The organism is Mycobacterium sp. E1214, from assembly GCF_001666755.1.
Taxonomy (GTDB): domain Bacteria; phylum Actinomycetota; class Actinomycetes; order Mycobacteriales; family Mycobacteriaceae; genus Mycobacterium.
In genome coordinates, this window is sequence record NZ_LZJC01000089.1 from 1 (window position 1) to 56,467 (window position 56,467).

54 protein-coding genes and 1 pseudogene (1 of these 55 cut by a window edge) are annotated in these 56,467 nt (G+C 69.9%); 31 read left to right on the forward strand and 24 right to left on the reverse strand.

Features of this window, described 5'->3' with window-relative positions:
- The coding region (locus tag A5700_RS11865) for an Lrp/AsnC family transcriptional regulator (RefSeq protein WP_231991403.1) at nt 1-515 on the reverse strand (515 nt) is incomplete at its 3' end.
- 130 nt (nt 516-645) lie between these two features.
- On the opposite strand from A5700_RS11865, the gene A5700_RS11870 reads away from it, so the two are divergent.
- Both A5700_RS11870 and A5700_RS11875 read left to right on the forward strand, forming a co-directional pair.
- Nucleotides 646-1,503 carry an LLM class flavin-dependent oxidoreductase gene (locus A5700_RS11870; RefSeq protein ID WP_068072860.1) on the forward strand — a complete coding sequence of 286 codons (858 nt, stop codon included), beginning with the start codon at nt 646-648 and terminating at the stop codon, nt 1,501-1,503.
- A 35-nt stretch (nt 1,504-1,538) separates the two neighbouring features.
- On the forward strand, nt 1,539-2,504 hold the full coding sequence (locus tag A5700_RS11875; protein WP_068072862.1) for a 2-hydroxyacid dehydrogenase: 966 nt from the start codon (nt 1,539-1,541) through the stop codon (nt 2,502-2,504).
- A gap of 16 nt (nt 2,505-2,520) precedes the next feature.
- Here the strand turns inward: A5700_RS11875 and A5700_RS11880 are convergent, their stop codons facing one another.
- Nucleotides 2,521-2,985, reverse strand: coding sequence for a MarR family transcriptional regulator (locus A5700_RS11880; RefSeq protein ID WP_068072864.1), 465 nt, complete (start codon nt 2,983-2,985; stop codon nt 2,521-2,523).
- A 192-nt stretch (nt 2,986-3,177) separates the two neighbouring features.
- On the opposite strand from A5700_RS11880, the gene A5700_RS11885 reads away from it, so the two are divergent.
- Both A5700_RS11885 and A5700_RS11890 read left to right on the forward strand, forming a co-directional pair.
- Nucleotides 3,178-3,597: an ATP-binding protein gene (locus A5700_RS11885; protein WP_082959487.1), complete on the forward strand. Its 420-nt coding sequence runs from the start codon at nt 3,178-3,180 to the stop codon at nt 3,595-3,597.
- Between the two features lie 131 nt (nt 3,598-3,728).
- Nucleotides 3,729-4,547 (forward strand): formate/nitrite transporter family protein, encoded by an 819-nt coding sequence (locus A5700_RS11890; RefSeq protein ID WP_068072868.1) that lies wholly within the window; start codon nt 3,729-3,731, stop codon nt 4,545-4,547.
- A gap of 10 nt (nt 4,548-4,557) precedes the next feature.
- Here the strand turns inward: A5700_RS11890 and A5700_RS11895 are convergent, their stop codons facing one another.
- The 6 genes from A5700_RS11895 to A5700_RS11920 all read right to left on the reverse strand — a co-directional run bounded on the left by A5700_RS11895 (nt 4,558) and on the right by A5700_RS11920 (nt 12,188).
- The gene (locus A5700_RS11895; RefSeq protein WP_068072870.1) at nt 4,558-5,589 is read right to left on the reverse strand and encodes an epoxyqueuosine reductase; all 1,032 of its coding nucleotides are present in this window, start codon (nt 5,587-5,589) and stop codon (nt 4,558-4,560) included.
- A 77-nt stretch (nt 5,590-5,666) separates the two neighbouring features.
- Nucleotides 5,667-7,022: a wax ester/triacylglycerol synthase family O-acyltransferase gene (locus tag A5700_RS11900; RefSeq protein WP_068072872.1), complete on the reverse strand. Its 1,356-nt coding sequence runs from the start codon at nt 7,020-7,022 to the stop codon at nt 5,667-5,669.
- Nucleotides 7,023-7,140: 118 nt separating this feature from the next.
- Entirely contained in the window at nt 7,141-9,135 is a 1,995-nt protein-coding gene (gene malQ, locus A5700_RS11905) for a 4-alpha-glucanotransferase (protein WP_068072874.1), read from the reverse strand.
- Between the two features lie 158 nt (nt 9,136-9,293).
- Nucleotides 9,294-9,929, reverse strand: a complete 636-nt coding sequence (gene phoU / locus A5700_RS11910) for a phosphate signaling complex protein PhoU (RefSeq protein WP_068072876.1) — start codon at nt 9,927-9,929, stop codon at nt 9,294-9,296.
- 47 nt (nt 9,930-9,976) lie between these two features.
- The gene (locus A5700_RS11915; RefSeq protein WP_068072879.1) at nt 9,977-11,308 is read right to left on the reverse strand and encodes an MFS transporter; all 1,332 of its coding nucleotides are present in this window, start codon (nt 11,306-11,308) and stop codon (nt 9,977-9,979) included.
- Between the two features lie 307 nt (nt 11,309-11,615).
- Nucleotides 11,616-12,188: a hemerythrin domain-containing protein gene (locus A5700_RS11920; RefSeq protein ID WP_068072881.1), complete on the reverse strand. Its 573-nt coding sequence runs from the start codon at nt 12,186-12,188 to the stop codon at nt 11,616-11,618.
- Nucleotides 12,189-12,415: 227 nt separating this feature from the next.
- Here A5700_RS11920 and A5700_RS11925 point away from each other — a divergent pair, with 227 nt between their 5' ends.
- From A5700_RS11925 to A5700_RS11935, 3 genes are all read left to right on the forward strand, one after another.
- The gene (locus A5700_RS11925) at nt 12,416-13,300 is read left to right on the forward strand and encodes a cyclopropane mycolic acid synthase family methyltransferase (RefSeq protein ID WP_068072959.1); all 885 of its coding nucleotides are present in this window, start codon (nt 12,416-12,418) and stop codon (nt 13,298-13,300) included.
- 107 nt (nt 13,301-13,407) lie between these two features.
- Entirely contained in the window at nt 13,408-13,923 is a 516-nt protein-coding gene (locus A5700_RS11930) for a hypothetical protein (protein WP_068072883.1), read from the forward strand.
- A gap of 50 nt (nt 13,924-13,973) precedes the next feature.
- On the forward strand, nt 13,974-14,306 hold the full coding sequence (locus A5700_RS11935; protein ID WP_369828268.1) for a VOC family protein: 333 nt from the start codon (nt 13,974-13,976) through the stop codon (nt 14,304-14,306).
- 33 nt (nt 14,307-14,339) lie between these two features.
- Here the strand turns inward: A5700_RS11935 and A5700_RS11940 are convergent, their stop codons facing one another.
- Genes A5700_RS11940 through A5700_RS11960 form a run of 5 tightly spaced genes read right to left on the reverse strand, consistent with a single transcriptional unit; the run spans nt 14,340 to nt 18,941 of the window.
- Entirely contained in the window at nt 14,340-14,606 is a 267-nt protein-coding gene (locus A5700_RS11940; protein ID WP_068072892.1) for a YdeI/OmpD-associated family protein, read from the reverse strand.
- A 24-nt stretch (nt 14,607-14,630) separates the two neighbouring features.
- Nucleotides 14,631-15,530, reverse strand: coding sequence for a glycosyltransferase family 2 protein (locus A5700_RS11945; protein WP_068072894.1), 900 nt, complete (start codon nt 15,528-15,530; stop codon nt 14,631-14,633).
- A gap of 56 nt (nt 15,531-15,586) precedes the next feature.
- Nucleotides 15,587-16,480 (reverse strand): hypothetical protein, encoded by an 894-nt coding sequence (locus A5700_RS11950; RefSeq protein WP_068072896.1) that lies wholly within the window; start codon nt 16,478-16,480, stop codon nt 15,587-15,589.
- A gap of 39 nt (nt 16,481-16,519) precedes the next feature.
- A complete protein-coding gene (locus A5700_RS11955) occupies nt 16,520-17,563 on the reverse strand; it encodes an amidohydrolase family protein (RefSeq protein WP_068072898.1) in 1,044 nt (347 codons plus the stop codon).
- 10 nt (nt 17,564-17,573) lie between these two features.
- Nucleotides 17,574-18,941, reverse strand: a complete 1,368-nt coding sequence (locus A5700_RS11960; RefSeq protein WP_231973879.1) for an MFS transporter — start codon at nt 18,939-18,941, stop codon at nt 17,574-17,576.
- Nucleotides 18,942-19,143: 202 nt separating this feature from the next.
- On the opposite strand from A5700_RS11960, the gene A5700_RS11965 reads away from it, so the two are divergent.
- Together A5700_RS11965 and A5700_RS27220 are read left to right on the forward strand one after the other, a co-directional pair.
- The gene (locus A5700_RS11965) at nt 19,144-19,863 is read left to right on the forward strand and encodes a CoA pyrophosphatase (RefSeq protein WP_068072902.1); all 720 of its coding nucleotides are present in this window, start codon (nt 19,144-19,146) and stop codon (nt 19,861-19,863) included.
- Nucleotides 19,864-19,985: 122 nt separating this feature from the next.
- On the forward strand, nt 19,986-20,117 hold the full coding sequence (locus A5700_RS27220) for a hypothetical protein (RefSeq protein ID WP_255377963.1): 132 nt from the start codon (nt 19,986-19,988) through the stop codon (nt 20,115-20,117).
- 8 nt (nt 20,118-20,125) lie between these two features.
- Here the strand turns inward: A5700_RS27220 and A5700_RS11970 are convergent, their stop codons facing one another.
- The 4 genes from A5700_RS11970 to A5700_RS11985 form a co-directional block, all read right to left on the reverse strand.
- Entirely contained in the window at nt 20,126-21,205 is a 1,080-nt protein-coding gene (locus tag A5700_RS11970) for an LLM class flavin-dependent oxidoreductase (protein ID WP_068072904.1), read from the reverse strand.
- A complete protein-coding gene (locus A5700_RS11975) occupies nt 21,202-21,720 on the reverse strand; it encodes a GNAT family N-acetyltransferase (protein ID WP_068072906.1) in 519 nt (172 codons plus the stop codon). Before A5700_RS11975 ends, A5700_RS11970 begins: the two co-directional genes overlap by 4 nt.
- A gap of 85 nt (nt 21,721-21,805) precedes the next feature.
- A complete protein-coding gene (locus A5700_RS11980) occupies nt 21,806-22,747 on the reverse strand; it encodes a catalase family peroxidase (protein WP_068072908.1) in 942 nt (313 codons plus the stop codon).
- Nucleotides 22,748-22,924: 177 nt separating this feature from the next.
- Entirely contained in the window at nt 22,925-23,665 is a 741-nt protein-coding gene (locus A5700_RS11985; protein ID WP_068072910.1) for a haloacid dehalogenase type II, read from the reverse strand.
- Nucleotides 23,666-23,769: 104 nt separating this feature from the next.
- Here A5700_RS11985 and A5700_RS11990 point away from each other — a divergent pair, with 104 nt between their 5' ends.
- The 3 genes from A5700_RS11990 (at nt 23,770) to A5700_RS12000 (ending at nt 28,937) form a co-directional block, all read left to right on the forward strand.
- Complete coding sequence (locus A5700_RS11990; RefSeq protein WP_231973880.1) at nt 23,770-24,870, forward strand: ketopantoate reductase family protein; 1,101 nt, start codon at nt 23,770-23,772, stop codon at nt 24,868-24,870.
- Nucleotides 24,871-24,966: 96 nt separating this feature from the next.
- Nucleotides 24,967-25,848 carry an SAM-dependent methyltransferase gene (locus A5700_RS11995; protein ID WP_068072914.1) on the forward strand — a complete coding sequence of 294 codons (882 nt, stop codon included), beginning with the start codon at nt 24,967-24,969 and terminating at the stop codon, nt 25,846-25,848.
- A gap of 128 nt (nt 25,849-25,976) precedes the next feature.
- Nucleotides 25,977-28,937, forward strand: a complete 2,961-nt coding sequence (locus tag A5700_RS12000; protein ID WP_231973881.1) for an aminotransferase class I/II-fold pyridoxal phosphate-dependent enzyme — start codon at nt 25,977-25,979, stop codon at nt 28,935-28,937.
- Here the strand turns inward: A5700_RS12000 and A5700_RS12005 are convergent.
- The gene (locus A5700_RS12005; protein WP_068072916.1) at nt 28,934-29,491 is read right to left on the reverse strand and encodes a PadR family transcriptional regulator; all 558 of its coding nucleotides are present in this window, start codon (nt 29,489-29,491) and stop codon (nt 28,934-28,936) included. The two genes, A5700_RS12000 and A5700_RS12005, sit on opposite strands and share 4 nt — an antisense overlap.
- Nucleotides 29,492-29,608: 117 nt before the next feature.
- Here A5700_RS12005 and A5700_RS12010 point away from each other — a divergent pair, with 117 nt between their 5' ends.
- Both A5700_RS12010 and A5700_RS12015 read left to right on the forward strand, forming a co-directional pair.
- Nucleotides 29,609-30,034 (forward strand): nuclear transport factor 2 family protein, encoded by a 426-nt coding sequence (locus A5700_RS12010; protein WP_068072922.1) that lies wholly within the window; start codon nt 29,609-29,611, stop codon nt 30,032-30,034.
- A gap of 8 nt (nt 30,035-30,042) precedes the next feature.
- A complete protein-coding gene (locus A5700_RS12015) occupies nt 30,043-31,080 on the forward strand; it encodes an LLM class F420-dependent oxidoreductase (RefSeq protein ID WP_068072960.1) in 1,038 nt (345 codons plus the stop codon).
- Here A5700_RS12015 and A5700_RS12020 read toward each other — a convergent pair.
- Entirely contained in the window at nt 31,077-32,285 is a 1,209-nt protein-coding gene (locus A5700_RS12020; RefSeq protein ID WP_068072924.1) for an MFS transporter, read from the reverse strand. The two genes, A5700_RS12015 and A5700_RS12020, sit on opposite strands and share 4 nt — an antisense overlap.
- 232 nt (nt 32,286-32,517) lie before the next feature.
- Between A5700_RS12020 and A5700_RS12025 the strand changes: the two genes are divergently transcribed.
- From A5700_RS12025 to A5700_RS12040, 4 genes are all read left to right on the forward strand, one after another.
- Nucleotides 32,518-32,796: a hypothetical protein gene (locus A5700_RS12025; protein ID WP_068072926.1), complete on the forward strand. Its 279-nt coding sequence runs from the start codon at nt 32,518-32,520 to the stop codon at nt 32,794-32,796.
- Between the two features lie 102 nt (nt 32,797-32,898).
- Nucleotides 32,899-33,684: an ABC transporter ATP-binding protein gene (locus A5700_RS12030; RefSeq protein ID WP_197502908.1), complete on the forward strand. Its 786-nt coding sequence runs from the start codon at nt 32,899-32,901 to the stop codon at nt 33,682-33,684.
- A complete protein-coding gene (locus tag A5700_RS12035; protein ID WP_068072928.1) occupies nt 33,678-34,661 on the forward strand; it encodes an aliphatic sulfonate ABC transporter substrate-binding protein in 984 nt (327 codons plus the stop codon). Before A5700_RS12030 ends, A5700_RS12035 begins: the two co-directional genes overlap by 7 nt.
- Nucleotides 34,662-34,732: 71 nt before the next feature.
- Nucleotides 34,733-35,434: an ABC transporter permease gene (locus tag A5700_RS12040; protein WP_068072961.1), complete on the forward strand. Its 702-nt coding sequence runs from the start codon at nt 34,733-34,735 to the stop codon at nt 35,432-35,434.
- On the opposite strand, the gene A5700_RS12045 is transcribed toward A5700_RS12040, so the two are convergent.
- Nucleotides 35,379-36,041: a DUF998 domain-containing protein gene (locus A5700_RS12045; protein ID WP_197502906.1), complete on the reverse strand. Its 663-nt coding sequence runs from the start codon at nt 36,039-36,041 to the stop codon at nt 35,379-35,381. The genes A5700_RS12040 and A5700_RS12045 overlap by 56 nt on opposite strands.
- A gap of 58 nt (nt 36,042-36,099) precedes the next feature.
- Between A5700_RS12045 and A5700_RS12050 the strand changes: the two genes are divergently transcribed.
- On the forward strand, nt 36,100-37,029 hold the full coding sequence (locus A5700_RS12050) for an alpha/beta fold hydrolase (protein WP_068072932.1): 930 nt from the start codon (nt 36,100-36,102) through the stop codon (nt 37,027-37,029).
- Here A5700_RS12050 and A5700_RS12055 read toward each other — a convergent pair.
- Entirely contained in the window at nt 37,026-38,243 is a 1,218-nt protein-coding gene (locus A5700_RS12055) for a GNAT family N-acetyltransferase (protein ID WP_068072934.1), read from the reverse strand. The genes A5700_RS12050 and A5700_RS12055 overlap by 4 nt on opposite strands.
- Before the next feature lie 231 nt (nt 38,244-38,474).
- On the opposite strand from A5700_RS12055, the gene A5700_RS12060 reads away from it, so the two are divergent.
- The 3 genes from A5700_RS12060 to A5700_RS12070 are packed head-to-tail and all read left to right on the forward strand — an operon-like array spanning nt 38,475 to nt 42,214.
- On the forward strand, nt 38,475-39,683 hold the full coding sequence (locus tag A5700_RS12060) for an LLM class flavin-dependent oxidoreductase (protein ID WP_068072936.1): 1,209 nt from the start codon (nt 38,475-38,477) through the stop codon (nt 39,681-39,683).
- An 18-nt stretch (nt 39,684-39,701) separates the two neighbouring features.
- On the forward strand, nt 39,702-41,090 hold the full coding sequence (locus A5700_RS12065; protein ID WP_068072937.1) for an NtaA/DmoA family FMN-dependent monooxygenase: 1,389 nt from the start codon (nt 39,702-39,704) through the stop codon (nt 41,088-41,090).
- Between the two features lie 5 nt (nt 41,091-41,095).
- Complete coding sequence (locus A5700_RS12070; RefSeq protein ID WP_068072938.1) at nt 41,096-42,214, forward strand: LLM class flavin-dependent oxidoreductase; 1,119 nt, start codon at nt 41,096-41,098, stop codon at nt 42,212-42,214.
- Between the two features lie 3 nt (nt 42,215-42,217).
- On the opposite strand, the gene A5700_RS12075 is transcribed toward A5700_RS12070, so the two are convergent.
- Together A5700_RS12075 and A5700_RS12080 are read right to left on the reverse strand one after the other, a co-directional pair.
- Nucleotides 42,218-43,429 carry an acyl-CoA dehydrogenase family protein gene (locus A5700_RS12075; RefSeq protein ID WP_068072940.1) on the reverse strand — a complete coding sequence of 404 codons (1,212 nt, stop codon included), beginning with the start codon at nt 43,427-43,429 and terminating at the stop codon, nt 42,218-42,220.
- Nucleotides 43,430-43,433: 4 nt separating this feature from the next.
- Nucleotides 43,434-44,057, reverse strand: coding sequence for a TetR/AcrR family transcriptional regulator (locus A5700_RS12080; RefSeq protein WP_068072942.1), 624 nt, complete (start codon nt 44,055-44,057; stop codon nt 43,434-43,436).
- Nucleotides 44,058-44,285: 228 nt separating this feature from the next.
- Here A5700_RS12080 and A5700_RS12085 point away from each other — a divergent pair, with 228 nt between their 5' ends.
- The 7 genes and pseudogenes from A5700_RS12085 to A5700_RS12115 all read left to right on the forward strand — a co-directional run bounded on the left by A5700_RS12085 (nt 44,286) and on the right by A5700_RS12115 (nt 52,325).
- Entirely contained in the window at nt 44,286-45,614 is a 1,329-nt protein-coding gene (locus A5700_RS12085) for a HAMP domain-containing sensor histidine kinase (RefSeq protein ID WP_068072962.1), read from the forward strand.
- Nucleotides 45,615-45,826: 212 nt separating this feature from the next.
- Nucleotides 45,827-46,375: pseudogene (locus A5700_RS12090) on the forward strand (type VII secretion AAA-ATPase EccA); the annotation flags it as partial.
- Between the two features lie 201 nt (nt 46,376-46,576).
- Nucleotides 46,577-47,938, forward strand: a complete 1,362-nt coding sequence (gene mycP / locus A5700_RS12095) for a type VII secretion-associated serine protease mycosin (RefSeq protein WP_068072945.1) — start codon at nt 46,577-46,579, stop codon at nt 47,936-47,938.
- Entirely contained in the window at nt 47,935-49,320 is a 1,386-nt protein-coding gene (eccE, locus tag A5700_RS12100; protein WP_068072947.1) for a type VII secretion protein EccE, read from the forward strand. The genes mycP and eccE overlap by 4 nt, the downstream gene beginning before the upstream one ends.
- A gap of 146 nt (nt 49,321-49,466) precedes the next feature.
- Nucleotides 49,467-49,817, forward strand: coding sequence for a YbaB/EbfC family nucleoid-associated protein (locus A5700_RS12105; protein WP_068072949.1), 351 nt, complete (start codon nt 49,467-49,469; stop codon nt 49,815-49,817).
- A 31-nt stretch (nt 49,818-49,848) separates the two neighbouring features.
- Complete coding sequence (locus tag A5700_RS12110; RefSeq protein WP_068072951.1) at nt 49,849-50,688, forward strand: sulfotransferase; 840 nt, start codon at nt 49,849-49,851, stop codon at nt 50,686-50,688.
- Nucleotides 50,685-52,325, forward strand: a complete 1,641-nt coding sequence (locus A5700_RS12115; protein ID WP_068072953.1) for a DUF4254 domain-containing protein — start codon at nt 50,685-50,687, stop codon at nt 52,323-52,325. The genes A5700_RS12110 and A5700_RS12115 overlap by 4 nt, the downstream gene beginning before the upstream one ends.
- A gap of 7 nt (nt 52,326-52,332) precedes the next feature.
- Here A5700_RS12115 and A5700_RS12120 read toward each other — a convergent pair whose 3' ends face one another.
- On the reverse strand, nt 52,333-53,109 hold the full coding sequence (locus A5700_RS12120) for a hypothetical protein (RefSeq protein WP_068072955.1): 777 nt from the start codon (nt 53,107-53,109) through the stop codon (nt 52,333-52,335).
- 232 nt (nt 53,110-53,341) lie between these two features.
- Here A5700_RS12120 and A5700_RS12125 point away from each other — a divergent pair, with 232 nt between their 5' ends.
- Nucleotides 53,342-54,862 carry a hypothetical protein gene (locus A5700_RS12125; RefSeq protein ID WP_068204761.1) on the forward strand — a complete coding sequence of 507 codons (1,521 nt, stop codon included), beginning with the start codon at nt 53,342-53,344 and terminating at the stop codon, nt 54,860-54,862.
- A 137-nt stretch (nt 54,863-54,999) separates the two neighbouring features.
- A protein-coding gene (locus tag A5700_RS12130; protein ID WP_068204763.1) for a hypothetical protein crosses the window boundary here: on the forward strand, nt 55,000-56,467 show its 5' portion. 611 nt of this gene lie beyond the right edge of the window; only the first 1,468 of its 2,079 coding nucleotides appear in the window; it begins with the start codon at nt 55,000-55,002; its stop codon lies beyond the right edge, outside the window.

Sequence of the window (56,467 nt, forward strand, 5' to 3'; positions counted from 1 at the left end):
GTGGCTGGGCGCGGGCCCGCCGCGACCAGGTTGAGGTGCGCGGCGACCTGGCCCGCGGTGAGGGTGTCGCCGTACCCGGTCCAGAAGGTCCCGGCCGGACCGCCGAACGCATGCAGCACCAGATCCGCATCCATCCGCAGCACCGACGACGTCCGCGGCAGCCGTTGCAGCAGCCCGTCACTGCTTTCGGCCAGCGGTGCCCGCACCACACACACCAGTTCGGTCCATCCGGAAAGCACGTTGGCGTGGGTGACTTCCGGCCGGCGGATCAGCGCCTCCGCGAGGCGCGGCAGGTCGTCGGGCTTGGCGTGCAGGCGAACGACCCACTGGCACTCGCTGTACACCAGTGGGTTGACCACGCCGACCACCCGCAACACCCCGTCGCGGCGCAGCTTGCGGTAGCGGCGGGCGACCGTCTGTTCCGGCGCCGACAGGACGTCGGCGATCCGCCGAAACGATTCCCGTGGAGAGACCTGCAGGGCGTGCACAATCTGGCCGTCCAACGGCTCCATCATGACGATAACGGTACGCAGTCGGCACTCGCATCGCCGTTTACTACACACATGGGCCGTGAGACTGGCCACCGGTCGCCGGCCGCGGCGACCCTGGGATGGTCCACGAAGCACCACCCGAAGGGGCACCGCCATGAAGATCGGAATCGGTCTGCCGAATCACATCGCCGGCGTTCCGGGGCCGATGCTCGCCCACTGGGCACGCCGAGCCGAGCAGCGGGGATTCGAATCCGTGACCACCATCGACCGGTTGGTCTATCCCAGCATCGACTCCGTGATCGCGCTGTCCGTGGCGGCGTCGGCCAGCACCGCGCTGGTCCTGGTGACCAACGTGTTGCTGACGCCGCTGTACCCGACGCTGGTCTTGGCCAAGCAGCTGGCCGGCCTGGCCGACGCGGCGGGCAACCGGCTGGTCGTCGGGATCGGCGTCGGCTCCCGAGAGGACGACTACGTCGCCGCCGGGGTGCCCTACACCGAGCGCGGGCGCGTCCTGGACGAACAGGTGTCGGTGCTGCGCAGGGTCTGGACCGGGGAGCCGGTCGGCAACGGCACCGCGCTGTGCCCGGCCCCGGTGGACATTCCGCTGCTCTTCGGCGGCCGAGCGCGGGCGACGGTGCGGCGGGCGATCACCATGGGCGACGGTTGGGTGGCGGGCGCGCTGCGCGACTACCCGATGCAAACGGCGTTCGCCGACGAGATCCGGGCCGGCTGGCGAAAGGCCGGCCGCGCCGGCGAACCCCGGTTCCACGCGGCGGCGAACTTCGCATTGGGCGGGGCCGACGTCACCCAAGCCGGCCGCGAGCATGTCGCCCGCTACTACGGATTCAAGCCCGACTACGCCGCGCTCAACGTCGCCGACCTCGTGTGTTCGGCCAAGGACGCGCGCGACACCGTCCAGGCGTACCGGGACCTGGGGTTCGACCGGTTGTTGTTCCACCCCACCGTCGCATCGCTGGACCAGGTCGACCGCCTCGCCGACGCGGTGCTGTGACCGCCCCCGCTCGCTCGGTGCGGAATGATGGATGCGTGACGGTGCAGAGGCTCGACGATGTGCTGCGGATCGGTGCCCTGGAGCCGACGCTCGAGGCGGAGCTGACGGCGCGCTACGAGATCGCGCAGCTGCCCGACGGCCCGGGACGCGCCGAGTTCCTCGCCGCGCATGCGCAGGACGTGCGGGCGGTGCTGACCTCGGGGTCGCCGGGTGTCGACGCGGCCACCATGGCGTCGCTGCCCAACCTCGCGGTGATCGTCAACAACGGCGCCGGCGTCGACCAGATCGACCTGGCCGCCGCGCGCCGCCACGGCATCGGCGTGAGCAACACCCCGGACGTGCTCTCCGACACCGTCGCCGACACGGCCGTCGGCCTGGTCCTCATGACGCTGCGGCGCTTCGGCGCGGCCGACCGGTACGTGCGGGCGGGCCGTTGGGTGCGCGACGGCCCGTTCCCCTACGCCCGCGACGTCAGCGGGTTGCAGGTCGGCATCCTCGGACTGGGCCGCATCGGCTCGGCGATCGCCACCCGGCTGCTCGGCTTCGACTGCGCCATCGCCTACCACAACCGGCACCGCGTCGACGGGTCCCCGTTTCGCTACGCGGAGTCGCCGGCCGAGCTGGCCGAGTCCGTCGACGTGCTCGTCGTCGCCACCACGGGCAGCCCCAATACCCACCACCTGGTCGACCGGGCCGTGCTGCGCGCCCTGGGCCCCGACGGTTACCTGATCAACATCGCGCGCGGCAGCGTCGTCGACCAGGACGCTCTGGTCGAACTGCTCGCCGGCGGCGGGCTGGCCGGCGCCGGGTTGGACGTCTTCGCCGACGAACCCGAGGTGCCCCGCGAGCTGCTGGACCTGGACAACGTGGTGTTGTTCCCCCATATCGGCAGTGCCACGGGGCGCACCCGGCGCGCGATGGCGTTGCTGACGATCCGCAATCTCGAGAGCTACCTGGACACCGGGGAGCTGGTGACACCGGTCCTGCGACCGCGCGGTTGAGGCGGCGGCTCCCGCGTCACTGCTCGGGCGAGGTCGCGATCTGCACCAGTCGCCGCAGGATGGGCAGCGCCACCTGCGCCGCCAGCCACAGTGCCAGCTCGTCCTCCGAGGACAACCGCGTGAGCAGTTCGGCGAGGCGTTCGCGGCGCCCCTCGGCGCGCCGCGCCCATAGTTCCTCGCCCGACTTGCTGATCGCGACCAAGGCGGCGCGGCCGTCGTCGGGATCCCGCAGACGCTCCAACAGACCCTGGCGTTCCATCCGCTGCACGAGCTGCGTCATGGCGGGCTGGCTGGTGTCCTCCGCGGCCGCCAGGGCGGTCAGCCGCATGGGGCCCTCTCGCGTGACACGGTTGAGCACCAGCACCGCGCTCGGGCTGAGGTCCTTGCGATTCGGCAGCAGGTAGCGCCAGGTCAGGTCGTTACCGGCGTCGATCACCCCGAAGATCGCGTCGACGCTGCCGGCGCCCGGTCCGTCCTGCATGCCCGGATTTATATCACGTATGCGATGCAGGCGGTCTGAGCTGGCGCGATCCCTGGGGCCATGGGCGCGGGCAGCGCGGTGGAGTCGGTACGGCAATAGTGTTGTGGCCGAAGCGATACGCCGATCACGTTAATGGCCTGTCCCCAACTGGGTATGCGGCTTGCCATGAGCCCACTAACGTCCGAGACCGCCCTGCGGTTGACGCTTGCCGGACCCGCCAGTCCCGACACCGCGGCGGAATGGCGCCGGGCCCTGCAGCGGTGGCTGCGCCACGAGGTGCGGATGTCGGCTGAGGTGCTCGACGACGTCGTCCTGGGAGTCAACGAGGCGCTGGCCAATTGCGTCGAGCACGCGTATCACGCCGGAATCGGCGTCATGAAGCTGCAAGCCAGCTACGACCCTCGCGCGGAGTCGATCCGCGTCTGCGTCAGCGACCGCGGCAACTGGCAGCGGCCCTCGCCGAAGAAAGCCAACGACCCCCGCGCCTCGCGCGGCATCATGCTGATGCACGGCCTCGCCGACCACTGCACCATTCACGCCCGGCCGAACGGCACGAGCGTCTACCTCGACTACGCGACCGAACCCGACGCGGTGGCCGAGCGGTCGCTGTGAAGGCGCCCCGCCGGGCGCTGTGACGACTGGGCCCGCGCTGTGGCCAGACTAACGGCGCAGATCATGCTGCCGGCACGCCAGAAACGGGTATAGCTGCGGTTCGTCGGCCGCACACACGCGAGGGATCAACCATGAGTCAGACCATCCAGCGGCAGCTCGGCAAGACCGACAGCCCGATCGAGGACGAGCTCGAAGACGCCTTCACCCGGATGCTGACCGAGGGCACCCAGCGCCTGCACCGCAGCTGGCGGGGCGTCCTGGTCACCGGGTTCTTCGGCGGCACGGAGGTGGCGCTCGGGGTGCTCGCCTATCTGGCGGTGCTGGACGCCACCCATCAGCCGTTGCTGGCCGGTCTGGCGTTCTCGATCGGCTTCCTCGCGCTGTTGTTGGGCCGCAGCGAGCTGTTCACCGAGGGCTTCATCATCCCGGTGGTCACCGTCGCCGCCAAGCGGGCGAGCGCCGCCCAGCTGCTCAAGCTGTGGGGCGGCACCATGTTCGCCAACCTGGTCGGCGGCTGGGTCATCATGTCGCTGATCGCGACGGGTTTCCCGCAACTGCACGCCCAGATGATCGAATCGGGCACCCACTTCGCCACGGCGCCGCTGTCGTGGCAGAGCATGTCGCTGGCGGTGCTCGGCGGCATGGTGATCACGTTGATGACCCGCATGCAGCACGGCACCGACTCGGTGCCCGCCAAGATCGCCGCGGCCGTCGCGGCGGCGTTCCTGCTCGCCGGGCTGCGGCTGTTCCACTCGATCCTGGATTCGCTGCTGATCTTCGGGGCGCTCGCCACCGGAAAGGCGCCGTTCGGATACCTCGACTGGCTGGGCTGGTTCGGCTACGCGGTGGTCGGCAACGTGATCGGGGGGTTGCTGTTCGTGACGCTGCTGCGGTTGCTGCGCAGCAAGGACCGGCTGGAAGAGGAACGCGCCGAGGCCGAAGCGTCCTGAGCCGCGGGGGTCAGCGCGCCCCCATCCCGCCGTCGACGACCTTGACCCGCTTGTGCGGATACCGGCGCCGGGCGTGGGCCTCGGCCGCCGAGTTGGGTAGCACGTACAGCGTTTCCTTCTTGTCCTGCAGCGGTTTGAGCACCAGGTCCATGAAGCCCTTGCGGTCGTCGAGGTAGGGCTCGATGACGTCCTCCCCGGCCGGGCACACGGCAAGGCAGTAGGCGGCCTTGTAGTTCGGTTTGAACGCCAGGCTCTGCCACATGGAGGCGTTCTCCGAATCGCTGACCCGCGACCGGAAGTCGGTTTTGTCCGCGCTGTCGGCGATGGTCTGGACGTAGTCGGTGAAGCCGCCCATGAACTCGCGATAGTTGTGTACCGAGCAGGCCTGCCAGTCGAATTCGCCGTTCTTGCCGATCGCGCCGACCGGGCACGCGGCGACGCAGAGCTTGCATTCCAGGCAGGGGCTGTAGTCCAGCGGTTCGCCGTAGTCGCTGACGGGTGCGTCCACCAGGATGGTGCCCAGCAGGATGAAGTTGCCGAACTTCGGGTGTATCACGTTGCGGTGAATGCCCATGACGCCGAGCCCCGACGCCACGGCGACGGGCTTGTGCGCGACCACCCAGATCCTGCCCGGGAAGTTATCCATCTCCATCGGGAACGTGGCCGACGGGTTCAGCGCGCGATAGCCGGCGTCCTGCAACTGGCGGACGATGCGGTACGCCGCCTCGTTGAGCAACTCGCCGCTGCGATGGAACTCCTGGTTGGCGACGCTGCGCGCCGACGACCGCACGTTGTCCCGGTTCATCTTGACGACCAGCGCGATGTAGCTGCGGGTACCGGGGAGTGCCGCCTCGACGTGGTCGACCTCCGACGCCAGCGCGGCGTTGTCCACGCTGGCGAAGGCGACGTCGTCGGCGCCGGCGGCCAGGCAGAGCTCCCGCAACCACCCGGCGTCGATGGTCCCGGGTCGCTGCGATCGCCGGGACCGCACCTTGCGCACCGTCGGGTGCTCCGCCAGTCGCGCCGGAAGTCTGTCGACCATGCTGGGTATAGTACACAATACCTAGATGGATGGCGCCGTTCGGCGCGTGGTTCGCGGGGAATTGCCTGGGGCGTGGCTCAGGTGCCGACTGCGCGCTCCAAGTCTTTCAGCGACGTCTCCAGGTGGCCGAGCAGCCGCTGCAAGTGCGGAACACTGCGCCGGCAGCCGACGAGCCCGAAGTCGAGATTGTCGGCGTTGTTGGTCACCGTGATGTTGACCGCCTGCCCGTCGAGCGGGATCGACAGCGGATAGTTCCCGTCCAGGCGCGCACCCCGCCAGTACAGCGGCTCCGGACGCCCCGCCGAAACGTTCGAGATGACGATGTTGAACGGGGGCGACGCGGCCGAGAGGTAACCGGGAAGCAGGCCGAAGAACAGCCCGCCGATGTTCATGGCGGACAGGGCCAGCTGCTGCACCGACGGCAGCTGCCAGAACACCTCCTTGGTGTCCTGGATCGACGAGCTGATCACCTCGAGGCGCTTGCCTGCGTCGTCGAGGTCGGTGGCCAGGTTGCACAGGAAGGTGCCGACGTTGTTGCCCCCGCGGTCGTCGTCCTCCTTGCGGAGGTTGACCGGCACCATGGCCGTCAGCGGGGCGTCCGGCAGGGCGTCCTGCTCGATCAGGTAAGCGCGCAGGGCGCCCGCGGACATCGCCAGGATCACGTCGTTGACCGTCACCCCGGCGGCCTTCTTGACCGCCTTGATCCGCTCCAGCGACCACGACTGCGCCGCCACCCGTCGGGCCCCGCCGATGCGGACGTTGAACATGGTGCGAGGCGCCCGGAATGGCAGCGTCAGTTGCTGTTCGAGCAGGGCGGCCCGCGCGAGCTTGACGGTCGACGGCGCCAGCGCGAGCGCGGAGCTGGCGGTGCCCCCGATCTGTGACAGCAGCGACGGCCGTTGCTTGGGCTGGTGCTTGCGTGGCCCGATCTCCCACGGCACCCGCACCTCGTCGTCCGTGGCGTCGGGGGTGAAGGCGCGGTGCATCAGCTTCATCGCGGAGACGCCGTCCATGAGGGAGTGATGGAACTTCGTGTACACGGCGTACCGGCCGTCCTGCAGACCCTCGACGAGGTGCGCCTCCCACATCGGCCGATGCCGGTCGAGCAGGCTGCCGTGCAGGCGGGACGTCAATTCCAACAAATCGCGCACCCGGCCCGGCTCGGGCAGGGCGGACCGGCGCAGGTGGTAGTCGAGCTCGACGTCCTTGTCGAGCGACCAGGCGACGTTGGTGACGCCGCCGAGGAAGGCCGGATGCTTGCGGAAGGTGGGCTGAATGTCGGTGCGCTCGAGCATGGCCTGATACGACTCCCGCACGAAATGCGGCCCGGCGTCCTCGGGCGGCTCGAACAGCTGCAGCGAACCGACATGCATGGGGTGCTCGCGTGATTCACCGACGAGGAACAACGCGTCGATTGGGGATATCGCTTCCATGTTGGTGCCCTCGTTTTCTTCCGGCCGCGCCGCCCACCTGCGAGACGATCTACTTCCTAATAGCCAAACCGGACGTAGCTCACACCCGAAATGCGCGGTCCGCTGCGCGGCCGCTCGGCTAACCCTTGGCGGCGTTCCGGGCGAAGGCGGCGACCACCTCGTCGACCCGCGGGTCGGCGCGCAGCTGCTCGAAGGTCTCGGTCAACGGGAGCCGCCAGTTCGGGTATTCGTCGACGGTGCCGGGCAGGTTCGGCTGGCGCGGCTCGGCGAGCACGTCGTACGGCGAGATCAGCTTCAACCGGCTGGGGGTCGCGGCGAGGAAGCGGTGCATCGCGACGATGATCGCCGACTCGTCGGGGTCGTCCCCGTCGAGCAGGCCCTCGGACCGCAACAGCGCCAACCACTCTTCGCGTTCCTTCGCGGCGGCCCGCTCTTCGGCGGGCACGTCCTTCAACAGCCCCAGCTCCGCCCGCACGCGCACGTGGTCGCCGCGCAGGAAACCGGCCGCGGTCGGCAGGTCGTGGGTGGAGAGGCTGGCGGCGGCGCGCGACGGCCACGCCGCCGACGGCAGCAGGGGCTGCTCGGGTGCCGCTTCGTCGCGGGTGAACCAGGACACCGCGCAGCCCAGCATCTCGTTGGCGGCCAGCGCCTCGGTGACCTCCGGCTCGACGGTCCCCAGGTCCTCGCCCACCACGGTGGCGTTGGCGCGGTGCGCTTCGGCCGCGAGCGCCGCCAGCATGATCTCGGCGTCGTAGTGCACGTACGTCCCCCGGTCGGGCCCGTCGCCCGGCGGAATCCACCACAGCCGCCACAGCCCGGCGACGTGGTCGATGCGCAGCCCGTCGGCGTGCGCCAGCACCGCCCGCAGCATGTCGCGGAAGGCGGCGTACCCGGTGGCGGCCAACCGGTCCGGACGCCACGGCGGCAGGCCCCAGTCCTGGCCGCGGGGGGTGAAGTTGTCCGGCGGCGCGCCGATGCTGGCCCCGGTCGCGAACAGGTCGGCGAGCGCCCAGGCGTCGGCCCCGTCGGCGTCCACGCCGACGGGCAGGTCATGCAGGACGCCGAGCGCCATGCCGGCGTCGCGGGCCGTGGCCCGCACGGCCGCGAGCTGTTCGGCGCATTGCTGCTGGACCCACGCGTGGAAGGCGACCCGCGGGGCCAGCTCCCGCCGGGCCGCCGTCACCGCGGCCCCGGCGACGTCGCGCAGCGGCTCCGGCCAGTGCGTCCAGCGCCCGCCGTGCCGCTCGGCGAGCGCGCAGTACGCGGCCCAGTCGGCCAAGCCCTGGGTGGCCGGGGACCCGTCCAGCGGGCTCGGTCGGCCCTCGCACCGCCACAGCAGCTCCAGCGCGGCGCGTTTGGCCGCCCACACGAGGTCGTAGTCGATGCGTTCGGTGGCCGGCGAGACGCGCAGCGCGTCGATCTCGGCGCGGGTGTCCGCGTCGGCGCGCTGGTAGGCGGCCAGGTCCTCGATGCGCAGCACCAGCGGATTGGAGAATCGCCGGCTCGACGGCGTGTAGGGCGAGGGCTGCACGGGGTGCGTCGGCCCGGGCGCGTGCAGCGGGTTGAGCAGCACCGCGCCGGCTCCGTGCGTGGCGGCGGTCCACTTCACGAAGTCCCGCAGATCGCCGAGATCGCCGGCGCCCCAGGACGATTCGGACCGCAGCCCGTAGAGCTGCAGCATCCAGCCCCACGTCGCGGGGGTGGCCGGCACCTTCGGTGGCGCGGCCACCAGGGTCGCTTCCTGACCGTCGCGCAGGTGCAGTCGGTACCAGCCCACCGCAAGATCGCCCGGCAGCTCGTCGCGGACCTCGATCCGCTCGCCGTCCTCGCCGACCAGCGCCGTCGCCCCCTCGAGCGGCCTCGGCCCTTCGCCCACCCGTATTGCGATGGTGGGGGCCACCGCGCCGGCGCGGTCCAATTCGGCGAGCTTGTCCAGCTCGTGACGCCGGGCGGCTTCGTCGGAGGCGTCGACGTCGAGCAGCCCGAGCACCCGGATCACGACGTCGGCATCGACCTCGACCGGCTCGCGACGCTCGTTGCGGTAGGAGGTGGCGACCCCGTGCGCGGCGGTCAACCGGCGCAGGTCGTCGGGCACCGGTTTCGGTTGGGCCATCAGCGTGCCCGGCCCGGTTGAATGGATAGGACACCGGTGGGGCCGCCCAGCCGGCCTCGACGCGTGATCACACCGGCTGGTATACCCGAGCCGCGAGTTCTCACACCGCGGCCGGCAATGCGGTTGTCGGGCAACGGTTTACGCGCGGCCCAGCTGGCTCAGTGGCCCGTCGTTTGGAAGATGACGCGCCGGGCGATCTCCACGGCATGATCGGCGAAGCGCTCGTAAAAGCGGCCCAGCAGCGTGGCGTCCACCGCGGCCGTGACGCCGAAACGCCAGTCGGGTTGCATCAGCGCGGCCAGCAACCGGCGGTGCAGTTCGTCCATCGCGTCGTCGTCACGCCGGATCTGCGCGGCGCGGCGCGGATCCTGCGCGCGCAGCACCTCCTGGGCGCCGGTGGCGAGTCCCTCGGCGACGGTCCCCATGTCGGCGAGGTATCGGCTGATCTCCTCCGGCACGGCATGCTGCGGGTGGCGCCGGCGGGCGATTTCCGCGACGTGGACCGCCAACCCGACCATCCGTTGGGCATCCGCGGCTATTCGCAGGGCGCTCACCACGGCCCGCAGGTCCGCGGCCACCGGCGCCTGCAGGGCCAGCAGCGCGAAGGCCAGATCCTCGACGTGGGCCTCGCTCGCGACGGCGTCCGCGTGCCGGGCGATGACCTGCTCGGCCAGCATCAGGTCGGCCCCCAGCAGCGCGTCGGTGGCGTCGGTGATGGCGCCGGCGGCCATGGCGCACATGTCCACCAACCGCTCGGTCAACATCCCGAGCTGCTGGTGAAAGGCGCTTCTCATGCGTTACGGATAGGCCGGGCGCCGGGAAATAAACCTCCCAGGCTGCGTCAACGGATGTCGTCGGCCAATTCGCGGGCTTCCTGCTCCGTTTCGACGGCGGGCCCGGAACCCGGCAGCGGCTTACCGGCCACCTCCGGGGTGAACAGCAGCGTGATGGCGCCCACCACGCCGCCGACGATGAGCATGTAGGCCGGCGCCATGGCGTTACCCGTGCCGGACACCAGCGCCTGAGCGATCAGCGGGGTGGTGCCGCCGACGGCCGAGATCGCGATGTTGTAGGACACGGCCAACGCCGCGTACCGGACGCGTGTCGGGAACAGCGCCGGCAACATCGCGGGCGCGGTGCTGTCGAAACAGAGCTCCATCAGACCGATCAGCAGGACGCCGATGAAGATGATCGGGTAGATCCCGCCGTAGCGCATCAGCAGGAACGCCGGGACCGACGCCACGATGAGCAGCCCGCAACCCGTCCATATGATCGGCTTGACGCCGATGCGGTCGGACAGGCCGGCCACCAGCACCACGGTGGCCATCAGGATCGCCAGCGTCACCACGATCATGACCAGCCCGGCGGTGTGCCCCACCCGCACGAACAGCTTCAGGTATGTCGGTAGGTACCCGGTGAGCATGAAGTCGGCGACCTGAGAGGTCAGCACCAACGCGGCGCAGATCACCAAACCCTTGCGTTGCTCGACGATCGTGCGCCAGATCTGCTGTTTGCCCTGCCCGCCGGAAGAGTGCGAGCCCTCGGTTGCCTTCTCGTAGGCGGAGGACTCCTCGAGCCGCAGCCGCAGGAACAGGGCCACCAGGCCGAACGGCGCGCCCAGCAGCAGCGGGATCCGCCAGCCCCACGCCAACATGTCCGACTCCGGAAGCCAGGTTTGCAGCGGTGTCACCAGCATCCCGGCCATGACGAACCCGACGAGGTTGCCCATCGGCAAAAACCCGACCATCAGACCGCGCTTGTTGTCGGGCGCCTGCTCGACCAGATAGGTCATGGCGCCGACATACTCGCCGCCCGTGGAGAGGCCTTGGAAGATACGGGCGATGACCAGCAGGATCGGCGCCCAGATGCCGATGGAGCTATAGCCCGGCAGCAAGCCGGTCGCGGTGGTGCTCACCGTCATCATCAGGATGGTGACCACCAGGACCCGGTGTCGGCCGATGCGGTCACCCAGCGGCCCGAAGATGAAGCCACCGAGGGGCCGCACCACAAACGCCGCCGCCAACGTGCCGAACGTGGCGAGCAGATGGACGCCGCTGACGCTCTTGCCGGGGTAGAACACCTGCGCGATGGTGGTGGCGATGTAGCCGTAGACGCCGAAGTCGTACCACTCCATGAAGTTGCCGATGGCGGTGCCCATGATGGTCTGGCGCATCGCTGCATCGGCGACCCTGATGTCCTTGCGTTTCCATTTCCGCCGGCGGCGTCGAGTGTTCATCGCCAGATCGCGTACCCACAACGCTGCGGGGCCGAACCCGCGGACACGCCCGCCGCGGCCCCCGCCGCCGGTTCCGCAGCCGGTCCGCCGGCCTGCGCCCGGCCCCGACACTTCGCCGACGACACGGACAACGGCCTGGTCAGCGGCGTTCGGCGGGGCAGACGCCCCGGGGGCGCCCCCGGGCCGCCCGGCCGGGGTTGGTTATCCGCGTCACGTGACCCTGCGCGCGCCATCGCACGGCCCGTCACTGGCCCTTGAGGCTGCCGATCCGCAGCGAGAAATCCTGGGGTTTGCTGTCCGGTGCTTGCCGCACCTGTTCGACGTAGCCCTCGGGGTCGCGGTCCTCGATCGACAGCCCCTTCGTCGTGGGGTGCGCGGCCATGAAGTCGCTGTACTGCCGACCGAGGGACTCCCGCAGGCCGGCGGGGGCGTTGCGCCGGAAATCGGAGAGGCCTTCGCGCTCTTCCTCGCCCATATGGTCGTCGTTGGCCTCGCGGGTGCGGCCGATCGCCGCCCACCACTGCGCGGTGCCGGTGCGGACCGCGTCGGCCGCGCGCACGCCGTCGCGGATGTCGTTGTGGTCGCCGATCGCGTCGAGCGTCTCACCCTCGGCCTCGCCGCTGCCGCGTTTGAGAAGCTGCGGGTAAAAGATCTTCTCCTCGATGTAGGCGTGCACGTCGAGCTTGTCGGCGAGCGGGCGCCACACCCGGTCGAGCGCGGCCTGGGTGGCGGACTGCGCTTGCAGGTAGTCCAGGCGCGCGAACTGTTCACGGAACCAGTCGTGGTCGGCGAGGATCAGCATGGTGATGTCCGCCATTGCGACTCCCGCCTCTCCCCGACCGCCACGGTTTGCGGCCCATCGTGTCCCACGCCGCCTGACGGGTCAACCCGCCGCGGCCGTCGGCGCCGGTGAGCGGTGGCCGCCGGATCGCCAAGTGCCGCCCCGACGGCCGCCACCGGGCGGATACACTGGCTCGCCAGCACGTGGATCGGCTCCGGCCGGCCGGTGCCGACCCGCTGTCAATCAAGCCAAAGGTTGTGCTCTTGTCCGACAAAACCAGCGATGCCGCGAGCCTGGAACCGCACTTCGAGGACGTACAAGCGCACTACGACCTGTCCGACGACTTCTTCGCGCTGTTCCTCGACCCGACGCGCACCTACAGCTGCGCCTACTTCGAGCGCGACGACCTGAGCCTCGAGGAGGCGCAGATCGCGAAGGTCGACCTCTCGCTGGGCAAGCTCGGCCTGAAGCCGGGCATGACGCTGCTCGACATCGGCTGCGGCTGGGGCACCACGATCGTGCGCGCGCTGGAGAAGTACGACACCAACGTCGTGGGCCTGACGCTGAGCCGCAACCAGCAGGCGCACGTCCAGCGGCGCCTCGACGGACATCCGTCACCCCGTGAGAAGCGCGTGCTGCTGCAGGGCTGGGAGCAGTTCGACGAGAAGGTCGACCGGATCGTGTCGATCGGCGCGTTCGAGCACTTCGGGCGCGACCGGTACCCCGACTTCTTCAAGATGGCCTACGAGGCGCTGCCCGCCGACGGCGTGATGCTGCTGCACACCATCATCAAGCCCAGCGACGAGGAATTCGCCGAACGGGGCCTGCCCATCACCATGACGAAGATCCGGTTCATGAAATTCATCATGGACGAGATCTTCCCGGGCGGTGACCTGCCGCAGGCCAAGAACGTCGTCGAGCACGCCGAGCGGGCCGGCTTCAGCGTCCAGCGGGTTCAGCAGTTGCGGCTGCACTACGCGCGCACCCTGGACACCTGGGCCGCGGCGCTCGAGTCGCGCCGGGACGAGGCGATCGCGGTGCAGTCCGAAGAGGTCTACGACCGCTACATGAAGTACCTCACCGGCTGCGCGGACTTGTTCCGGGAGGGTTACACCGACGTCGCGCAGTTCACCCTCGCCAAGGGCTGAGCCGCGCCGCGGTTTATCGCGGCGGCAGCCAGGGTAATTCCCCCGCAACGACCTGATTCGGTAAGCATCGATGGCCTTTCGGTGCGGTTCCGCAGGAGGGGAAGACCGTGAGCGCCAGACATCGCATGACCGAATCAGCCGAACATCATTGGCCGTCGATCGGCCGCGGCACTCGGCGCCGCGCTTCCGGGGTCGCCGCGGCGTGCGACGTGGTCTCCGCGTCGGTGTTGTGTGCGGCGTGCGTGACGGCGTTGGTGCTCAACACAGCCCACTCCGAGCGGCGCACGATCACGGCGAGCCAGGAGCCGCCCGCCGTTTCGCAACCCGTCAGCCAAGAGGGCACGGTGATCGCCGTGACAGCCGATTCGGTGACGGCGCGCAGCGCCAACGGGTACACCCAGACCTATCGAGTGACCCCCGACACCACCGTGATCAGCCACGGCGCCAGCCAACGGGCCATCGGTGCAACGCGTTTCACGGTCAACGACCGCGTCGACATCGTCGGGACCATTGAGGACGGCACCGCCCTGGCCACGACCGTGGCCGACCGCGACCAGGGACACGGCGACGGGCCGCCCATGGATTCACTTGACGGTCAAGTGGTTTCGGCCGGCCGCGCCTGACTCGAGGTGATCGGCGCGCTGGGGTTGCCGTGAGCGATCACCAAGTCACGATGGTGATCCTGTCGACCGACGACCTCGACGGGTCGATCCGGTTCTATCGCGAGACGTTGGGAATGGCGCTGAAGTTCCGCGACGGTGATCACTACGCCGCCCTCGACGGTGGGTCGATCACCGTGGCGCTGGCGACACCGGCGGACCACCCCGCGCCCGGACAGGTGGTCGTCGGCATCAAGACCGCTGACGTCGACGCGGCGGCGAAGGCGGTCGAAGCCAGTGGCGGCAAGATCGTCAGGGCGCCCTACGACGGCGCCCACGAGCGGCGAGCCGTGGTCAGTGACACCAGGGGCAACGCGCTGGTTTTCTATCGACGGCTGAATCCCTAACGGCCGCAGCAACATTCATTGAGCGCACCCGCGCTACGCGCCGGTGCGCTCGCGGTGCTTGCAGCCCGGCCAGCAGCAGGGGCGGCGCTTGCCCTCTTCGAGCTCTTCCACGGTTCGGCGAATGCGACGCTGGCGGGTGGCCTCCTGCTTGGCGTCGCACACCCAGCAGATGAACTCGTTGCGCGCCAGCGGCGTGATGTCGTGCCAGGCCGCCAGCGCGTCGGCGTTCGCGGTCAACGACGCGCGCAGGTCGGCGGGGAGCTTGTGCACCACCCCGCCGGGCACTCGCTGACCGGGCATGCGCCCCAGCGTAGTGCCGGGCCCTCACGACACGTAGTTGCGGGCCTTGCCGTTGAGCTGCGAGTCCTCGAGCAACCGGTAGCCGCGCTCGACGTGCGGCGGCACCGGATTGCGCTCGCGCAGCACCCACGGCACCCCACGGATCGCGTCGCCAACCCCCAGCGCCGTCACCCGGTCACGCGGCAGGCGGCGCAGCAACCGCGCGGTGCGCAGCGTCGCGCTGGGCAGGGGCCGGCGAAGCCACGTGAACCACAACGTGTTCCGGATGCCATGCCGGCGCCGCAGGTGGGCGTCGCGCAGGCGGGAGGCGTGGTGGTGGGCGACGATCTCCGGGACGTAACTCATCTGCCACCCGGCGCGGGCCAGGTCGGAGGCGAGCAGTTCCTCTTCACCGCCGAGCCACAGCCGGCTGGAAAAGCCGCCGGCCGCCAGGAACGCGCTGCGGCGCACGACGGAGACGCCGGCAAGAAAGCTGAGCAGGGGATGTCCTGGAATGCCGGGCGTGCGATCCAACGGCGATTCGGCCATTTCCGAACAGATGGCGTCGAGCCGGCCGTCGGGTTCGACGGTGATGCTGGCCGTCACCACACCCAGACTTGGGTGGGCGTCCAGCAGGTCGGCGGCCCGGCGCAACGCGCCCGGGTCGTACCACGTGTCGTCGTCGCAGAACGCCACGTACGGCGAATCCGCCAGCAACACACCGAGGTTGCGGCCTACCGCCCCGAGATTCGTTCCGGGCGTCACCAGCGTGACATCGGCATGCCGGCAGCGGACCATGTCCGCGGTGCCGTCGGAGGAGGCGTTGTCCACGACGATCACGGTCGGCTGTTCGGGCAGCTCGGCCAGCCGCCGCAGGGTGCGGTCCAGTTCCGCGCAGCGGTTGTAGGTGATCACGACCACGCTGACGCGTTCGTCGGGTGCCATCGGTCCTCCTCGGTCACCAACCGCAATACCCCGGACGGGGCCGCGCAATCAGCGCGCTAGGTTGCGACCAGATGCGCGCTGTCGTCGTGCAATTCGTCGCGGCGCAACGTCATCGGGGTGAGGGCGGGCACGTCGCCGCCGGCGACCACGGCGCGAGTCAGCGGCGTGAGGGCGGCGAACAGCGCCTCGACCTCGTCATCGCCGAGCGCCTCGAGCGCCGTCAGGCCCAGCGCATCCGTCGTCTCTTCGATGTGGTGCTTCAGGTCGCGGCCCGCCGCGGTGAGCGAGCCGTCGGCGTCGAGCAAGCCCTTGTCGGCCAGGCTCTGCTCGTGGCGGCGCCACGCCGCCTCGTCGTAGTCGCGGGTTCGCGCGAGATATTCGCGAGGCACCCGGCCGGCGGCGGCGTGCAGCACGTTGCACTCCCGACCCGAGATTCCCGCCGCGGCCAGCACCGCCACGTGGCCGTCACCGCGCTGCTCGCGCAGCAGGGTCGTCGCGTGCCAGAGCGCCGCCAACGGTTCCTCCGGCCACGGCAATGCCAGGTTCGCGGCGAACAGCGGGCGCCCGTCCAGGGGCGCGCTGCGCGCGGCCTTGCCGGCCAGTTCGACTGCCACGTCCAGGGTTTCCGCCGAATTCAGCCCGTAACGGCGCAGCGCCGATACCGCCGATTCCTGGCGGGCCCGCAGCGCGGCGTCGGGTCCGGCGATCTCCCACGCCGCCGGCAACGCCTTGGCGACCCGCTCGGGGGCGAAGTTGTAGAACAGCGCGGCCACCACCTCGCGCGCGACGGCTCCCAGCGGCGCCGAGCGGGCGGCGAAGTAGCCCATCCAGAATCCGCGGTAGCCCAGGGCGTCCAACGCCGCCCTCGCCTCGGGCGCGAAGTAGGTGACGGCGTGGATCGGCTCGAAGCGATCGAAGAAGCGTCGGGCCAACACAGGTTCTCTACGCATGGTCGCAGTCAACCACTGACACCGGCCCCGACCAAGGCGTCACAGACGCAACAGGCGCTCGGCGTTGCGGTGGGCGATCTTGGCCCTGTCGTCCTCGCTGATCGGCATCTGATCGAGGAATCGGCGGCTTGCTTGGGCATTGCCGTAGGGAAAGTCGGCGGTGAACACGATGCGGTCGATGCCGACCACGCTGACCATGGCCTGGTAGGCCGCCAGCGACAGGCGCCACGTCGGATCCACCGCGCCCGGCTCCTGCGTGAAGAAGTCACCGGCCAGGATGCCGCCGTAGAAATTCTCCCGCAGATAGGCGGCGACGGTGCGTTTGAGCCCGGTCTCTGCCACCCCGAACGCGTACTCGGCCCGCCAGCCCAGCCAACCGAGCGCTTCGAAGTGATGCCCGACGATCACCTGCAGCGCGGGGAACCGGTCGAACACCCCGCCGAGGATCAGCCGCAGGCAGTGGATCCCGGTGTCGATGTGCCAACCGGCGCCCGCGGCCGCCAGCCGCGCCGACACCCGGGGATTGAGCCCGCCGTAGCAGGCGTCGATCACCGGTTGCGGCGGCAGCACCGGATGCAGATAGATGGGCACGCCCAGGTTTTCGGCCATCTCGAACACCGGCCAGAAGAAGGTGTCGTCGAGGTAGCGCCCGTTGACGTGGCCGTTGATCAGGGCGCCGACGAAGCCGTGCTGGCGCACGCTGCGTTCGAGTTCAGTTGCGGCGGCGACCGGGTCGCGCATGGGCAGGGTGGCGAAGCCGCGCAGCCGGTCCGGGTACTGGGCGACCGCGGCCGCCACCGCGTCGTTGGCCTGCCCGGCCAACGCCGCCGCGACCGTCGGCTCGAGCGTCTCGGGTCCGGGCACCGAGTGCGACAGGATCTGCACGTCGATGCCGGCGTCGTCCATCGCGGCGATGCGGCCCGCGCCGAGCTCGTAGATCCCGGGCGGCCAGTCACCTTGCCCGTCCGGCGTCCCGAAGCCCGCCGCCTGCAGGAGGTCGGTCGTAGGGTTGGGCCCCGCGCGATGATGTTCGGCGGAGATCGCCGGCAGCTTGTAGTGCTCCTCGAACCCGATGACCTTCATGCCACCCTCCTTACCGCATCGCACACTCCTGCGCGGCGACGACGGGCGGCGCCTCGGCGTTGCTTCGCCACCACAGCGCGAGCGCCGCGGCGATCACCGCGGACGTACCCGCCGCCGCGACGATGAATCCCCACCCCCACCGGATGGCCGCCAGCGTGATCCCGGGTTGATAGATCATGGTCAGCACCGCGGTCCCCAGGACGGTGCCCAGCTGCCGGGCGGTGTTGGTCAGGGCCGACCCGGCGCCCCACCGCTGCGTCGGCAACGCCAACCCGGTAACGGCCGAGAGGCTGGGAATCACCAGCCCCACCCCGGCGCCGGTGAATAACTGCCCGGGAAGGAAGTCGGCGACGTAGTGCGGCTCGGGGGTGACCCGGCACAACCAGATCACGATCCCCAGCGCGTAGAGCGCGGCGCCGACGGCGGCCACGACCCCGACGCCGACGCGGTCGATGAGCCGGCCGGAGATCGTCAACGACACGAGCACCACCATCACGGGACCGGGTGACAAGCAAAGGCCGGCCGCCGCGGGGGTCTTGCCCCACACGGTGGTCAGCAGCATGACGCTGCCCAGCAGCATGGCGCCGAACGCGGCGGCGAAAAGCAGGAGCGCAAGGCAGCTCGACCACATGGGCACGATCCGGACCGCGGCCAGGTCCAACGCGGGCGTCGGGTGACGCAGGGAACGCCACACCGCCAGCGCCATCGCGCACACGGCGGTGCCGGCTGCGATCACCACCCGGGCCGCCGTCCCTCCCGCGGCGGGCAGCTCGATCAGCGCCCACACCAGCGCCCCCACCCCGAGCACCAAACACAGCGCGCCGAGAAGATCCGGGATGCCGGTGCCGGCCCCGGCCGACCTGGCGAGCACCCACGGGCCCGCCGCGAGCGCCGCCAGCCCCACCGGCAGGTTGACGAAAAAGATCCAGCGCCAGGACAATTCGACCAGCAGGCCGCCGACCGGCGGTCCGAGCGCGGCCGCCATCGCCGCCACCGCCGACCAGGTACTGACGGCGATGGACCGCCGCGCCGCCGGAACCGCGGCCATGAGCAGCGCGAGGGAACTGGGCATCAGCAGGGCGGCGCCGAATGCCTGCACGACGCGACAGACGATCAGCGCCGCGAACGACCCGGAGATGCCGCAGGCGGCCGAACCGAGCGTGAACACCGCCAGACCCCACAGGAAGATCCGCCGGTGCCCGTAACGGTCACCGAGCCGGCCCGCCGGATTGAGGAACGCCGCGAACACCAAGGTGTAGCCGTTGAGGATCCACGACATCGCGCCGAGGTCGGTCACGGCAAACGCGGTGCGAATGTCGGGGAAGGCGATGTTGACGATGAACAGGTCGAGGCTCGCCAGGAAGGCGGCGGCGGACACCACGAGAACGGTGGCGGCCGAACGCCGGGGAGATGATCGCATGGTCACGGGCGCCTCGTGGTGGGTAGCCGGCCGATCGGTCGGACGCAACGCAGCGATCCGACCTCTGAATACAGCAAACTATACCTAGCCGGGTCGGCGGCCGGGCAGGGCGGGCGCGTTCGATGGATCACACCGCGACCGGTGCGCCTAGGCTCGGGAGGTGACCATCCCGTACGACGAGGCGTTGCGCGACACGATCCGCGATCACCTGGCCGGCCACCGCCGTCGCGCCGTGACGGACCCGAGCAAGCGGCACGCGGCGGTGGCGGTGGTGCTCGTCGATTCGGAAGTGGGGGAGGACCGTGTGGACCCGGCGCCGGTCCAGGAGTGGAACGCCGGGCGCCCGCTGCCCGACTTCGGCCTGGACGGCCGCATGGTGGGCGTGTCGGGCGGCGCCGCTTTTTTGCTGTGCCGCAGGGCCTCTCGGCTCACGAGCCACGCGGCGCAGTGGGCCCTGCCGGGCGGCCGGCTGGACCCGGGTGAGACGGCCGTGGCCGCCGCGCTGCGCGAGCTGAGCGAGGAGGTCGGCGTCGAGTTGGGCGAGCCGGACGTGCTGGGGCTGCTCGACGACTACCCGACGCGATCCGGCTACGTCATCACCCCGGTGGTGATCTGGGGCGGCGGCCGGCTCGATCCCCGGCCGTCGCCCGACGAGGTGGTGGCGGTCTACCGCGTCGGGCTGCACCAGCTGCAGCGCGACGATTCGCCCAGGTTCATCAGCATCCCGGAGAGCCCGCGCCCGGTCGTGCAGATTCCGTTGGGCAACGACCTCATCCACGCGCCGACCGGGGCAGTGCTGTTGCAACTGCGGTGGCTCGGGTTGGAGGGGCGCGACGACCCGGTCGACGACCTCGAGCAACCCGTGTTCGCGTGGCGTTAGGTCGGGGTCGGTTCGAGGATTGGACTCGTCACGGACCGGGTACTTCTCCGAGCGTTAGAGCGCGGTGAAAGGGTTGCGGGTCGATGACGGTGGAGCGGGGACGGGCACGGTGCCCGCGGTGCATGGCGTGGGCGGAGTACCGGTTTCTGGATCTCGGTGACAACAAGCTCGAATACGAGGTGCGTTGCACGGTGTGCAGCCACGTCCACTCCGAGGTGACCGCCGTGTCGGCTTCCACCACGGCGGCCGCGTAGCCGACCCGTCAAACCTGTTGTGCGACAGTGTCGTCGACGACGACCTGCGCGACCAGCGGCCGGCTGGGGATCATTGCCCGCAGCGTCGGCGCCACCTCCGACTGGAACAGTTCCAGGCTGCGCCGCTGCTGGGGAGCCGTTAGTCCGTCCGTGTCGGCACTGAGGTGCATGACCTCGTGCCCGAGCTGTTCGTGGTAGCGCGCCACCTTGTCGATGACCTGTGCCGGGCTGCCGATCAGGGCCGAGCTGCGCTCGACGAAATCGTCGACGGAGTCGAACACCACCGGAATGCCCGCCCGGCGCTGTGCCGCAAGGCGGGCCTCGACCACCGGTCGGTAGGCCGCCACCGCCTCCTGCGAGGTGGCTGCGACATAAAACCCGGCGGTGCCCGCCCCGACCAGGGCGTCCCCGGGGCGGTGGCCATACTCCTGCCACCGCCGCCGGTAGTGCCGGACCAGCTCGGCGTACGGCTCGACCGTGTTGCTGACGTTCGCCGAGAAGATCGGGTCGCCGTGACGCGCGGCGAGGTCGACGGAGTCGCGGCTCGTGGCGCTGCCGTGCCAGATCCGGATCCGCTGCTGCAGTGGGCGCGGCAGCGCCTTCGCGTCGACCAGCGGGGGCCGGAAGCGGCCCGACCAGGTCACCCGTTCGCTCTCCCACAGCAGCCGGAAGAGCTCGTATCCCTCGCGGTTGCGCTGCCATTGATCTTCGGTGGTGACGTGGAACAACTGCGCCTGCGCGGCGCCGTTGCCCTTACCGATGATGAGCTCCAGCCGGCCACCCGAGAGGTTGTCGAGCGTGGAGTAGTCCTCGAACGCGCGGACCGGGTCGAGCAGGCTCAGCGTCGTCACACCGGTGAACAACCCGATCGTCGACGTGTGCGCCGCGATGTTGCTCAGTACCACCGGCGGCGAGGACGAGATGAACGGATCTTCGTGGCGTTCGCCCACCGCGAAGCCGTCGAAACCCAACTCCTCGGCGAGCACCGCCTTGTCCACGACACCACGCAACCGTTCGGCGGGGCTCTTGGTCTCCCCGGTGACCGGGTCGGGCAGGTGCGTGATCAGGGTGATGAGAAGAAATTTCATCCCGCGTCCTCGGTGGTGAGCCGTTTCTCGAAGGGGTGCGGACCAACCTGCGCCGCCGGGATGCGCGGGTCGTAAAGCGGCGTGTAGCCCGCCGACACGTAGAGCGCGACCGCCTCGGGTTGCCGCCAGCCGGTGGTCAGGTAGACGCGGGTGTAGCCGAGCAGCAACGCGCGGCGCTCCAGTTCGGCCACCACCAATCTGCCGTAGCCACGCCGCCGATGCGCCGATGTCGTCCAAATGCGTTTAAGCTCCGCGGTTTTCGAGTCGTAGCGGCGCAACGCACCGCCCGCGACCGGCTCCTGGTTGCACAGCGCTACGACGAGCACACCGGTCGGGGGCTCGAATTCCTCGGCGGGATAATCGAACAGCTCCCGGCGCAGCTGCGTGGGGTCACCGCCATAGCGGCCGGCGTACTCGGCGGCCAGGCCTTCGAACTGGGCGGCGGCCACGGCATCGTGTTGGCGTGCGACGACGAACTCGAGGACATCGAGATTCGCGCCGGGTGTTGTCGCCACGCGTCGCCTCCTCGATCCGCCCGCTTCGGGCGCGCATCGGTTCAGTGAAACCGCGCGAAACCCCGCGGCATTCCCGACGGCGTCGTCAAGCTGCCCTGCGCTTGCGGCCGCTGAGCAGGTAGACCGCGGCGCGCAGTTCGAGCAGCGGGTCGTCCGAGGGATCGATTCCGGCTAACCGCGGAATGGGGTCGAAGATCACCTGCTTTTGCTGTGCGGCGTCGTCGGCCACCGGCTCGGTGAGTTCCAGCCTGCCCAGCTCCCTGACCTCCCGGTCGTCGGGCCAGCAAATGGTCGCATCGTCGATGGCGTCGCCGTCCTGCGCCAGCTGCACGGCCACGGTGAATCGCACCGGCGCGGCGGCGAGGCGCTCGGCCAGCTCCGTGAACAGGTAGTCGTCGCCTCGCGCCTGCACCGCGGTGTCGTCGAGGTATTCGGTGCCGGCTTCGGGAAGGACGCGGTAGCGCCCGTAGCTGCTCTGCCCCGCCGCGTTGGTGAACGCGAAAGCGTTGACGCCGAAGAACGACTCGCGGGAGAAGCTGGTCGGGAAGGGCTTGGGTGTCTGCACGAACCGCAGCGCCGCCGGATGGGCGCCGAGGAAGGCCTCCAACGGCGACCCCGCCAGGTTGGCGGGGTCGCTGATGGCCTGCGCCTCCAGGAGTTCGAGGAATTCGTCACCGGTGCGAGTCGGGAACCCGTCGATCGAGTGGGCGATGATGTCGGTGTGCACGTGTTCGCCCAGCACGAACCGGATGCCGATGCCCTTGGGCAAGGAGTTGGGATCGGTGTCCGCAATGTGCGGCAGGCCGGTCGAATCCGAGAACCGGACCAGGACGGGTGTGGACGGTTGGCCGAAGTGTTGGGCGATCGACAGCTCGGCCGCCGCCGCCGACGGTGCGAAGTGCCCGGTCACCAAGGTCCCCTTGCCGTGGGCGGGCCGGATGTCGGGCTGTTCGCCGAAGATTTTCGTGAAGGTCGCGAGGATGCGGTCGCTCAGTTCCAGGAGGTGCTGGTCCGTCGGCAGGGGCATGCGTTTCTCCGTCCGGGCTGTGACGTGACCGCTTCACTGTAGAGCAGGCGGCGTTGGCCGGCGAGACGATGCGCGGGCCCGGGCGGCGTGGGCGTGCGCGAAAAATGCTTGATACGAGGGCCTTCGGCTAACGGTGCCACCACCGGGCGCATCCGCGCACCCGGATCTAAACCGGCGTCAGCCGAACAGCAGCCCGGCCAGCTCGGTGAGGGACGACCCGGAGACGTCCCACGCGCCGGAGGGAGTCAGGTCGTCATCCTGGTCCGGACCGTATTCGGTGGGCCGGGCCACGAAACCCGTTGCCAGGCCGCATCGTTGGGCCGCGTCCAGGTCGGAGTTGTGCGCGGCGACCAACATGACCTCACCCGGATCGAGGTCGAGCAGCCGTGCCGGCGCGTGGTAGGCGGCCGGATCGGGCTTGTATGCCCTGCTGACGTCGCTGCCCAGCACAACGTCCCACGGGAGTCCGGCGAATTTGGCCATTTCGACGAGCAGCCCGGTGTTGCCGTTGGACAGTGGCCCGACGATCGCGTGCCGCTTGATCACCGTGACGCCCTCGACGCTGTCCGGCCAGGGTGGCAACCAACGCCACGCCCGGGCCAGCGATTCCAGCTCGTCGCCGGGCAACGCCTCGGGGGCGACGCCGAGGTCGCGCAACGCGGCCTCCAAGTTTTCCCGATGCAGCACGTCGAGCGACACGAATCCCCGCTTGCCCGTGCGCACTTGGGCCATCGCGGGCTTGTACCGGCTGCGCCAGTCGTCGGCGAAATCCAACGGTTGTAGCGGAACCTGATGCGTCCGCACGAATTGTCGCACCGACTCGGCGATTCCCGACCGCCAATCGACGACGGTTCCGAAGGTGTCGAACAGGACGGCCCGTACACGCCGGCCGGTGGAGGGGGAACGGTAATCGCTCATGTCGCAACCCACGGTACCGGTCCCGGCTCGCGCCGGCGGCGCGTCGGGGCCACCCGAAGTACGCTCGCGCTCGGTGGGCCCAAGCGCGACGACGGGAGGCGGCGGTGACGGACGCGGGTGACGGTGGCGGGGGCCACCCAGACGGTGAGCGCACAACGAGGCGCCGCTACGTGATCGTCGGTGCCGGCGCCATCGGCGGCACCATCGGTGGGGTGCTTGCGCGGGCCGGTGCCCCGACCGTGTTGGTGGCGCGCGGCCGGCACGCCGACGTGCTGGCGGACGTAGGCCTCACCTTGCGCACGCCCGACGGTATCTTCATCACCCCGGTCGAGGCGGCGTCGCGCCCGGAGGACGTCCGGTTGAGCGCCGGCGACGTCCTGGTCTTTGCCACCAAGACGCAGCAACTCGACGCGGCGCTGGCCGACTGGGCCGATCAACCGGTGCACGGACCGGGCGGCGTCCTCGGCACCGCGGGCGACCTGCTGCCCGCGCTGACCGCGCTGAACGGGGTAGTGGCCGAGGAGAAAGCGCTGCGCTATTTCCGGCGGGTGTTCGGTGTCTGCGTCTGGTTGCCGGCGGTGCACCTCGAGCCCGGGGAGGTGATCGCGCGGTCCTGGCCCGTCGCGGGGCAGTTCCACGTCGCCCGTTGGCCGGCGTCGATCAGCACGGCCGAGGACGCGCGGCTGCTCGCGGAGATCGCCGAAACCTGGACGGACGCCGGCATTCTCGTGCGCATCGTCGACGACGTCGCTGCGTGGAAGTACAACAAGTTGCTGAGCAACCTGGGCAACGCGGTGGGGGCCCTGACGGCCGGCGCGACCGATGCGGCGGATGTGGTCGACGCGGTGCGCCGCGAAGGCGAGGCGGTGCTGCGGCGCGCGGCGATCGACTTTGTGCCGTTCGAGAAATCCACGGCGGCGCGGGCCGACGGGCCGTCCGTGCGACCGGTGTCCGGCTGGGACGGCGGCCCCAACAACTCCACCTGGCAATCGTTGAGCCGCAACACCGGCAACGTCGAGACGGACTTCTTCAACGGCGAGATCGTCCGGTTGGCCCACCGGCACGGTGGCGACGCGCCGCTGAACGGCGCGTTGGCGCGCGCCGCACGCGACGCGGTGCGCGGCGGTCGGGGCGCCGGCGAATACTCGGCGGCCCAGCTGCGCGGCCTGCTAGGGATCGACGCGGTCGGGGCCGCCCACGACTGATCGCCGGCGGCGTACGCTCTCGTTAGCAATGCGAAGAATCGCCGGCGGTGCGGGCACTTCCCGCGCGCGCCCGCGACGACCATGAGGGAGGCGGTCATGCCGCGTACGGCCGGTGACAGCTGGGACATCGTGACGAGTGTCGGATTCACGGCGCTGGCCGTCTGCGCCGCCCGTGCCCTCGACGCCAAGCTCGAGCCGCCGCTAGCTCACGACGACTTCGCCGCCGGGTTCGTCGCCGCCGCGGGCGAGCCGAACCTGAGCGCCGCGGTCGCCGACGCCGACCTCACCAGCCCCGCGGCCTTCAACGCGCAGTGGGTTGGCGTGCGCACCCGATTCTTCGACGACTTCTTCACCCGCGCCGACGTGCCGCAGGCGGTGCTCCTCGCAGCCGGCTTGGATTCGCGCGGGTACCGATTGGAGTGGCCGGCGGGCCACACGCTGTTCGAGGTGGATCAGCCGCGCGTCCTCGAGTTCAAACAACAGGTCCTGGACGCGCAGCCGGCCACGCCGTCGACCCGCCGCGTCACCATCGCCACCGACCTGCGCGAGGATTGGGCCGCGGCGCTCGTGGCGGCCGGTTTCGACCCGGGGCGGCCGACGGCCTGGGCGCTCGAGGGCCTGTTGCCGTACCTGCCCGGCGCCGCCCAGGACGCGCTGTTCGACAAGGTGCACGAGTTGTCGGCCGTCGGCAGCCAGATCGCCGCCGAACTGGGTCCGGCGCCCGGGGAGATCGCGGACTTCGCCGACAACGTGCCCACCATCAGCCAGGACGCCAATCAGCCGCCCGTCGCCGAGCTCTGGTATGACGATCCTCGCACCGATACGAAAGCCTTTCTGCGCGAACGGGGTTGGCGCGTCACCGGCGTGGACTTGGTGGACAAGGCGGCCACCGAATACGGACGGCCGTTCACCGAGCTGCCGGCCGTCTTCGATCGGCTGCTGCGCACCAAGTTTTTCACCGCCGTCCGCGAGCGCTGACCGACGGGTGCCGCCGTCACGTGACGGACGCCGGTTGTTCGCCTCGTCGTCACCGTGGTGCGCACTGGTTCTGGAAGCCTTGACCGACGGGTCGAACGATTCGGCCCGCACCTTCGACAAGGGCGGCCATGACCGAACACTTGCGCGCATACAACAGCCTGTGGCAGGTCCGCAGTGACTCATGGTGCCGGCTGGAGGAAGCCGCAGACCGGCTGACCCGCCCGACGACCACCGGTGCCCTCAAGGACAAGTGGGCCGGGGCCTGCCAAGATCTGCTGAGCCGCCTGAGCACCCTGGAGCCGTATTGGGCCTACCCCGGGGCTCCCCAATTCGCGCGCGTGCAACGCCTTTTCGCCGGCGGTCAGTATGACAAGTTCGCCCAGGCCGCCGCGCAGATCAACCGCGCGCTGACCACCGAGTCGTATCGGTCGGGCGATGTGGACAACGCCGGTGCCGACGAGCTCGACATGTTCCCCTCTGACCCGCGCCAGCTGATCGAGCACCAGCCGGCGTCGCAGCGTGACCGCCCCTACTTCGAGGTGCTCGTCGTGGAGAAGATGACCGAGGACCAGGAGCGGGCGCTGCGCAACGAGGTGCGCAAGTGGCGGCGCCCCGACGACGAATTCGTCTACGAGCTCGTCGTGGTCTCCAGCGGGGACGAGGCCCTCATCGCGGCGCGGCTCAACGTGAACCTGCAGGCGGTCGTCATCCGGCGGCGCTTCTCCCACCAGTCCACCCGGGACCTGTCGGCGCTCACGGAATTCGTCGACGCCGCGGTGTCCGACGAACTCAACGACCACCAGACCCCCGAAGAACGCGCGCAGATCCTGGCCGTCGAGCTGGCGAAACTACGGCCCGAGCTCGACCTGTACCTGATGACCGAGATCGACGTGGAGGACATCGCCGGGCGGTTGGGCCAGTACTTCCGTCGGGTCTTTCACGCCCGGGAAGGCATGCTCGAGCTGCACCTGTCGATCCTGCACGGCGTCGCCGCGCGGTACCGCACACCGTTCTTCAGCGCGCTCAAGCAATACAGCCACCGGCCGACCGGCGTCTTCCACGCCTTGCCGATCTCGCAGGGCAAGTCGATCGTCAACTCGCACTGGATCAAAGACATGGTGGGCTTCTACGGCCTGGACGTGTTCATGGCCGAGACGTCGGCCACCTGCGGTGGGCTCGATTCACTGCTCGAACCGACCGGCCCGCTGCGCGAGTCGCAGCAGCTCGCCTCGCAGGCCTACGGATCGCGGCACACCTACTTCGTCACCAACGGCACGTCGACGGCGAACAAGATCGTCACCCAGGCATTGGTGGCGCCGGGTGACATCGTGCTGCTGGATCGCAACTGCCACCAGTCGCATCACTACGGGATGATGCTCGCCGGGGCGAATGTCGTGTACCTGGAGGCATATCCGCTCAACGAGTACTCGATGTACGGCGCCGTGCCGCTGCGCGAGATCAAGTCCAAGCTGTTGGCGCTCAAACGCGCCGGCAAGCTCGACCGGGTCAAGATGATGTCGCTGACCAACTGCACCTTCGACGGCATCGTCTACGACGTCGAACGCGTGATGGAAGAGTGCCTGGCCATCAAGCCCGACCTCGTATTCCTCTGGGACGAAGCCTGGTTCGCGTTCGCACGGTTCCACCCCGTCTATCGCACGCGCACGGCGATGGCGTCGGCGCGCGCGCTGCGGGAGCGGTTGCAGGACCCGGAGTACCGGCGCCGCCACGAGGAGGAGCTGGCCGGGCAGGGCGGCGACGAGCCGAGCGACGACGACCTGCTCGAGCGGCGCCTGCGTCCCGACCCGGCGCGGGCGCGGGTCCGCGTCTACGCGACGCAGTCGACGCACAAGACGCTGACCGCCCTGCGCCAGGGGTCGATGATCCACGTCTTCGACCAGGACTTCGACCAGAAGGTCGCGGAGCCGTTCCACGAGGCCTACATGGCCCACACGTCGACCTCACCGAATTACCAGATCCTGGCGTCGTTGGACCTCGGCCGCCGCCAGGTGGCGCTCGAGGGCGTCGAGCTGGTGCAACGGCAGATCGAGAACGCCATGCAGCTGCGCGACGCGATCGACAACCACCCGTTGCTGAGCAAGTACATGCGGTGCCTGCGCACGTCGGACCTGATCCCGGAGGACTTCCGGCCGTCGGCCATCGCCCAACCGCTGCGCTCGGGGCTGCGAAACATGATGGCGGCGTGGGAGTCCGACGAATTCGTGCTCGACCCGTCGCGGATCACGCTTTACATCGGCCACACCGGTTATGACGGGGACACGTTCAAGCGCCAGCAGCTGATGGACCGCTACGGCATCCAGATCAACAAGACGTCGCGCAACAGCGTGTTGTTCATGACCAACATCGGCACCACCCGCAGCTCGGTCGCCTTCCTGGTCGAGGTGCTCGTCAACATCGCCCGCGAGCTCGACCAGAACATCTCGGAGATGAGCCTCGGTGAGCGGGAGCATTTCGAGCGCGCGGTCTACCGGCTTACCGAAATGTCGTTGCCGCTGCCGGATTTCAGCGGCTTCCACCCCGCCTTCCTGGATCACTCCGGCTCTCAACCCACGCCCGAGGGCGACGTGCGCCGCGGGTTCTACCTGTCCTACGACGACACCAACTGCGAGTACCTCAGCGGTCAGCAGATCGAGGAGCGGTTGGACGCCGGCGTGGACGTGGTCTCGGCGACGTACGTGACGCCCTACCCGCCGGGATTCCCGGTACTGGTGCCCGGGCAGGTGTTCAGCCACGGCATCCTGCAGTTCATGCGCGACCTCGACACACCCGAAATCCACGGCTATACGCCGAACTTCGGCTATCGGGTGTACACCGAGAAGGCCATCGAGATCGCGTCGGGTGCGACGGCGGTCGATGATCGGCGCAGCGACGGGGGGCCCGCCGAGCACAAGGCGCCGAAGCGCAAGCCCGGCAAGCGCGGCGGCTCGGGCGGTGACTCTACCGTGCCCGAGGTGGGGCACGACGAACTGCTCGGGCAGCAACATCCCGGTGATGCGCTCACCACGCCCCCGCCGGGCGGCGGCAACGGCGCTTCCCGCGTCGGGGCGGCCGAACCCGGCGGCGACTAGCGGTCCCGGCGCCGCTCGAGGATCGGCAGCACTCGCTCGGCCCACCGAATGTTTTCCTGCTCCAACGCGATTCCGCGCAGCAGGGTCAGGTAGGGACCCACCCGCTCGGCGTGCGCCAGGTAGTCGTCTTCGGCGCGGTCCTCGAGCAGGCGTGTCCGCAACCGCTCGTAGCGGTGCAGTTTTGCTGTCGCCCGGTGCAGTCGCTCCCGCACAAAAGTGACGATGGCGCCCGCGTCGCCGGCATCGGATGCCTGAACCTTGATCATCAGTTCGTCCCGAATGACCGACGCCCGAGGCGCCTTGGCCGTGAACTGCGCGATCGCGTCGCGGCCCGCGTCGGTCAGGGAGAACATGCGCTTGTTCGGTCGGCGTTCCTGCTGCACGACCCGGGCCTCGACGAGACCCTGTGCGGCCAGCCGGTCGAGTTCGCGGTAGAGCTGTTGCGGGGTGGCCATCCAGAAGTTGGCGACCGAGGCGTCGAAGCCTTTGGCCAGGTCGTAGCCGGACGCCTCGCCCTCGAGCAGGGCGGCCAGGACGGCGTCACGCAGCGACACCGGCGAAGAATACCCCGAGATAGTCAACAAAGTGATTAATCACCCTATGGACAGCTGTCAGCGACCGAGCTAGTGTCAGGCTCGACTATTCAACAAATTGACTATGCGAGGTTCCTGATGCATCCCTTCCGCAAAGCCGTCGAAGAACGCGACGAGACTCGCATCCAGGCTTTGCTGGCCGACGACGTGGTGTTCACCAGCCCGGTGGCCTTCAAGCCGTACGTCGGGAAGCCGATCACGGCCGCGATCCTGCGAGGCGTGCTGCGGGTCTTCGAGGACTTCCGCTATGTGCGCGAGATCCGCGACGCCGGCGGCCGCGACCACGCGTTCGTGTTCGAAACCGGCATCGCCGGCGCGCCGGGCGTTCGCGTCACCGGCTGCGACTTCCTGCACTTCGACGACGACGGGCTGATCGACGACTTCATGGTGATGGTGCGGCCGCTGTCGGGCGCGACGGCGCTGTCCACCGCGATGGGGGCGCAATTCGAGCGGATCCAGCAAGAGGCGGTCCTGTTGGCCGAGCAGTTCAGCGGCGCGTCATAGTAATGACCATGCGAATCGGTTTGGGCATCAATTACGCGGGCGGATTCAAGGATGTGGCCGCGGAAGTCGCCGACCTCGAGCACGCCGGGCTGGACATCGTGTTCGTGCCGGAGGCGTATTCGTTCGACGCGGTCAGCGCGCTCGGGTATCTCGCCGCCAGCACCGAACGAGTGGGGTTGGCGTCGGGCATCCTGCAGCTCTACACCCGCACCCCCACGCTGACGGCGATGACCGCGGCCGGCTTGGACTACGTCTCCGACGGTCGGTTCACCCTCGGCCTGGGCGCGTCCGGGCCGCAGGTGATCGAGGGTTTCCACGGTGTGCCCTATGACGCCCCGATCGGCCGCACGCGCGAGGTGATCGACATCTGCCGCCAGGTGTGGCGGCGCGAGACCGTCAAGCACGAGGGCACGCACTACACCATTCCGCTGCCCGCGGGGCAGGGAACCGGGCTGGGCAAACCTCTCAAGCTCATCAATAAGCCGGTGCGCGAACGGATTCCGGTTTTGGTGGCCGCGCTGGGGCCCAAGAACGTCGAATTGGCGGCCGAGATCGCCGAGGGTTGGCAGCCGATCTTCTTCCTGCCGGAAAAGGCCCACGACGTGTGGGGTCAGGCGCTGGCCGACGGCCGGGCCAAGCGCGACCCGGCGCTGGGTGAGCTCGACGTGTTCGCCGGGCCCGTGCTGGCCATCGGTGAAAACGTCGAGCCACTGCGGGAATTCGTCAAACCGCACCTGGCGCTCTACATCGGCGGGATGGGCGCCAAGGGCAAGAACTTCTACCACGCGTTGGCGACCAAATACGGCTATGGCCCGCAGGCCGACCGGATCCAGGAGCTCTACCTGGCCGGCGACAAGGAGGGCGCCGCCAAGGTCGTTCCCGACGAATTGGTGCGTGACGTGAACCTGATCGGCAGCCGCGAGTTCGTCAGGGAGCGGTTGGCGGCGTTCCGCGAGGCGGGGGTCACCACGCTCAACGTGTCACCCATCGCCGAGACGTCGGCCGAGCGCGTCAAGCTGATCGAGACTCTGCGCGGCCTGATCTAGCGGGCCGCTTGCCGGTGTCGATCCCGGCGTAGCCGCAGCGCGCGGGCGACGGCCGCGACCAGGGCGAGCACCGCCATCACACCCAGGATCCAGGCGGAGACCGGCGCGCTCGTGGTCGCCAGGACCAGCGGTAGCCCGAAGCCGAGGTAGGTCACCACGTAGAACAGCCCGGTGAGCGCGCCGCGAAGGTGCTGCGGGGCGGCGGCCTCCAAGTCGATCAGGCCCTCGCGCAGGCACAGCCCCGACGCGCAGCCCAAGACGAGCAACAGCGGCAGGCCCAGCGCCGGCGTCAGGCCGGGCGGCGCCGCCGCGGTGACCGCGTAGCCGAGCGCGGCCAGCACGGCGCCGGCGGTTCCCGTCCGCGGCCCCCACCGCAGGGCGCGGGCCACCACCTGGACGACGCCGCTGATGCCGTTGACCAACAGCGTCGCGACGCCCGCGGCGATCGGCGCCGCGAGGGTGGTGTGAATGCGGCCCGGGATGGTGACGAAACCCAGGGTGGCCGAGGCAAACACCCACGGTGCCAGCGGCATCGCCCAACTCAGGGCGCGTGCGGTGCCCTGCGGGGCCGCCGGTGCCGGGCCCTCCGACATCTCCGGGACCGCCGGGGCCGCCGGCGCCGCCGCGGCGGGCTGCGCCGTCGCGGCGGTCAGGGCCGCCGCCAGCATGACGATGCCGGCGGCGACCCCGAAGGACAGCCGGACACCCGACCCGCCGGCCCAGGCGATGAGGCCGCCGGCGAACGGGCCGATGGCGAACCCGGCGGTCAGCACCGCCCCGGCCGTCGCCGCGCCCGCCGCCCCACGCAGGTCCGACGCCCACGCGGTGCAGGAGCTGACCGCCAGGCCGACCCCGACTCCCACGATCAGCCGGCCCGCCAACAGGACGCCGGTCTCCTGGGAAACCAGCATCGCCGCCGTCCCGGCCAGCGTCGCCGCGGCGCCCGCCAGCGCCAGTGGCCGGCGTCCGATCGCGTCCGAGACGCGCCCACCGACCAGCAGCCCGGGAAGCAAGCCCACCGCATAGATGCCGAAGATCGCGTCCAGCGTCGTCGTGGACAGGTGCTGGCGATCGCTGATGACGGGCATCAGACCGACGAAGTGGTTGGCCACCCAGCCCGTCGCCAGCAGCAGGGCCAGGACGCACGCGAACAACCCCCGGTCACCGGCGGCCTGCGATACCGGCCGACGGTCGCGGCCCGTCACAGCATTCGACGTCACCGATTCGCCCCTCCACTTTCGTGCCGACGCAGTACAACGCGACGCCGCCCCGGTACTTATTCCCGCCAGGCGGCGCGCCATGCACCGGCGACGCCGCAGCCGCCCTGCGACGGGGGCGCTGCAAACTCCAAGCGGCCGTGGGCACGTCACGTTCTCGGGTTTGAAACCAACCGATTTGGTGTACTGATACCACTACTCGGACCCAGGAAGGCAAACGATGAAGCAAATTGCGGCCGCCGCGCTCGCGATCGCGGTCATGCTGTCCAGCGCGTGTTCGGCTTCCCAGATCGTCAACACCGGCGGCGACACCAAGTGCAAAGACTTCACCTCGCAGGACGAGAAGAAGCAGAACGACGAAGTGAGCAAGATGCTTAAGGACAAGAGCGGCGCAGATCCCACCAACGTGGAGATCTCGGCGACGCGGCTGTCCGCGACGACCTACTGCCAGACCCTCGGCAAGCCGGACAGCAAAATCTCCGAAGCCCCCCACGGCTGAGCGCGCGCAGCCGTTTTAATCTCGCCTAGCCCAAATCTGGTGACCGGCGGTCACGGTTCCTAAGCTGCGCGGGTGATGTCGACCAGTCCCGCGCCGGCACGGGTGTCGCTGCGCGGGGTCGACCGGACCTACGGGAGCCACGCGGTCCTGCATCAGGTCGACCTCGACATCGAGCCGGGCGAGGTCGTCGCGCTTCTCGGGGCGTCGGGTAGCGGCAAATCGACGCTGCTGCGCCTCATCGCGGGCCTCGATCAGCCGAGCGGCGGGCGCATCGAGATCGACGGCCGCGGCGTGCGCGGCATCGACCCGCGCTGCGCCGTGGTGTTTCAAGAGCCGCGCCTGCTGCCGTGGCGGTCGCTGGCCGGCAACGTCGAATTCGGCCTGGCGCCGGGCACACCACGCGCCGGCGGCTCCGACGACGTCCGGCACTGGCTGGACGTCGTGGGTCTGACCCCGTTCCGGGACCACTATCCGCGCCAGGTGTCGGGCGGCATGGCCCAGCGGGCCGGCCTGGCGCGAGCCCTGGCCCGCCGCCCCGGTGTCTTGCTGCTGGACGAACCGCTCGCCGCCCTGGACGCCCTGACGCGCTTGCGCATGCAGGATCTGCTCGACGCGGTGCAGCAGGAGGCGGGCACCACCACGGTGCTGGTCACCCATGACGTCGACGAGGCGGTGATCCTCGCCGACCGCGTGCTGATCCTGCGCGCCGACGAAACCGGCGGCGCCGGCATCGCGGCGACATACGACGTGGCGATCCCCAAACCGCGCGACCGCGGCGACCCGCGGCTCACCGCGCTGCGCGAGCGGCTACTCGACGAGCTCGGGGTGCCCCGCCGCGGCAGCGACAACGTCAGATCCGCCGTCGCAGAGGAGACGCAAGCATGGTGACAGGCCGCCCCGGCCGGCGAGCTCGACTGGCCTCGATCGCGGTGAGCGCGGGCGTGATCGCCGCGGCCGGCTGCGGATCGCACTCGGGCAGCTCCGCCGGTAAGGACATCCACCTCGACTACGCCTATTACAGCCCGCTGAGCCTGGTGGTCCGCGACCAGCACCTACTGGAGAACCGCGGCTACAACGTCACGTGGGTGCTCTCGGCCGGCAGCAATAAAGCCAATGAGGGCCTGCGGTCCAAGGCGCTCGACGTCGGGTCGACCGCCGGCTCGGCCGCGCTGGTCGCGCGCGCCAACGGGTCGCCGATCAAGAGCATCGACCTCTACGCCGGTGGCGAGTGGACGGCGCTGCTGGTGACCAAGAACTCGCCCATCAACACCGTCGCCGATCTCAAGGGCAAGAAGGTTGCCGTCACCAAGGGCACCGACCCCTACTTCTTCCTCCTGCAATCGCTTGCGACCGCGGGCCTTTCGCCGAACGACATCGAGATCGTGAACCTGCAGCACGCCGACGGCAAGACCGCCCTGGAGCGCGGCAACGTCGACGCGTGGTCCGGGTTGGATCCGTTCATCGCCGAGACGATTCAGCAATCGGGCTCGCGTTTCATCTACCGCAACCCGAGCTTCAACAGCTACGGGTTTCTCAACGCCCGGGAGGATTTCATCGCCGCCCACCCCGATGCGGTGCAGGCGGTTGTCAACAGCTACGAGGAGGCCCGCAAGTGGGCGAAGGCGCATCCCGATCAACTGGCAGCGTTGCTGGCCTCGCAGGCGAACATCCCGCTCAGCGTGGCGCAGGAGGAACTGACGCGGACCCTGGTGGACATCAACCCGGTGCCGGGGGACGCGCAGCGGGCGGTGCTGACCAAGGTGGAGCCGTTGGCGGTGGCCGACTCCGACATCAAATCCGACGACGCCGGCAACAACGCGCTGAACACGCTGATCGAGCCGAAGTACATCCTGCAGGCGCACTGACCGCGGGCTCGGCGCGGCTGGGGCGGCTGCGGCGGGTGCTGGTGGGGCTCGTCGTCCCGGTGCTGCTGCTGGTGAGTTGGCAGCTCGCCACGGCGGTCACGGGCTACTTCGCGCCCAGCCAGCTGCCGCCCCCCGGCGACGTCGTCTCCGCGCTCGGCGTTTTGCTGCGGCGCGGCGACCTGTGGACGCACCTGGGCGCGAGCGGGTCGCGGGTGCTGGTCGGTTACCTGTCCGGCGCCGTCGCGGCGCTCGCGCTCGGTTCGCTCGTCGGGCTGTCGCTGACTGCGCGCCGATTGCTCGCGCCGACCGTCGCCGCCTTCCGCACCGTGCCGTCCCTGGCCTGGGTTCCGTTGCTCCTGTTGTGGTTTGGCATCGACGAGACACCCAAGATCCTGATGGTCGCGATCGGCGCGTTCTTCCCGATCTACACCACGACGGCGTCGGCGCTCGCACACGTCGACGCGCACCTGTTGGAGGTGGGGCGCGCGTACGGTCGGCGCGGTGGGTCGTTGTTGACGACGGTGATGCTGCCCGCGGCGGCCCCGGAGCTGGTCAACGGGCTGCGGCTGGGCCTGGCGAACGCCTGGTTGTTCGTGGTCGCCGCCGAGCTCATCGCCTCGTCGAAGGGCCTCGGCTTCTTGCTGATCGACAGCCAGAACACCGGACGCACCGACGTCATGCTGCTCGCGATCGTCTTGCTGGCCGCCCTGGGCAAGCTCAGCGACATGATCCTGGGCGCTTTGGAGACCCGGATCGCGCGGCGGCGCGGGTAGCCCACCGGTCGGCGACCAGCCAGCCGCCGGTCAGCAACTGCCACGACGTGATCGAGTAGACGCTGCCACGCTCCCACACCCCGGCCGCCAACACCCCGGGGTGCCCCGTCACCGACCTGACCGCCAGCACCGCCAGGCACGCCAAGCCCAGCGCCGCAAGCGCTTTCGACGCGCGGATGTAGACGCGCCGCGCGTTCTGAATCTCGACGGCCGTCGATCCCAGCGCGATGGCGACGTTGCCACCGGCGATGGCCAACACCGCGCCGACGACGTGCACCGTGCCGCTGTGCACCGTCGCGATCACCACATTGCCTGCCGCATTGACTCCCGCCGCCGCCACGAACGCGAAGCTCCGGCGCGGCCGCCCCGGCACGCTCAGCAGCGCGCCGAGGAAGAACAACACGCCCTGCCCGACGAACGCCACCCGCAGCCATACCGCGCGCGGCGAATCGATCACCTGACCGTGCACCGTGGCACCGCTCGGCAGGGCAAGGTCGCTGATGTAGTTGCGGGCGTAGCTGTAGGCGGGGTGATAGCTCGCGGCGGCGACCGCCTCCAGGGCCAGGTACCCGACGGCCGCCACCGCCCACAGCATCGCCCCCCGCACCGCCCGGCCTCCTCCCGCGACTTGACCCGAGCGTAGGCAATGCCCGCAGAATGGCGCGATGCGGGCGATGCGACGGGTGGGGAAGATCGCCGTGGCTGCGGCCGCGACGCTGGTGGCCCTGAGTGGTTGCGGCGCGCCCTCCGACCGCGGCGCAGCCTCAGGAGACGTCGCCGGCCCCGTCGACATCGGCGGGGGCCGCCACCTCTACCTCACCTGCCGCGGAAGCGGCGCGCCCACAATCGTTTTGGAGTCCGGTTACCACAACTCGGCGGACCCGTGGACCCAGTCCGACGCCGCGGTGCCGGCGGTCGGCCCCGCCGTGCTGCCCGCCCTGGCCGCCGATCACCGGGTCTGCGCCTACGACCGGCCGGGCACGCTGCGCTACGCCGACCCACCCACACTCACCGACCGCAGCTCGCCGGCCGCGATGCCGCGCACCGCGCACGACGTCGTCGAGGACCTGCATGCGCTGCTGGCCGCCGCGCACGTGCCGGGCCCTTACGTGCTGGCGGGGCACTCGCTGGGCGGACTGTTCGCCAGGCTCTACGCGCAGACCTTTCCCGACCAGGTGCGCGCGGTGGTGTTCGTCGACGCGTTCGCCGTGGAGATTCCCGGACTGATGGGATCGAACTGGCCGGCGTACCGCCGGATGCTGGATCGGCCGCTGCCGCAGTTCACCGACTCGTCGGTGTACGAGGAGATCGACATCGACAAGAGCGTCGAGCAGGTCGCCGCGGCGCCGGCGTTTCCGGCGATACCGACCGTCGTGCTGAGCCGGACGGAGCCGTTCGCCGTCCCTCCCGAGGTGCCGCCCGAGCAGGGCGCCGCGTTGGAGCAGGCGTGGCGGGACGCCACGGCGAGCCTGATCGGGCTGCGTCCCCAGACGCCGCACCTGATCGCCACCGGCAGCGATCATTTCGTCCAGATCCACCAACCGGACCTGGTGGTGGCGGGAATCCGGCTCGCGCTGCGCCGGTCGGGCGGCTAGAAGAAGAACCCGGCGTGCGGGGCTTGGGGCACCGCGAACAACCGGTCGGCGGCGTCGAGTGCGCGCGGGTCGGCGCTGCGGGCCAGCCCGGCGAGGGCGAGCTCGCGCCACGTCGCGCCGCCGAGCAGGACCCCGGCGAGCCCCTCGACGTCGACCTCGAGTTCCGCCGGCCGCCCGGTCGGTTCGGCACCGGCGCCCGTGATTGCGTATGTGCCCGAATTGCTCTGCAGTAGCGGATCATTCACCGCGACGGTGATCTCATCCGCGCCGAGGTACCGGCGTTTGGACAGGGCCTGCGCAACGTCGACGACACGCAGCCACGTCTCGTCGTGGACCGCGGTCACGCGGACCGCTCGCCGGTCGGCGACGAGCCAGGGCATCGGATCGTCCAGGGGGAGCATCCAAAAGACCACTCGGTCAACGAGGTCGAGTTCGAGCAGGAAACGCAGCAGGCCTAGGTAAGCCGCGGCGGTGGGCGCGAAGAAATCCTCGACCACGATGCTGCGCTGCCGGCTGACGAACCACTGGTCGGTGTCCGCGGGGCGGTAACGGACGAAGCCGGATTCCGCTCCCGGATTGCCATGTACCGCCACATAGGTTGGGCCCGGCGATGATTGGGTGCGCAACCGCACGCCCTCCCACCACGCCGGCGGCCGGTCGATGGTGCCCGGGCGGCCCGGACGGTGTTCGTCGTAAATGCGGGGCAACGTCTCCCACGCGTGTGCGGCGTCGAGGAGCCGCACGGGGCCTCCGGCCCCGACGCCGGGACGCAGAGCCGCCCTCGACGTGTCCACCTCGACGGACTGCGACACAGTGGCGACGCCGTAGCCGTAGCGCCCGTAGATCGTGGCCTCCGAAGCCCGCAACGTCGCCACCGCCTCGCCGCGCGCGGCGACGTCGCGCAGTTGGTGGTCGATCAACGCGGTGGCCAGGCCCCGTCGGGTGTGCGACGGCAAAACGCCGATGTGGGTGACCGCCGCGTGGCCGACGACCGCGCCGCCGGGCAAGGTCAGCCCGCTGGTGACGGCGTCGGCGGTGCCGACGAGCTGACCGTCGACGAAGGCCCCGATCGTTCGGCCCGGTTCCAGTAGTCGCGTGATCTGGCCCGGCGCCAACTCGGGCAGGGGCGGGAAGCCGATCATGGCGGTGCGGAAGACGTTCGCCGCCGCGATCAGGTCGCTCTCGGTGTCGAGTACGCGGATCTCTGTGCTCATGCCGTCATCATCTCCGGCGGGACCGGTGCCCGGTGTGGGCGGCTTTGGAATCGGCATGATTCCTGGCGGCCCACCGGTTAATCGCCTGTCGCGCCGCCGCGCGGCACCGTCGGGGCGGTCGCGCAACGAAACGCCACCAGGAATCCGGTCACTAAAATTTGTGTTACACGGCGTGCTGGCAGGTTCGCACCCTGCGGTCGTTCCTGTACATCGACGAAAGAAGCCCTGCCGATGCCTGATTCGTCAACGCGACTGCATCTCGCCGCGGCGCTGGACGGTGCGGGATGGCACCCCGCGGCGTGGCGGGAACCCGACGCCCGGCCCGCCGAGGTGTTCGGAGCTCGTTACTGGGCCGATCTGGTCGGCGAGGCCGAGCGGGGCGCGCTGGACTTCGTGACGATCGAAGACTCGTTAACGGTGCAGTCAGACGACCCGTTGTCCCCCGATTCCCGGACGGACCGCGTCCGCGGTCGGCTGGACGCGGTGCTCATCGCCGCCCGCGTCGCGCCGCGCACGCGCGGGATCGGGTTCGTGCCGACCGCGATCGTGACGCACACCGAGCCGTTCCACGTCTCGAAGGCCATCGCCACCCTGGACTACGTCAGCACCGGCCGCGCCGGGGTCCGCGTGCAGGTCGCGGCGAGGGCTGACGCGGCCGCACACTTCGGGCGCCGCTCGTTGCCGCAGCTGTCCCGCGACTTCCTCGACGACCCGGCGAGCCGGCAACAGCTCAGCGACTACTTCGCCGAGGCATCGGATTACGTCGAGGTGCTGCGCCGATTGTGGGACAGCTGGGAGGACGACGCGGAGATCCGCGACATCGCCTCCGGACGCTTCATCGACCGGCACAAATTGCACTACATCGATTTCGAGGGCCGCTGGTTCTCCGTCAAGGGACCGTCGATCACCCCGCGGCCACCGCAGGGGCAGCCGATCGTCGCGGCCCTGGGCCACGGCGGCCCGTCTTACCAGTTGATCGCGGACAGCGCGGACATCGGGTTCGTCACCCCGCGCGACGCCGCGCACGCCGCCGACATCGTCGTGGAGATCGGTGCGCTGCAACGGGCCGTCGGGCGCGGCGAGGACGCCGCGGTCCGCCTCTTCGGTGACCTGGTGGTGTTCCTCGACCACACCTCCGCGGCCGCCCACGCCCGGCGGCGCCGCCTCGACGCCGCCGCCGGCATCGAATTCGACAGCGATGCAACCAGTTTCGTCGGTACGCCAACGCAGCTGGCCGACCTACTGCAGGAGTGGCACGCCGCGGGCCTGCCCGGGTTTCGGCTACGCCCCGCCGCGCTGCCCCACGACCTGGTGCAGATCACCGAGGGTCTCGTTCCCGAACTGCGGCGCAGGGGCGCGTTCCGCGACGCCTACGCGGCCGACACGCTGCGCGGAACGCTCGGGTTGGCCCGCCCCGCCAACCGCTACGCGAACGCCTGACCCCGAAGGAACTATCCAATGACCAAGCCGACAAAGCAAATTCATCTGGCCGCGCATTTCCCGGGTGTCAACAACACCACGGTGTGGAGCGACCCGGCGGCCGGTAGCCACATCGAGTTCAGTTCGTTCGCGCGATTCGCCCAGACCGCCGAACGCGGCAAGTTCGACTTCCTCTTCCTGGCCGAGGGATTGCGGTTGCGCGAGCAGAACGGCCTGATCTACGACCTGGACGTCGTCGGCCGCCCCGACACGTTCACCGTGCTGGCCGCGTTGGCGGCGGTCACCGAACGCATCGGGCTGACCGGCACCATCAACTCCACCTTCAACGAGCCCTACGAGGTGGCTCGGCAGTTCGCCTCGCTCGATCACCTGTCCGCCGGCCGCGCCGCGTGGAACGTGGTGACGTCCTGGGACGCCTTCACCGGCGAGAACTTCCGCCGCGGAGGCTTTTTGGCCGAAGGCCAACGCTACGAGCGGGCCAGGACCTTCCTGCAGACCACGCTGGAGCTGTTCGACTCCTGGCGCGGCGACGAGATCGTCGCGGACAAGCGGACCGGCGTCTTCCTATCCGACCCGGATGCCGGGGCGTTCGCCCACACCGACGCGCACTTCGCCATCCACGGCCGGTTCAACGTGCCGAGGAGCCCGCAGGGCCGGCCGGTGATCTTCCAGGCCGGCGACTCCGACGAGGGCCGCGAGTTCGCCGCGTCCGCCGCCGACGCGATCTTCTCCCGGCACAGCACGCTGACCGAAGGGCAGGCGTTCTACACCGACGTCAAGGGCCGCCTGCCCCGATACGGGCGCCGCCGCGACGACCTACTCATCCTGCCGGCCGCGACCTTCGTCATCGGCGACACCGACGCCGAGGCCGCCGAGATCGCCCACGACGTGCGGCTGGCGCAGGTGTCGCCGCAGACGGCCATCAAGTTCCTCGAACAGCTGTGGAACCGCGACCTGTCCGACCACGACCCGGACGGGCCGCTGCCCACCGTGGACCCCGTCGTGGGCGACAACACGATCTCCCGGGGCCGTGCCAGCGTTCGGATGTTCCGCGACCCGATCGCGATCGCCAACCAATGGCGGGAGAAGGCCGCTGCGGAGAACCTCACCACCCGGGAGTTGATCGTCGAAGTCACCGGGCGCCAGTCGTTCATCGGATCGGCACAGACCGTCGCGGCCACCATCAACGACTTCGTGCAGGCCGACGCCAGCGACGGGTTCATCCTCGTGCCGCACATCACCCCCGGCGGCCTGGACGAGTTCGTCGATCAGGTGGTGCCGCTGCTGCAAGAGCGCGGTGCGTTCCGCACCGACTACGAAGGCACCACGCTGCGGGAGCACCTCGGCCTGGCGCCGCTGCCCGCTCCGCGACGATCCGCGGACACCTCGGCCGACGTGGCCTCCTGACGGTCATGACGACCCCGCTGGCGGTGCTCGACCTGGTCCCGATCTCCTCGGGATCCACTGCGGCACAGGCGATCAGAAACACGATCGACCTGGCGCAACGCGCCGAATCCCTGGGCTACACCCGGTATTGGTTCGCCGAACACCACCTGAACCCCGGGGTCGCCGGCACGTCGCCCGCGCTGCTGCTGGCCTTCACCGCCGAGCACACCACCTCGATCCGCCTCGGCTCGGGTGCCGTGCAGATGGGCCACCGCACCGCGCTGGCCACCGTCGAGGAGTTCGGCCTGCTCGACGCGCGCTTCCCGGGCCGCTTCGACCTTGGCCTGGGGCGGTCGGGGGGCACCCCCCGCGGACCGTCGGCGCCGGTCGGGTGCCGGGAGCTGGTCGACGGGCACACCCCGAACGGCTTGCTCATCCCCCCGCCGTTCGACCCGACACCGCTGCTGGGCTCGCCTCGCTTCGCGCTGCAGAAGGCGCTGCTGCAGCTGCCGGGCGCGCAATCGCAGAACTACACCGAACAGGTCGACGACGTCCTGGCGCTGCTCGCCGACACCTACCACTCGGACGACGGCGAGGAGGCGCACGTGGTGCCCGGCGCCGGCGCCGCCCTGCAGGTGTGGATCCTGGGCAGCAGCGGCGGGGAGAGTGCCGTCGTGGCGGGGAACCGGGGCCTGCGCTTTGCCGCCAACTATCACGTCGCCCCGTCCGCGGTGCTGGAGGCGACCGACGCCTACCGCGCGGCGTTCCGACCCTCGGAGGTGCTCGAGCGCCCCTACGTTTCGGTGTCGGCCGACGTCGTCGTGGCCGCGGACTCCGCCACCGCCCGCGAGCTGGCCGCCGGTTACGGTCCCTGGGTGCGCAGCATCCGCACCGGCGAGGGTGCCATCCCCTTCCCGACGCCGGCGCAGGCGCGCGAACGCAAGTGGACCGAAGCCGACCGTCGCCTGGTCGCCGACCGAGTCGACACCCAATTCGTCGGCAGCGCAAGCGAAGTGGCAGATCAGTTGGAGCGACTGCGCGACGCCACGGGCGCCGACGAGCTGCTCGTCACGACCATCACCCACGATCACCGGGACCGGGTGCGCTCCTACGAGCTGCTCGCCGAGGAGTGGGCCCGGCGCTGACCGTTACCGAATGGGCAGGCCGGTCACCGCCCGCGAGATCACCAGGCGCTGAATCTCGCTGGTGCCCTCGAAGATTGTGAAGATCTTCGCGTCCCGGTGCATCCGCTCCACCGGGTAGTCGCGGGTGTACCCGTTGCCGCCCAAGATCTGGATGGCCTCGTCGGTGACGTAGACGGCGGTCTCGCTGGCCACCAGCTTGGCCATCGACCCCTCCGCGGCGTCGAAGTTCTGGTTGTTGCGCGCCATCCAGCCGGCCCGCCACACCAGCAGCCGGGCCGCGTCGATGCGGCTCTTCATGTCGGCGAGCTTGAACGCGACCGCCTGGAATTCGCCGATTTTACGGCCGAATTGCTCACGCTGGCAGGCGTAGTCGAGCGCGTACTCGTAGGCGGCCCGCGCCACGCCCACGGCCATCGCGCCGACGGTCGGGCGGGTGCGTTCGAAGGTCTTCATGGCCGCCTGTCCGCGGGTCGACGACCCGGACTTCGCGCGCGCGATGCGGGCCTCGAACTTCTCGCGTCCGCCGAGGATCGCGTCCTCGGGGAGGCGGACCTGGTCGAGGACCACTTCGGCGGTGTGGGAGGCGCGAATCCCGTGCTTCTTGAACTTCTGACCCTGGCTGAAACCCTTTGCATCGGGCGGGATGACGAAGCTCGCCTGGCCGCGGGTGCCGAGGTCGGGGTAGACCGACGCGACCACGATGTGCACGTTGGCGATGCCGCCGTTGGTCGCCCACGTCTTGGTGCCGTCGAGCACCCACTCGTTGGTCGCTTCGTCGAAGCGCGCCCGCGTGCGGATGCCGCCGACGTCAGAGCCCGCGTCCGGCTCCGAGGAGCAGAACGCCCCGAGCTTGGGATCGCCTGGTGTGCCGAACATTTCGGGAAGCCACCGGCCGATCTGCTCGGGCGTGCCGTTGCCGGCCAACGCCGCCGCCGCCAGGCCGGTGCCCATGATGGACAGCGCGATTCCGGCGTCGCCCCAGAACATCTCCTCGAACGCGGTCAGCATGCCCAGGCCGGTCGGCTCGGCCGCCTGCTGCGCGAAGAAGTCGGGGGAGTAGAGGCCGACCTTCGCGGCCTCCTGGATGACCGGCCAGGGCGTCTCCTCGCGTTCGTCCCATTCGGCGGCCGCGGGGCGGATGACCTCGGCGGCGAATTGATGCACCCAGTCGCGCACCTCGACCACGTCGTCGCTGAGTTGCAGTGAAAACGTCACAGCTTCACTCCTGAATTGGTTGGTGTTTCCGGTTGTCGTATTGATCGAGGACGCTGACGGTTTGGCTGACCCAGGCCTCGAAGTAGCGGTCTTCGTCGATATTTCCCGGCAGGCGCCCCGTCAGAGCCTGAAGCGTGGCGGCGTAGGACAGCGACCCGATGGCGACGGCGGCCGCCGCTTCGGGATCCGGGATGGACGTGCGGCCCGAGCGGTTGGACGCAGCGAGCTCATCGGCGAAACGCTGATAGGCGTTGTCGGTGATGACCTGCCACGTCTTTTCGTCGAGATCACCGAGTTCGGCGGGCTCCCGCAGCATCACCTTGAGCAGGTCCTCGCCCTGCTTGAGGTTGCTCCAGATGAGCTGTCCGGCGATGCGCACCGCCTGCTCGACGCCCCCCGGCGAGTCCGCGTCGTACTGCTCGCGGGCGGCCACGATGCTGTCGATCCGGTAGGCGACCGCGGCCTCGAGCAGTTCGCGCTTGGAGCCGAAGTGCTTGTACAAGGCGCCCGATCCGGGCGCCAGCCCGGACGCCCGCTGGATGTCGGCCACCGACGTCGCGGCGTAGCCCTTCTGGGCGAACAGCTTCAACGCGGCTGCCAGCAACCGGTCGCGCCCAGAACCCTGCATGGTGAGAGAGTACTCACTCACCGCGGTCCGACGCAAAACGCGTCGTCCTGACGGGGTGCGCCGAACGGGGGCGCTAGATTTCTGTGCAAAACACCCGGCGCTTCGCGGCGACCAATCGGTATTGCTGTGAGGGTGGTGTGGAGGCGGTCGGCATTCCCCGGCGCGTATCGCATCGCAATGCACTCGAAGGAGGCCGACATTCCCGCATTACCGCATGTCCAGCTGCCGATGCGGGTGCTATCGCTGCGCACCATCGTCATCGTCGCCGCCCTGTCGGTGATGACCCTCGTGGTGCTGCTGGGCACGTGGGTGTGGGTGGGTGTCACCAACGATCAGTACAGCCAACTCGATCGGCGACTCGACTCGGTCAGCAGCCTGGGCGACATCAACACGCTGATCAACGGCGCCGAGCTGACCAGTCCGGACCGGCCCATGCCGGACGGCAACCTGGTGCGCACCGTGCGGCTTGCCGGGGTGACGGCGTCGGTGCCCGCCAACATCGTGCTGCCCGAGCTGCCCAACGGTTACGCGACTACCACCATCAACGGCGTGCAGTACCGGGTCCGGACCTTCACCGCGGGCCCGGCGTCCATCGCGCTGGCCGCGCCGGTGGCCGAGGCGCAGCACCGGATCAACGAACTTCACCTGCGGGTGTTGCTGATCTGCGCCAGCGTGATCGGGGGCACGGTCGTCGTCGGTTGGGTGATCTCGTTGATCATGGTCAACCCGTTCCTGTTGCTGGCCCAGCAGGCGCGCGCCATCAATGCGCAGTCCAGCCCCGACGAGGTGCAGGTGCGCGGCGTGCGGGAGGCCGTCGAGATCGCCGAGGCTGTCGAAGGCATGCTGGCGCGCATCGGCAAGGAGCAACAGCGGACCAAGGCGGCGCTCGAATCGGCGCGCGACTTTGCGGCGGTCGCCTCGCACGAGCTGCGCACCCCGTTGACGGCCATGCGCACCAACCTCGAGGTGCTGTCCACGTTGGACCTGCCGCCCGAACAGCGCCACGAGGTGATCGGTGACGTGATCCGCACGCAGAGCCGCATCGAGGGCACCCTGACGGCGCTGGAGCGGCTGGCCCAGGGTGAGCTGACCACCGTCGACGACTTCGTCCCCTTCGACGTCACCGAGCTGCTGGACCGCGCCGCACACGACGCCCCGCGCATCTACCCCGATCTCGAGGTGTCGCTGGTGCCCTCGCCGACCGTCCTGATGGTGGGCTTGCCGACGGGGCTGCGGCTGGTCATCGACAACGCCATCGCCAACGCCGTCAAGCACGGCAACGCCGGCAAGATTCAGCTTTCGGTCAGCAGTTCCGGCGCGGGCGTGGAGATCGCCGTCGACGACGACGGCACCGGTGTTCCGGAAGCCGAGCGCGCGACGGTGTTCGAGCGGTTCACCCGCGGGTCGACGGCCTCGCGCTCGGGCTCGGGGCTGGGGTTGGCGTTGGTCGCCCAACAGGCCGAATTGCACGGCGGTACCGCGGCGCTGTACACCAGCCCGCTCGGTGGCACCCGATTGCTGCTGTTACTGGCGGGTGACGGACGCGGCCCCGCGTAGCGTCTCTCGAGCCGCACCGGCCCACCGTCGCAGCCCCGATAATCGGCTGCGATTGCGGAAATGGAATTGCACCGGTGTTATCCCGACGAGATCGGCGCCCCGGATTTTTTGACGAAATAGTTAATTTCGCAATGCGGACCGCGGTGCAGGCACCTGACCAGCGCCGCAATAGCATTCACGCAGGATTGTCGTAAGAGGGATCTGGGTATTAGTTCTACTCGCTGATCGAACGCCACCAGGACGGCACGCCCGACATGATCGGCATGGAGGCCGTCAACCAGCTCCTCGTCGCGCTGGAGGTGCACCGGTTCGACTTCTGTTTCATCGGTGCCGGATACGAGGACGAGGTCGACGCGTTCCTCACCGTGAACCCCGGTCTGGCCGGCCGATTCAACCGCAAGCTGAGGTTCGAGTCGTATTCGCCGGACGAGATCGTCGAGATCGCGAACCGCTACGCGACACCGCGCGCCAGCCTGCTCGACGAGGCCGCGCGCGAGACCTTCCTGGACGCCGCGACGACCATCCGCAACTACACCACCCCCGGCGGCCGGCACGGGATCGACGCCATGCAGAACGGCCGATTCGCCCGCAACGTCATCGAACGCGCCGAGGGGTTTCGCGACACCCGGGTCGTCGCGCAGAAACGTGCCGGACAGCCGGTCACGGTTGAGGACCTGCAGATCATCACCGCCGCGGACATCCAGTCCGCGGTGCGCAGCGTGTGCTCGGACAATAGGGACATGGCCGCCATCGTCTGGTAGCAACCGCAACGGAACGGCTTGTCCACCAAACGTTTCGGCGCAGTTCACCTGGGCGCCGTCGGCCGGCTCCCGCTCGGTGAAACGCCGCGTCGGCGGGGCGGCAATGCTTAAGATGCACCCGGGCGCCGAGCCCGCTGCCGTCGCCCCGCACGACGCGGCGGGCGTGGCCGGCGCCGAGCTGAATGGATGGAGTGTCCGCCGGTGCACCGTCTCTGGTCGATCGCGGTGGCGCTGACGTTCGTGGCGTTGACCGCACCGCCGGTGCGGGCGGTCGCGCCGCCGTCGATAGATCCGGGCGCCGTGCCACCGGACGTGACCGGGCCCGACCAGCCGCTCGAACAGCGTCGCGTCTGTAAGGCGCCGTTGACATTGCCGGGCACGAACTTTCGCGACCCGCCGTGGGGCAACGCCTACCTCGGCGTCGCCGGTGCACACCGGTTCGCGACCGGCGCCGGTGTGACGGTGGCGGTGATCGACACCGGCGTGGACGCCTCGCCGCGCGTGCCGGCCGAGGCGGGCGGCGACTTCGTCGTTCCCGACGGCAACGGCCTGACCGATTGCGACGCTCATGGAACGTTGATCGCGTCCATCATCGCTGCCCGGCCCGCCCTCACCGACGGGTTCGTCGGGGTGGCACCCGACGCCCGGCTGATCTCGGTGCGCCAGACCTCGGAGGCCTACGAGCCCAAGGACGGCCAGCAGAACCAGAACGACCCGAATTCCTCACCCGCGGCCGGCTCGATCCGCAGCCTGGCCCGAGCCGTCGTGCACGCCGCCAACATGGGCGCCAACGTGATCAACATCAGCGAAGCCGCCTGCTTCCAGGCGCGAAAGCCGGTGGACGAAACGACATTGGGCGCCGCCATCAATTACGCGGTCAACGAGAAGAACATCGTGATCGTCGCCGCGGCCGGCAACACCGGCGGCGACTGCGCCCAGAACCCGCCGCCCGACCCGTCGCGGCCCGGCGACCCGCGAGGCTGGGAGCAGGTGCAGACGATCGTGTCGCCGGCCTGGTACACGCCGATGGTGTTGTCCGTCGGCGGCGTCGGGCAAAACGGCGCGCCCAGCCCCTTCTCGATGCACGGCCCGTGGCTCGGAGCCGCCGCACCGGCGGAGAACATCGTCGCCCTCGGTCCCGAAGGCGAGCCCGTCGACGCGCTGCCCGGAAAGGACGGCCCGGTGCCGATCGCCGGGACGTCGTTCGCCGCGGCGTACGTCTCGGGACTTGCGGCGCTGCTGCGCCAGAAGTTCCCCGAACTGCCGCCGGCACAGATCATCAACCGCATCACGGCCAGCGCCCGGCACCCCGGCGGTGGCGTCGACGACGCCGTGGGTGCCGGCACGGTCGACGCGATCGCCGCACTCACCTGGGACATCCCGGCCGCGACTGCGGCGCCCGCTCCGCCACTGATCGTCAACCGGATTCACCCGCCGGTCCCGGCGCCGGGGCCCGACCATGGGCCGATCACCGCCGTCGTCGGTGGCGTCGCCGCGATGCTGGTGGTGCTCGGGCTGGCCGCCCTGACCCGACAGGCCCTGCGAAGGCGCGAATCCCCATGAGCGGGTGGCGGATACGATTCGGCATCGGGCACGCCCTCGTTGTCGCGGCGGTCGCCCCGGTATGCGTCCTGGTGTTCCGCGGCACCCGGTATCCCTGGGGCGGGCCGGCGCTGGTGGCGGTGGCCACGCTGGTGGCCCTGGTGACCTTCCGCGGTCGGCGGCTCACCGGATGGCTGGCGGCGATGTGGGCGTGGCTGGTGCGGCACCGCAGGCCGCCCGACATTCCCTCGGAACCCGCCGTCGGCGCCACGGTCCAGCCCGGAGATCACGTCGCCGTACGCTGGGAGGGCGAATTCCTGGTCGCTGTCCTCGAACTCGTACCGCGACCGTTTACCCCGACCGTCATCGTCGACGGCAAGGCCCACACCGATGACGTGGTGGACACCTGCCTACTGGAACGCCTGCTGTCGACCAACTGTCCCGATCTGGCGGCCGATGTCGTCTCGGCCGGCTACCGAGCGGGCAAGCCCGCCTCGGCGGAGCTGGGCGCCCTGTATCGACAGGTGACCGGCAGCGATCCGGCCCCGGCACACCGCCGGACCTGGATCATGCTACGGGCCGAGCCGCACCGCGCGGACCGCTCGGCCCGGCGGCGCGACGACGGGGTGGCGGGGCTGGCCCGATACCTGGTGGCGTCGGCGACCCGGATCGCCGACCAACTCGCCGCGCACGGCATCGACGCCGTGTGCGGGCGCAGCTTCGACGACTACGACCACGCCACCGAGATCGGCTTCGAACGCGAGAAGTGGTCGAACATTAAGGGCAGCAACGGTTTCACCGCGGCATACACCGCACCCGGCGGGCCGGATGTGTGGTGGTCCGCCCCGGCCGAGCGAACCGTCACCCGGGTCCGGGTGGTTGCGGGCCGGGCACCGCAGTCGACGGTATTGCTGACCACCGCCGAAAAGCCAACTAAAGTACCGGGTTTCACCCGGCTGTCGGGTGGTCAGCGGGCGGCGCTGCAAGGCCAGACGCTGGTGCCCGACAAGCACCACCAGCTGCCGATCGGGTCGGCCGGCGTCCTGGTCGGCGAGACAGCCGCCCACTGCCCCGTCTACCTGCCGCTCGACGACGTCGACGCCAGCATCACGTTCGGGGACGCCCGGGCGTTCCTGCAATTCACCGTGCGGGCGGCCGCCGCGGGCGGGACCGTGACGCTCGGAGTGCGATTCCAGCGGTTGGCGGCGCTGATCGGTGCGCACGTGGGCGCGGAGTCCAAGGTGGCGTGGCCGCATGCCACCACCTACCTCGGTCGCCACCCGGGCGTGGCCCGAGTCAGCCTGCGGCCCAACGCCGTCAGCACACCGCGGCACCGCCAGCTCCCGATCCGCCCCCTGTCGGTCCCCGACGAGAGCCGCTACCGCAACGCGCTACCGCGCTGAGCTGAACGGATGGCAAACGTTGTGGGAGCGGCGGGTTGCGCCCGTGGTCGGCGTCGGGCATCCCCCCGCATTCGGTCGCCGCGGCCGGTCAGTGCCCCTACACTGAGGGCCTGCCGAGGCGCGACCGACGTAAAGGATCCCTGCAGATGAGCAACCCCGAAACGCACCCGCAAGTGGCCCAGACGTTGGCGGAATTCGAGCGGTTCACCAAGGCCCTCGAAGACCAGATGAACCGAACCAACACGCAATCGTTCACGGCGACAGACGAAGCCGAGACCGTCGAAGTGACCATCGACGGGCACCGCAAGCTCACCGACCTGCGGATCGAGGACGGCCTGCTGCGGCTGGGCGCCGAGGAGGTGCAAGACCGGATCAACGAGGCGCTGCTCAAGGCCCAGGCCGGCGCGTCGGACGCCATCCAAACGCAGCAGGCGCAGCTGTTCGCCTCGCTGAACGAGATCGTCGGGTCGCTGCAAAACGCGGTGAGCCTGTCCTGAGCGAAACACGTTCCGCCGCAGTGCCGTCGGTGTGGCGCTGAGCCCGCGGACACCGGCCGTGCAGCTGTTCGTGGTGGGGCCTCCCCGCTCCGGGCTGACCATTGTCACCCAGTTCCTCAACCGCCACCGGGACGTGGTGATCTTCGACGAGATCGACCTCCTGCAGATCGACCGATTCGGCGGGCGGCCGCTCGGCACCTTGCACGCCTTCCTCGCCGAGCGCGGCGTGCTGAACACCTACCAGCGGCGCGCCCGGGAGACCGGTGATCCCGCCGCGGCGCTGCGCTCGGTCATGGGCATCGTCACCCGGCCGCGCACCATCTGGGGCGAAAAAAATCCCCGCTATGCCACGGGGCTTGCCGCCCTGCGGCGGTGCTTTCCCGGAGCCGTCGTGTTGTTCGTGCTGCGTGACCCGCGGGAGATCGTCAATTCCTGCCTGCGACATCGCGATTCCCCCGTGCGCAGCGACGCCGACTTCTGGATCAAAGACACCGTCACCGACGCGCTGACCCAGGTCGAGAGGCACCTGGAACCGGTGCACTCCGGGGCGGCCGACGTCGTCGTCCTGCGCTACGAGGCGTTCACCGCCCGGCCGACGGCGGCGCTGGCCGCCGCGCTGGGTCGGTGGGGCCTGACACCGGCCAACGGCGTTGCCTCGCTGACCCACCCGGCACCAGAGACGGTAGGTGACCATCAGTTCTTCCGGGACGGCGCCGCCCTGCCGTGGAAGGCCGCCAACCTGCGCCCGTTGCTGCCCAACCGGCCGGCCGGTGACCGCGTCGACGCCGGCGACCCCGCCTGGGACCACGTGGAAGCCCTCGCGCGGCGCTTCGGATATGGCGGTGCGGCGCCGACGCGGGCGGTCCGATGACCACCCGCCGGCGAGACACCGGCTCGCTGGCATGCGACCCGGAAGCCGTCGTAGCCCCCGCGCCGAGGGCGCTGCTGGGAGTCGACAAGCCCGCGGTGTGCTTCCTGTCGAACATCGGCGATGCCGTGCTGATGCTGCCGGCGCTGCGGGCCTTAGCGGAACTGTTCACCGAACCACTCACGCTGATCTGCCCGGCGGTGGTGTACGACCTGTGTTTCCGCGAGGTCAGCGATCGCCACGTCGACACCACGGGGCTGCCGTTGACCGGCCCCCGCCCCCTGCCGGGCGTGGCGCCTCGAGCGGTGGACTACGACTCGCTGGCGGCGCGGATCGGTCCCGTCGACGTCTTCATCGATACGTTGACGTGGAACGCGTTGTCGAGCACGGTGATACGTCCCCTGGTGCACCGCCTGTCGCCCACGACCACGATCGGCTTTCCCACCGACGACGGCTACGACTTCGTGATCGCCAAAGAGGACTGCCACGCCGCCGACCTGAGCTTCAAGCTGGTGCGCCTGTTCGACCCCGCGTTGCGGATCGAGGACTACGCCGGACCGTTGCCGCTGCCGCCTCGGGTGGTCGAGCAGGCCCGCCGGGTGCGCGCTGCCGTCCCGGCTGGCACCAAGGTGTTGGTCGTGCACGCCGACACGGACTGGGCGGACAAGCGCTGGCCGATCACGAGATTCACCGCGCTGCTCGACCAGTTCCTGGCGCGCCACCCCGATTTCGTCGTCTGGGTCGTCGGGATGGGCCACGAGAGCCTCGACGCCGGGCGAGAGGGCCGGCGCGTCTATTCCCGTCTCGGGTTGCCGCTCGACCTGACCATGGCTCTGGTCGCACAGGCCGACCTGTTCTTGGGTGTGGACTCGTCGATGCTGCACGCCGCCGATCTGGCCCGGGTGCCCGGCGTCGGCCTGTTCGGTCCGACCCGCGCGGCAACGTGGGGCTTCAGGTTCGGGCCGCATCGCCACGTCGAGCGGGCGTCGACGGCAAAGATCACCGTGGCCGAGGTGCTCGCCGCGCTGGACGACCTGGCCGGCGCACCGGCGCCACGCGAACGGGCCGGCCGGACAGCCGATCCGGCCGAGGACCCGCTGCTCGGCGCCGTGCTCCGGTTCCGCGACGCGGCGCAGGCGTGGCATGACGAGCCGCCGTCGGTGCCACCGGGTGAGGGCGACGCCGGCGCACGGGCGTTGGGCCTGCACGCCGTGAATTTCGTGCTGTGGCATCACGAGGACGCCGTGCGCCGGGCCGGCATCGACGACGGTGAGGTGGCGCGCCGCAAGCGCAGCATCGACGAGCTCAATGCCCGGCGCAACGCCGCCGTCGAGGACATCGACGCGACCCTGCTGGCCGAGTCGGCCGCCGTCGACGGCGCGCCGCTGCGAAGCGAGACGCCCGGCTCGATCGTCGATCGGTTATCCGTCCTTGCGCTGCGGATCGCGCACACGGCGCGGGATGCCGAGCACGCTTCCCGTCGTGAGGTTCTCGAGGAGCAATACGCCGACCTCTTTCGCGCATTGACCGAGTACCTGGCGGCGCTGCGCAGCGGTCGGCTCCGGTTCGGGGTGTACCGGCAGTTCAAGTCCGCGGCGCAACGGCAGCGCTGCGCGCTCTTCGACGGGCGGGAGGGTTGACGGTGCCTCAATACGCGGCAGCGGCCCACCACTGACTCCAGTCGATGTAGGGGTCTCTGTGCTCCTCGTATTGCAGGTGCAGCGCCAGCGACGGAATTGGGGTGAACAGCAGCGCCTGTTCGCGCCAGATCGTGTTGATCGTCGACGCCTCGAAGATGTGTTGCTCGACGCCGTAGGGCGTGCTCGAATGCAGAGCGAGTTGCTCGAACAGCCGCCAGTTTCGGCGCAACGTCTCGGCCTCGACCCAGCAGGTGTTGGTGGTATGCGTGTTGGTCCGCCAGTGCCTGTCGCTGCCGTACACGACGCGGCAGTCCTCGTGGCTGAAGATCGGTCCCCAGTAATTCTTCGGATCGTCGTAGGGATGCAGCGCCACCTCACGGCCGCCGAAGCGCTTCTTGAACAACGCATGTGCCTCGAGCATCTCCGCCACGGCCGACGGGGTGTGCAGGTAGTCGTCCTCGACGAGGTACACCAGGTCGCGCGCCACGGTGCGCGCCGTGGAAAACGACGCCAGGCACGAGGCGTTGTAACCGCGCTCGGTCAGGGCCACGAACTCGACGGGGCACGAGCAGCGGTCGAGTATCCGATGCAGCGCCAAAACGGCTTTCGGGCTGGAGTGGTCGTCGAACACGCGCAGTACGATGTCGCCCGTGGCCTCGTTGATCGACGCGACCAGCGATTGCGCGCAGCGCAGCATGATCTCACTCTTGGGCGCGCCGACGTACCGATCCGACCCGTGCACACTCAGCTCGGAATGGGTCTGCAAGTGGATGTCGAGTCTCATGGTCGCGGTCAGCCTAATTCCGGCAAGTGACGCGCGCCGTTTCCTTGCCCTTCACCCGAGCGTCACCTCGAATCGTGCAGTCATCGGCCGTGATTCGGGGCGCGCGCGGTCCGGCCGGTGATTAGGATAACCCTCGTCATGGACGGTGCGCTCCCGCGCCGCCACGGCGGATCTGCCGCGGGTCGACGACCAACCCACGAGAACGACCTCTGCGCTAGGAGAACGAGCGGCCATGCCCCAGACGCTGAACGTCGAATACGAGGAGCTGATGGCGCGGGCCGACGAAATCGAGCGGCCGCTGCCGCCGGTACCGGCCACCAATCCGCCCGGGCCGTGCCCATTGTCGTTCGTCAACAACGCCGCCACCCAGATCGCGCTGTCCGCCGAATCGATGCGGTTGTACCTCAAAGCCTGCGAACGGGAATGGCGGACCCTGGCCAAGTCGTTGCGCAACGCCGCCAAGGCCTACGAAGAGGTCGACGAGGGGGGCGCCGAGGAGATCGACGCGGTGGGCTTCGACGGTTCCGGACCGGGTGGCCGGTCGGTCCCGGGCGGTGCCGACGGCGGGGTGTCGGCCCTGTGCGACCCCGACGAGGATTTCGGCGGCGGGTTTCGGCCGCCGCCGGTGATCACCCCGCCGCCGTTCGAGTACCCCTACTACGAGGTGCGGCAGGCGGCCAAGGACATCGAGAGCGGGGACCAGGGAACGGCATTCAAGGCCTTCGCCGCCGATTGGGACAGATTCCAGCGCGATCTGCAGCGTGAGACGTACCGCTTCCGGCCTTTCACCAACTGGGAGGGTGAGGCGCGGACCATGGTGGAACAGAATTTCGAGGCACAGCGCCAGTGGATCTACATGATGGCGCAGCTGTGCGTCACCCTCGGCGGCCAGGCGTCGAGGGTCGTCGACGCGCACAAGAAGGCCAGGGTGCTGGGCCAGCACGCGACGGGCTCGAGCACGGGCTACGCGGTCCCGGCCGAGCATCCCACGAGTTACGAAGTGTCGCAATGCGATTTCTGGTACAAGCGCTACACCAGTCCCGGCTACCCGTGGCCGGAGTACACCTACCGGGCCATCGAGTGGTACGAGCGGTTGCAAGCGCAGTCGGAGTCATCGCTGGCCCTGTACGTCTCGAACGCCGGCATTCCGCTGGCCCCGATCAATCCCAAGGTTCCGCCGGGTGCGACGGTGATCAATCCGCCGCCCACGCCCAGCGACGATCCAGTCGACCCGGACAACCCCGACCTGCCCGACATCCCCGACGCCGATATCCCCGGCGGTGGTACTACGCCCACGCCGAGTGTGCCGAGCGTCCCCAGCGTCCCGGGAACGCCGATGACCCCGGGGGCAAACACCGCCGACGTCAAGGACGCGGTGAAGGATGCGTTGAAGGGCAAGGGTGGGCTGCCCGGCGGGGCAGGGCTCAAACCCGCTTCGCTCGGCGGTGGCGGCGGAGTCGGTGCGCCGTCGGTGCCCTTGCAGCCGGCGGCGGACGCCGCCGCGGCCGGCCCGGGGTCGGGAGCGGGTCCGGCTGGCGCCGCGGCGGCCGGCGGGCGGGGGCTGCCCGGCGCCGGCGGCGCCGCGGGTGGGGGCATGGGCGGCGGAATGGCGCCGATGGGCGGCCAGGGACAACAGAATTCGGCCAAGGGTAAGCGGGTGCAGTCCGAGGAAGAATCGCTGTACACCGAGGAGCGGCAGTGGACCGAGGGCGTGATCGGCAATCGTCCGCGCAAGGCGGGCCCGGAGAAGTAGGCGCGCGTCGCGGCGCGGACATCGCCCGTTAACTCGGCGGGCCTTGACCGTTCACTGTTTCGAAACCCACACGCGTGCAACGAAATAACGGTATCGACTCCGTTCGCTTCCTGCCGACGTCGATTAGGCTGAGGGTCATGGCAATCGCCAAGCCCGCGGGCGAATTCGCCGAGCAGATGCTGGAACCCGGCGGATGGCCGGAGATCGACGAGGACCTGCTCTACGACCGCGCGCAGGCGTACACACAGGTGCTGCGGCAGGTCACCGGCGTCCTGGAAACCTGCCAACAACAGCGAACCGAACTGTTCGACGGCGACGTGTGGTCCGGCGGTGCCGCCAACGCCGCCAACGGTGAACTCGGCACCAACATCGACGAGTTGGTGAAGCTGCAGAACGGTCTGGCGACCGTGATCACGTGGAACCGCTACGTCGCGCTGTCGGTCGGGCAGACCAAGTCGGACATCACCGACATCGTCGACGCCGCGCAGCGCCAAATTGCGGCCGTGCAGCGAGATTCGAAGATGAACGCGGCCGAACGCGCCAACGCCATCAACGGCGTCGTCATTGCCACGCATGTGGCCAACGTCGGCATGATGGAAAGCGCTGCGGAGCGGATCCTGGCGACCAAAGCCTGGAGACCCCCGGCCAACGCGCTCGACGACCTACTGGACCAGAAGACGCCGCCCCCGGTGACCTTGCCGGGCGGGTCTGACGGCACCGCACCCCCGGACGACGGTGCACGAGACACCCCGGAGGAACGAGACCGGCCGCGCCCCGCGCCGGCGCAGCCGGCGGTTCCCGCGCCGTCGTTGCCCGGACTGCCCACCCCGGGCGGCGGCCCGCAGACCCCGCCCGGGATCCCTGCCTCGCCCGCGCAGCCCCCGCTGCCGTCGGCGCCCACCCCCGGCGCGTCGGCGCCCGCGGGCCCGGAGACGCCCGGCCGTCCGAACATCCCCGCGCCGCCGCCCGTTCCGTCGAGTCCGCCGAGTACGCCGGTCCCGCTGGGCCCGGCGACCCCGGCGGTGCCGCTGAGCCCCGCTGCGTCGGTGGGACCGTCCGGCGGCGCGACCGGCAAGGGCGTGGCCCCCGCGTCGCTGTCGGCGTCTGGGCCCGCGGCCGGTGGCCATGCCGAGGACTCGTCGGCGTCGACGGCGCCGGCCGGGGCGACCACGATGCCGGCCGCGCCGATGGCGGCGGGGGCCGGGGGCGCCTCCGCGGGGGCCGGGCCGCGGTCCGCCGCTCCAGTCGCGCAGGCCTCCAGCCCCCAGCCCGCGACCCGCCCGGCCGCTGCGGCCCGCTCGGGGGCCCGGCCCGCCCGGGCGAAAACCACCGAAGAGCCTGAGGCCGCGGACCCGCCCAATCCCGTTGCGCCTCCGGTGGTTATCCCGGTGTCGGCGAAGCGGGCCGAGCGGGATGCCATCGCCGACGCGGCCACCGCGGACGCCACCCGTCGCCGCGGCACCGACCCGTTGCAGATGGCGCGGCGCATCGGCGCCGCGCTCAACGCACCGGGTGACCCGGCAACGATCAACCTCGGCTTCTTCTGGGTCACCGCCGTGACGACCGGGGGCGCCATCGTGGTGGCCAACAGTTACGGCGTGGCAT

What these genes read in the sequence shown, in the direction of transcription:
- A5700_RS11870 (WP_068072860.1), top strand. Translation starts at nt 646, where the DNA reads ATGAAGATCGGAATCGGTCTGCCGAATCACATCGCCGGCGTTCCGGGG.
- A5700_RS11880 (WP_068072864.1), bottom strand. Translation starts at nt 2,985, where the DNA reads ATGCAGGACGGACCGGGCGCCGGCAGCGTCGACGCGATCTTCGGGGTG.
- A5700_RS11890 (WP_068072868.1), top strand. Translation starts at nt 3,729, where the DNA reads ATGAGTCAGACCATCCAGCGGCAGCTCGGCAAGACCGACAGCCCGATC.
- A5700_RS11895 (WP_068072870.1), bottom strand. Translation starts at nt 5,589, where the DNA reads ATGGTCGACAGACTTCCGGCGCGACTGGCGGAGCACCCGACGGTGCGC.
- A5700_RS11900 (WP_068072872.1), bottom strand. Translation starts at nt 7,022, where the DNA reads ATGGAAGCGATATCCCCAATCGACGCGTTGTTCCTCGTCGGTGAATCA.
- malQ (WP_068072874.1), bottom strand. Translation starts at nt 9,135, where the DNA reads ATGGCCCAACCGAAACCGGTGCCCGACGACCTGCGCCGGTTGACCGCC.
- phoU (WP_068072876.1), bottom strand. Translation starts at nt 9,929, where the DNA reads ATGAGAAGCGCCTTTCACCAGCAGCTCGGGATGTTGACCGAGCGGTTG.
- A5700_RS11915 (WP_068072879.1), bottom strand. Translation starts at nt 11,308, where the DNA reads ATGCGCCAGACCATCATGGGCACCGCCATCGGCAACTTCATGGAGTGG.
- A5700_RS11920 (WP_068072881.1), bottom strand. Translation starts at nt 12,188, where the DNA reads ATGGCGGACATCACCATGCTGATCCTCGCCGACCACGACTGGTTCCGT.
- A5700_RS11935 (WP_369828268.1), top strand. Translation starts at nt 13,974, where the DNA reads ATGGTGATCCTGTCGACCGACGACCTCGACGGGTCGATCCGGTTCTAT.
- A5700_RS11940 (WP_068072892.1), bottom strand. Translation starts at nt 14,606, where the DNA reads ATGCCCGGTCAGCGAGTGCCCGGCGGGGTGGTGCACAAGCTCCCCGCC.
- A5700_RS11945 (WP_068072894.1), bottom strand. Translation starts at nt 15,530, where the DNA reads ATGGCACCCGACGAACGCGTCAGCGTGGTCGTGATCACCTACAACCGC.
- A5700_RS11950 (WP_068072896.1), bottom strand. Translation starts at nt 16,480, where the DNA reads ATGCGTAGAGAACCTGTGTTGGCCCGACGCTTCTTCGATCGCTTCGAG.
- A5700_RS11955 (WP_068072898.1), bottom strand. Translation starts at nt 17,563, where the DNA reads ATGAAGGTCATCGGGTTCGAGGAGCACTACAAGCTGCCGGCGATCTCC.
- A5700_RS27220 (WP_255377963.1), top strand. Translation starts at nt 19,986, where the DNA reads ATGGCGTGGGCGGAGTACCGGTTTCTGGATCTCGGTGACAACAAGCTC.
- A5700_RS11970 (WP_068072904.1), bottom strand. Translation starts at nt 21,205, where the DNA reads ATGAAATTTCTTCTCATCACCCTGATCACGCACCTGCCCGACCCGGTC.
- A5700_RS11980 (WP_068072908.1), bottom strand. Translation starts at nt 22,747, where the DNA reads ATGCCCCTGCCGACGGACCAGCACCTCCTGGAACTGAGCGACCGCATC.
- A5700_RS11985 (WP_068072910.1), bottom strand. Translation starts at nt 23,665, where the DNA reads ATGAGCGATTACCGTTCCCCCTCCACCGGCCGGCGTGTACGGGCCGTC.
- A5700_RS11995 (WP_068072914.1), top strand. Translation starts at nt 24,967, where the DNA reads ATGCCGCGTACGGCCGGTGACAGCTGGGACATCGTGACGAGTGTCGGA.
- A5700_RS12000 (WP_231973881.1), top strand. Translation starts at nt 25,977, where the DNA reads ATGACCGAACACTTGCGCGCATACAACAGCCTGTGGCAGGTCCGCAGT.
- A5700_RS12010 (WP_068072922.1), top strand. Translation starts at nt 29,609, where the DNA reads ATGCATCCCTTCCGCAAAGCCGTCGAAGAACGCGACGAGACTCGCATC.
- A5700_RS12015 (WP_068072960.1), top strand. Translation starts at nt 30,043, where the DNA reads ATGCGAATCGGTTTGGGCATCAATTACGCGGGCGGATTCAAGGATGTG.
- A5700_RS12025 (WP_068072926.1), top strand. Translation starts at nt 32,518, where the DNA reads ATGAAGCAAATTGCGGCCGCCGCGCTCGCGATCGCGGTCATGCTGTCC.
- A5700_RS12035 (WP_068072928.1), top strand. Translation starts at nt 33,678, where the DNA reads ATGGTGACAGGCCGCCCCGGCCGGCGAGCTCGACTGGCCTCGATCGCG.
- A5700_RS12050 (WP_068072932.1), top strand. Translation starts at nt 36,100, where the DNA reads ATGCGGGCGATGCGACGGGTGGGGAAGATCGCCGTGGCTGCGGCCGCG.
- A5700_RS12055 (WP_068072934.1), bottom strand. Translation starts at nt 38,243, where the DNA reads ATGAGCACAGAGATCCGCGTACTCGACACCGAGAGCGACCTGATCGCG.
- A5700_RS12060 (WP_068072936.1), top strand. Translation starts at nt 38,475, where the DNA reads ATGCCTGATTCGTCAACGCGACTGCATCTCGCCGCGGCGCTGGACGGT.
- A5700_RS12065 (WP_068072937.1), top strand. Translation starts at nt 39,702, where the DNA reads ATGACCAAGCCGACAAAGCAAATTCATCTGGCCGCGCATTTCCCGGGT.
- A5700_RS12070 (WP_068072938.1), top strand. Translation starts at nt 41,096, where the DNA reads ATGACGACCCCGCTGGCGGTGCTCGACCTGGTCCCGATCTCCTCGGGA.
- A5700_RS12080 (WP_068072942.1), bottom strand. Translation starts at nt 44,057, where the DNA reads ATGCAGGGTTCTGGGCGCGACCGGTTGCTGGCAGCCGCGTTGAAGCTG.
- A5700_RS12085 (WP_068072962.1), top strand. Translation starts at nt 44,286, where the DNA reads ATGCGGGTGCTATCGCTGCGCACCATCGTCATCGTCGCCGCCCTGTCG.
- eccE (WP_068072947.1), top strand. Translation starts at nt 47,935, where the DNA reads ATGAGCGGGTGGCGGATACGATTCGGCATCGGGCACGCCCTCGTTGTC.
- A5700_RS12105 (WP_068072949.1), top strand. Translation starts at nt 49,467, where the DNA reads ATGAGCAACCCCGAAACGCACCCGCAAGTGGCCCAGACGTTGGCGGAA.
- A5700_RS12115 (WP_068072953.1), top strand. Translation starts at nt 50,685, where the DNA reads ATGACCACCCGCCGGCGAGACACCGGCTCGCTGGCATGCGACCCGGAA.
- A5700_RS12120 (WP_068072955.1), bottom strand. Translation starts at nt 53,109, where the DNA reads ATGAGACTCGACATCCACTTGCAGACCCATTCCGAGCTGAGTGTGCAC.
- A5700_RS12125 (WP_068204761.1), top strand. Translation starts at nt 53,342, where the DNA reads ATGCCCCAGACGCTGAACGTCGAATACGAGGAGCTGATGGCGCGGGCC.